Source organism: Roseibacillus persicicus, from assembly GCF_014651675.1.
In the GTDB taxonomy this organism is placed as follows: domain Bacteria; phylum Verrucomicrobiota; class Verrucomicrobiia; order Verrucomicrobiales; family Akkermansiaceae; genus Roseibacillus; species Roseibacillus persicicus.
Map to the genome: position 1 here is coordinate 1 of NZ_BMXI01000010.1, position 57671 is coordinate 57671.

The 57671-nt window shown below is 56.3% G+C and carries 39 protein-coding genes and 1 tRNA gene (1 of these 40 running past the window's edge); 16 read left to right on the top strand and 24 right to left on the bottom strand.

The features are described 5' to 3' along the window. Window positions 1–224: 224 nt before the first annotated feature. From IE099_RS12095 to IE099_RS12125, 7 genes are all read right to left on the bottom strand, one after another. Window positions 225–1160, bottom strand: a complete 936-nt coding sequence (locus IE099_RS12095) for an energy transducer TonB (protein WP_189570200.1) — start codon at window positions 1158–1160, stop codon at window positions 225–227. A 122-nt stretch (window positions 1161–1282) separates the two neighbouring features. Further along, window positions 1283–6940, bottom strand: a complete 5658-nt coding sequence (locus tag IE099_RS12100; protein ID WP_189570201.1) for a carbohydrate-binding protein — start codon at window positions 6938–6940, stop codon at window positions 1283–1285. A 609-nt stretch (window positions 6941–7549) separates the two neighbouring features. Continuing rightward, entirely contained in the window at window positions 7550–9031 is a 1482-nt protein-coding gene (locus tag IE099_RS12105) for a DUF1501 domain-containing protein (protein WP_189570202.1), read from the bottom strand. Further along, window positions 9028–12150 carry a DUF1553 domain-containing protein gene (locus IE099_RS12110; protein WP_189570203.1) on the bottom strand — a complete coding sequence of 1041 codons (3123 nt, stop codon included), beginning with the start codon at window positions 12148–12150 and terminating at the stop codon, window positions 9028–9030. The genes IE099_RS12105 and IE099_RS12110 overlap by 4 nt, the downstream gene beginning before the upstream one ends. 31 nt (window positions 12151–12181) lie before the next feature. Beyond that, on the bottom strand, window positions 12182–14176 hold the full coding sequence (locus IE099_RS12115; protein WP_189570204.1) for a beta-agarase: 1995 nt from the start codon (window positions 14174–14176) through the stop codon (window positions 12182–12184). A gap of 16 nt (window positions 14177–14192) precedes the next feature. Next, window positions 14193–15800 (bottom strand): sulfatase family protein, encoded by a 1608-nt coding sequence (locus IE099_RS12120; RefSeq protein ID WP_189570205.1) that lies wholly within the window; start codon window positions 15798–15800, stop codon window positions 14193–14195. A gap of 91 nt (window positions 15801–15891) precedes the next feature. Further along, window positions 15892–16890 (bottom strand): N-acetylmuramoyl-L-alanine amidase family protein, encoded by a 999-nt coding sequence (locus IE099_RS12125; protein WP_189570206.1) that lies wholly within the window; start codon window positions 16888–16890, stop codon window positions 15892–15894. Between the two features lie 111 nt (window positions 16891–17001). Between IE099_RS12125 and IE099_RS12130 the strand changes: the two genes are divergently transcribed. Together IE099_RS12130 and IE099_RS12135 are read left to right on the top strand one after the other, a co-directional pair. Beyond that, on the top strand, window positions 17002–17856 hold the full coding sequence (locus IE099_RS12130) for an SMP-30/gluconolactonase/LRE family protein (protein WP_189570207.1): 855 nt from the start codon (window positions 17002–17004) through the stop codon (window positions 17854–17856). 108 nt (window positions 17857–17964) lie between these two features. Beyond that, window positions 17965–18339, top strand: coding sequence for a hypothetical protein (locus IE099_RS12135; RefSeq protein ID WP_189570208.1), 375 nt, complete (start codon window positions 17965–17967; stop codon window positions 18337–18339). A 17-nt stretch (window positions 18340–18356) separates the two neighbouring features. On the opposite strand, the gene IE099_RS12140 is transcribed toward IE099_RS12135, so the two are convergent. The 7 genes from IE099_RS12140 to IE099_RS12170 all read right to left on the bottom strand — a co-directional run bounded on the left by IE099_RS12140 (window position 18357) and on the right by IE099_RS12170 (window position 25413). Beyond that, entirely contained in the window at window positions 18357–19145 is a 789-nt protein-coding gene (locus IE099_RS12140) for a hypothetical protein (RefSeq protein WP_189570209.1), read from the bottom strand. Further along, entirely contained in the window at window positions 19142–19924 is a 783-nt protein-coding gene (locus IE099_RS12145) for a hypothetical protein (protein ID WP_189570210.1), read from the bottom strand. The genes IE099_RS12140 and IE099_RS12145 overlap by 4 nt, the downstream gene beginning before the upstream one ends. Before the next feature lie 74 nt (window positions 19925–19998). Then, the gene (locus IE099_RS12150) at window positions 19999–20796 is read right to left on the bottom strand and encodes a type II secretion system protein (RefSeq protein WP_189570211.1); all 798 of its coding nucleotides are present in this window, start codon (window positions 20794–20796) and stop codon (window positions 19999–20001) included. Between the two features lie 315 nt (window positions 20797–21111). Further along, window positions 21112–21918, bottom strand: coding sequence for a type II secretion system protein (locus IE099_RS12155; protein WP_189570212.1), 807 nt, complete (start codon window positions 21916–21918; stop codon window positions 21112–21114). 203 nt (window positions 21919–22121) lie between these two features. Then, window positions 22122–23228 (bottom strand): Lrp/AsnC family transcriptional regulator, encoded by a 1107-nt coding sequence (locus IE099_RS12160; RefSeq protein WP_189570213.1) that lies wholly within the window; start codon window positions 23226–23228, stop codon window positions 22122–22124. 281 nt (window positions 23229–23509) lie between these two features. Next, window positions 23510–24307, bottom strand: a complete 798-nt coding sequence (locus IE099_RS12165; protein WP_189570214.1) for a PEP-CTERM sorting domain-containing protein — start codon at window positions 24305–24307, stop codon at window positions 23510–23512. A gap of 641 nt (window positions 24308–24948) precedes the next feature. After that, window positions 24949–25413, bottom strand: coding sequence for a hypothetical protein (locus IE099_RS12170; RefSeq protein WP_189570215.1), 465 nt, complete (start codon window positions 25411–25413; stop codon window positions 24949–24951). A 319-nt stretch (window positions 25414–25732) separates the two neighbouring features. Between IE099_RS12170 and purM the strand changes: the two genes are divergently transcribed. The 3 genes from purM (at window position 25733) to IE099_RS12185 (ending at window position 30909) form a co-directional block, all read left to right on the top strand. Continuing rightward, on the top strand, window positions 25733–26764 hold the full coding sequence (gene purM, locus IE099_RS12175) for a phosphoribosylformylglycinamidine cyclo-ligase (RefSeq protein ID WP_229809499.1): 1032 nt from the start codon (window positions 25733–25735) through the stop codon (window positions 26762–26764). Between the two features lie 47 nt (window positions 26765–26811). Beyond that, window positions 26812–28437, top strand: a complete 1626-nt coding sequence (locus tag IE099_RS12180; protein WP_189570216.1) for a cation:proton antiporter family protein — start codon at window positions 26812–26814, stop codon at window positions 28435–28437. Between the two features lie 543 nt (window positions 28438–28980). Next, on the top strand, window positions 28981–30909 hold the full coding sequence (locus tag IE099_RS12185) for an amidophosphoribosyltransferase (RefSeq protein WP_189570217.1): 1929 nt from the start codon (window positions 28981–28983) through the stop codon (window positions 30907–30909). Here the strand turns inward: IE099_RS12185 and IE099_RS12190 are convergent. Beyond that, window positions 30891–31286: a transmembrane 220 family protein gene (locus tag IE099_RS12190; RefSeq protein ID WP_189570218.1), complete on the bottom strand. Its 396-nt coding sequence runs from the start codon at window positions 31284–31286 to the stop codon at window positions 30891–30893. The two genes, IE099_RS12185 and IE099_RS12190, sit on opposite strands and share 19 nt — an antisense overlap. A 107-nt stretch (window positions 31287–31393) precedes the next feature. Here IE099_RS12190 and IE099_RS12195 point away from each other — a divergent pair, with 107 nt between their 5' ends. From IE099_RS12195 to IE099_RS12210, 4 genes are all read left to right on the top strand, one after another. Further along, a complete protein-coding gene (locus IE099_RS12195; protein ID WP_189570219.1) occupies window positions 31394–31861 on the top strand; it encodes a low molecular weight protein arginine phosphatase in 468 nt (155 codons plus the stop codon). Window positions 31862–32003: 142 nt separating this feature from the next. Beyond that, a complete protein-coding gene (gene rpiB, locus IE099_RS12200) occupies window positions 32004–33686 on the top strand; it encodes a ribose 5-phosphate isomerase B (RefSeq protein WP_189570220.1) in 1683 nt (560 codons plus the stop codon). Between the two features lie 47 nt (window positions 33687–33733). Next, on the top strand, window positions 33734–35113 hold the full coding sequence (gene lpdA / locus IE099_RS12205) for a dihydrolipoyl dehydrogenase (RefSeq protein WP_189570221.1): 1380 nt from the start codon (window positions 33734–33736) through the stop codon (window positions 35111–35113). A 96-nt stretch (window positions 35114–35209) separates the two neighbouring features. Further along, window positions 35210–35398 (top strand): DUF4250 domain-containing protein, encoded by a 189-nt coding sequence (locus IE099_RS12210; RefSeq protein ID WP_189570222.1) that lies wholly within the window; start codon window positions 35210–35212, stop codon window positions 35396–35398. A gap of 1015 nt (window positions 35399–36413) precedes the next feature. Here IE099_RS12210 and IE099_RS12215 read toward each other — a convergent pair. The 5 genes from IE099_RS12215 to IE099_RS12235 all read right to left on the bottom strand — a co-directional run bounded on the left by IE099_RS12215 (window position 36414) and on the right by IE099_RS12235 (window position 39820). Beyond that, complete coding sequence (locus tag IE099_RS12215) at window positions 36414–36662, bottom strand: hypothetical protein (protein ID WP_189570223.1); 249 nt, start codon at window positions 36660–36662, stop codon at window positions 36414–36416. Next, window positions 36659–37162: a GNAT family N-acetyltransferase gene (locus IE099_RS12220; RefSeq protein WP_229809500.1), complete on the bottom strand. Its 504-nt coding sequence runs from the start codon at window positions 37160–37162 to the stop codon at window positions 36659–36661. Before IE099_RS12220 ends, IE099_RS12215 begins: the two co-directional genes overlap by 4 nt. A 73-nt stretch (window positions 37163–37235) precedes the next feature. Beyond that, complete coding sequence (gene hemW / locus IE099_RS12225; protein ID WP_189570224.1) at window positions 37236–38363, bottom strand: radical SAM family heme chaperone HemW; 1128 nt, start codon at window positions 38361–38363, stop codon at window positions 37236–37238. A gap of 66 nt (window positions 38364–38429) precedes the next feature. Continuing rightward, on the bottom strand, window positions 38430–39491 hold the full coding sequence (gene arsB, locus IE099_RS12230) for an ACR3 family arsenite efflux transporter (protein WP_189570225.1): 1062 nt from the start codon (window positions 39489–39491) through the stop codon (window positions 38430–38432). 29 nt (window positions 39492–39520) lie between these two features. Next, window positions 39521–39820: an ArsR/SmtB family transcription factor gene (locus tag IE099_RS12235; RefSeq protein WP_189570226.1), complete on the bottom strand. Its 300-nt coding sequence runs from the start codon at window positions 39818–39820 to the stop codon at window positions 39521–39523. Window positions 39821–40265: 445 nt separating this feature from the next. Here IE099_RS12235 and IE099_RS12240 point away from each other — a divergent pair, with 445 nt between their 5' ends. The 5 genes from IE099_RS12240 to IE099_RS12260 all read left to right on the top strand — a co-directional run bounded on the left by IE099_RS12240 (window position 40266) and on the right by IE099_RS12260 (window position 47646). Continuing rightward, window positions 40266–40724: a hypothetical protein gene (locus IE099_RS12240; RefSeq protein ID WP_189570227.1), complete on the top strand. Its 459-nt coding sequence runs from the start codon at window positions 40266–40268 to the stop codon at window positions 40722–40724. 91 nt (window positions 40725–40815) lie between these two features. Further along, window positions 40816–41208 (top strand): hypothetical protein, encoded by a 393-nt coding sequence (locus IE099_RS12245; RefSeq protein WP_189570228.1) that lies wholly within the window; start codon window positions 40816–40818, stop codon window positions 41206–41208. Between the two features lie 754 nt (window positions 41209–41962). Continuing rightward, the gene (locus IE099_RS12250; RefSeq protein ID WP_189570229.1) at window positions 41963–42847 is read left to right on the top strand and encodes a phytoene/squalene synthase family protein; all 885 of its coding nucleotides are present in this window, start codon (window positions 41963–41965) and stop codon (window positions 42845–42847) included. Between the two features lie 8 nt (window positions 42848–42855). After that, window positions 42856–46458, top strand: coding sequence for a hydantoinase B/oxoprolinase family protein (locus IE099_RS12255; RefSeq protein WP_189570230.1), 3603 nt, complete (start codon window positions 42856–42858; stop codon window positions 46456–46458). Window positions 46459–46503: 45 nt separating this feature from the next. After that, on the top strand, window positions 46504–47646 hold the full coding sequence (locus IE099_RS12260) for a hypothetical protein (protein ID WP_189570231.1): 1143 nt from the start codon (window positions 46504–46506) through the stop codon (window positions 47644–47646). A 79-nt stretch (window positions 47647–47725) separates the two neighbouring features. Here the strand turns inward: IE099_RS12260 and IE099_RS12265 are convergent. Further along, window positions 47726–47800 (bottom strand) — tRNA-Val (locus IE099_RS12265). A 164-nt stretch (window positions 47801–47964) separates the two neighbouring features. Here IE099_RS12265 and IE099_RS12270 point away from each other — a divergent pair. Continuing rightward, on the top strand, window positions 47965–48879 hold the full coding sequence (locus IE099_RS12270) for a TIM barrel protein (protein WP_189570232.1): 915 nt from the start codon (window positions 47965–47967) through the stop codon (window positions 48877–48879). Between the two features lie 56 nt (window positions 48880–48935). Here the strand turns inward: IE099_RS12270 and IE099_RS12275 are convergent, their stop codons facing one another. Together IE099_RS12275 and IE099_RS12280 are read right to left on the bottom strand one after the other, a co-directional pair. Beyond that, complete coding sequence (locus IE099_RS12275) at window positions 48936–50387, bottom strand: protein adenylyltransferase SelO (protein WP_189570234.1); 1452 nt, start codon at window positions 50385–50387, stop codon at window positions 48936–48938. Between the two features lie 54 nt (window positions 50388–50441). Then, a complete protein-coding gene (locus IE099_RS12280; protein WP_189570236.1) occupies window positions 50442–50621 on the bottom strand; it encodes a hypothetical protein in 180 nt (59 codons plus the stop codon). Between the two features lie 292 nt (window positions 50622–50913). Here IE099_RS12280 and IE099_RS12285 point away from each other — a divergent pair, with 292 nt between their 5' ends. Then, window positions 50914–57054, top strand: coding sequence for a LamG-like jellyroll fold domain-containing protein (locus IE099_RS12285; RefSeq protein WP_189570238.1), 6141 nt, complete (start codon window positions 50914–50916; stop codon window positions 57052–57054). 206 nt (window positions 57055–57260) lie between these two features. On the opposite strand, the gene IE099_RS12290 is transcribed toward IE099_RS12285, so the two are convergent. Beyond that, window positions 57261–57671, bottom strand: partial view of an error-prone DNA polymerase gene (locus IE099_RS12290; RefSeq protein ID WP_189570240.1) — the 3' end only. It continues 3069 nt past the right edge of the window; the window shows 411 of its 3480 coding nt (coding positions 3070–3480); its start codon lies off the right edge, out of view — the gene reads right to left on this strand; it ends in the stop codon at window positions 57261–57263.

Sequence of the window (57671 nt, forward strand, 5' to 3'; positions counted from 1 at the left end):
TTTGGAAACTGACGTTGACGGCCGATCTGCGATTCTCAGAAAAAACACCCTAAAAGTACAGTTTGTTTTGCGTCTTTTTCGGCAACTTCATCTGGAAAACGGTCTAAACGTCCGGAAGCGTTTGGGTTTAGCTCCAAAGGAAGAAAACTTCGACCTATTCGACTCGCGTCCCTTCGTTGGACCTTCCGATGGGACCATGGTCCGGGGGATAGGATTGGGTTTCGTCAATCCAGACGAAAGGTGATTGGCACGGTCACCTGGTGGGTGATGGGCTCACCTAGACTGTTTCTGGCAGGGGCGAATTTCCAGCGTTTGACCGCAGCCAGTGCCGAGGAATCGAGAGCGCTGTGCCCGGAACTTCGGCTGATAGAGGCAGCGGAGACTTTTCCTGAAGGTGAAATGGTGGCGGTGATCTGGGTGGTCCCTTCCAGACCGGCTCTTTTCGCAGAGCTGGGATAGAGAGGGGCCTTCTTGCTGATAACGGTGGGGGCAGAGCTCACTTTGGAGGCGAGGGCTTTTTGTCTGCGCTCGGCGGCGGCGATTCGGTCCCGTTCCGCTTTGGCCTGTTGTTCCTTGGCTCGCTGAGCGGCCAGAGCGGCGCGTTGTTTTGCTTTCCGGGCTTCTTCGACGCGTCTGGCCTCCGCCAGCTCTGCTTTTCTTTGAGCTGCTTCAGCTTCCTCTTTTTTACGCTGTTCTTCCGCTTCGCGCTCCTTTTGCAGGATTTCGGCGAGACGGGCTTCTTCCTCTTCTTGGTATTCGGCGAGCAGTTCGAGGTCGAGGCTCGCCTGGTCTGTTAGAATCTGGGTTTTCAGCTGAGAGCTATCGGTGCTAATGGGCGGAGTGGGAAGGGGACTTGCGAGTTGCACTCGCTGTAGAAGCTTGGGAGGGGTCGGGTTGCGGTGAGGTTTGGCGATTGGGTTGGGGGCGTCCTCCGAAAGGGCTTCGTTTGGTTTTGTGAAGGGAGTGTTGACCGCCTTAACCTCAGTGAGATTGTCAGTGAGGTTGCTGACAATTGGAAAAAGCCAGAATCCGAAGCCTAGCAAAGCAACCGTTGAGGTTGCCAGCAAAACGGAGGAAAGCCCTTGTGCTGCAACTTCGCGCGGGCGCGGGGGCGGCAGCGGAGTGGTTTCTTTGGGCAGCTGGAGGAGGCGTGGTCGCATTTTGCACAAACAAGAACGTGACGCACCATACTTTCATTTCAAATCGGAGCAAGGAGAGTATCGGCTCCTGCTGGCTATCGGGAGGGACCGCCCCAACTGTAACTCTTCTATTGAGAGACCTCCTAGTGTTCCTCGACTTCAACCTTGAAGAAGGCTTTGACCAAATTCTCTCCGGGAATTCGATAGCTGACGTATTTGTATCCGGGAGGAGGCACGGGGAGACCTGCAGGATTATTTACTGGTTCCAGTGGTCCTTCCCATTCTTCGAGGTCAGGTGAGCCGAGTGGCTGGTAGACAAATTGCTTGGTCAGATAGCCGGTTTCGGTGCGCCAGCCTCCCAACCGAATCAAAAAGGTCACCGCGCAGATGTCTTCGGGACCATCGTGAGAGATGGTTAGTCGAAGCGCTTCTCCTTCAGAGGGAACACCGTCCCAAGAGCCGAAAGCCAAGGCGAGCAGGGACTCCTCGCTGCGTGGCAAGCGGAGGGCTGATGTGCCGGGGAGGTCGTCTGTCTTAGTAAACTCAATCCAGTTGAAATTGATTCCGTTTCCAACGGTCTCAACTCGCAGAACCTGCTCTCCGCCATTGGGGAGGGTGATGCCTGTCAGGGTGGTGGAGACCCAGTTTGAGGGGCCCCCGGTGTCGGGAATGTCGAAGGTGACAATCTCGCTGCCATTCAGCTTTAGGCGGAGGTCGCCGGGATTGGCTTCTCCCGCTGCGGTGCGAACTGTGATGTCGTAGATTCCCGCTTCGGGGGAGACCGTATATTCGACCCATTCGTTGGCATCGAACCATCCCAGACTGAAGGAGCCGTCGACGTCGCCCGAAGGCTCGATATCCACTCCGTCACTGCGGTAGGCCCCAGTGATGTTCTGGACGTCGTTATCTTGATAGGCGACTCCCGCCCCTCCTAGATCATAGTCCTCCGCTTGAATCCGACCAGGCAGACTCGGAGTGGTTCCGAGGAAGGGACCTTGTTCGATTGGTGAGCCTCCTTCGCCACTGGTTTCGGAGAACTCGACCCAGTTCAGATTGTAGGGACCTCCAATATATTCCAGTCGCAGGACCGCTGAACCAGCTTCGGTAACTTCAATATTGGGGAGTCGCGCGTCCTCCCAGAGATACCAATCCGCAGTTCCTTGGACGGTGATGATTCCCAGTTCCCGATCATCTAACAAAACCCGGATCAGACCGGGCGTGATCTCTGCGCTCGCAATCCGGGCGGTGATGTCATAGCTGCCGGGAGTCACGTCCACAGTGTATTCGGTCCACTCGCTGTTCTCGATCCAACCTAGCGAGAAGCCGTCCTCAATATCGTTGGAACGTTCGATGTCGACCCCGCTGTCGCGATAGGATCCACCGATATTTTCCGGATCCAAGTCGAAGAATGCTTCCCCGGCAGGACCATCATCAAAGTTCTCCGCCTCCACGCGTCCGGGAAGGTTGGCGGCAGTGCCGTTGTAGGGTCCTTGGGTCGTGCTGGAACCGCCCCCACTCCCAGCGCCACCACCGTTGCCGCCATCCGTGGTGCCGGGTTCGCGGAATTCAATCCAGTTCAAGTTGTAGGATGCTCCCGAAATCTCAAGGCGCAAAACGCCCGGTCCGGTGCCGTCGATTGTGACAGAGGGGAGGACAAACTCTTGCCAATTATACCAACCACCAGTGCTCTTAATATCGATTGTCCCTAACAGGTCACCATCCAGCAGGACTCGCAAGGAACCGGGTGAACCAAACTCACTGGCCGCACGGGCGACAATATCCCAAGTGCCTGGAGTCAAAGTGACAGAGTAGTGCAACCACTCGCCATCCTCGGCCCATCCAAGGCTGGGGGTGTTGTCGGTATCGAGTGAGGGCTCGAGGTCCACTCCCGTGTCGCGGTAGTCGCCTCCGATATTATTACTATCCACATCGTAGTAAGACACTCCGGCCCCACCGGTGTCGAAGTGCTCGGCCTGAATGAGAGTCGGTAGCAATGGTGCCACTCCACCGTAGGCCAGGCTGGGCTCGACGACATCGCTTTCCACGGTCCAAGTAAAGCTTCGCGAGGAAGTCAATGAGCCGTCGCTGACCGTCACAGTCACAGTCGAAACTCCCGCACTCAGAGCAGCCCCGGAGATGACTCCTGATTGCGGCGCGAGGTTGATGCCGGTAGGGAGACCGGAGGCGCTATAGCTGAGCTGGTCGCCATCGGGGTCGGTTCCATTCAAGTTCAGGGTCACCGTTTCGCCGACCTCACTGGTCAAGTCATTGACCCGTGCCAAGCTTGGCCCGTTATTGGCCGCTCCCTCGATCGTCCAGACAAAGTTCTCGGAGACAAACGACCAGCCATCACTGACCGAGAGGGTCACGTTGAAGACTCCGCCAACATTCGAAGTCGTTCCGGTAATGCGGCCGGTGTTGGAGTTCAATGAAAGTCCGGTCGGCAGATTGTTGGCCGAGAAGGCAAGAGCGTTCCCATGCGGATCACTCGCCGAGAGTTGCAGGTTGACGGGGGAGGACGCATTGGTCGTGAGGTTGCCGGGATTGGTCAAAACCGGAGCAGAGGTGTCGCCTTCGACCAAAGTTAGAAACTGGTTGGCTTGCACATTGAAGGCGGTATCGACTGTTCCTGATGGCCAGCGCACAACTAGTTTTGAGGCAACCGCATTGTTCCCCATGCCAAAGCGTTGCGAGAACGAGTTGGTGATTCCATAGCCTTCACCTGTCCTTACTTCCCGCAATTGAACACCCCAAGGACCGTGTAGCTCCAGCCAGGCACCGGAGGCGAGCCGGTTACTGGTGCGGCCTTTCAAGGTGATAGAAAGAAAGCCATTTCCATTCGGTTCGGAAAGAAACAGTTTGTCGGGGCGGGAGGAGACAGGCGTGTTGTAGAGGTTCGCATATCCCGCGTAGATGTCAGGAAAGCCGTCGCGATTGAGGTCGCCAACTGCGGCAGACTCGATCGCAGTGGAGGTGAAGGGGTTGGAAATTTGAGTGAAAGTGCCATCGCGATTGTTCATCCAAATCCCGTGCTGAGCTCCAGTGAGCAAAAGGTCGGTCCAGCCGTCGTTGTTGAAGTCGCGAAAGATGGACTGAATCACATTCCACGTCACATCGATACCGCTGGCACTAGTGATGTCGGTAAAGGTCCCGTCACCATTATTGCGCATCAAGCGGCTGGCTTCTCCGTGATTGCCGATGAAGCAATCCAGGTCTCCGTCGTTGTCGATGTCGGCAAAGTCCGCGGTCCAACTTTGGGCCCCGTCTGCCAGGCCGGCTTCCGCTGCGACCTCGGTATAGGTGCCATCTCCGTTGTTTCGGAACAATTGGTTGATGCGGCGTGGGTCGCTGCTGCTCGTGACCCCTCCACGGCATTTTGAGATATAGAGATCGATGTCGCCATCGCCATCGTAGTCGGTCCACACGTTGCCGTAGTTGCCAGAATTGTCGCTGGCGGGAGTGGTCGTGGTGTCGATGAGGCTGGCGTCGTGCACCAACCCTCCATTGCCGGTATTCCTGAAAGGGGGATTGAGGCCGACATCGTGGCAGGGGAAGAGGTCGAGCCAGCCGTCGCCATTGATATCCGCGAAGCTCACCGCTTGCAGGAACACTTTCGGGCTATCCAAGGTGCTGGAGGAAAAGGACGTTCCCGAGCCATTGGCCCGTTGGTAATGGAGTCCATCAAAGTAGCCCCCTGAGATGAGATCAGGGTAGCCATTGTTGTCGGTGTCCCCGATGGCGAGTCCCCATTGATTGGTGTTGCTCGGGGTCCCGAGCGACAGGGGGGTGAAGCTGCCGTCAGCATTCTGGTAGTCCACGAAAAGGTTTCTAGCTCGCCGGAAGCGTATAATGTCGTCCCTCCCATCCTGATTCATATCCACAACTCCCATGGCCACTCCGCTGTATGAAGTGGGGTCGGCCAAGCGGGATGAACTATCCGTAAAGGTGATGGAATTGGAGGTGACGGCGGCAGTAACTACGACGCGAATTGTGGCCGTCTGCGATGCTGCTCCGGTGCTATCGATGATTTGGTAAGTGAATTGATCACTACCAATGAAACCGGGGTCAGGCGTGTAGGTCACCCGTCCGTTGTTGCTCCACACGGTCGTCCCGTGTGCGGGAGCGCTGTCCTGGAGGAGGGAAAAGCTGTCTCTATCAACATCGTTGTCGTTGGAAAAGGCGTTGATGGTTACCGCAATGCCAGAGCGGGTCAGGCCCTCATCATCATTGGCCAGCGGGGGATTGGAGTTTCCACTTCCAGGTTCAGAGAGAGTCATGATCCATTGGTTGAGAGTATCAACCGCGGTCTGGTCAATGACGTTGCGGCCAATGGGGGGCATCTTGTGAACGTCAGTGGTATTCATCCGGCGGTGAAGGATGCTGGTCTCCGGATTTTGGGGCGTGATGACATGTGCGCCGCTGATCCCGAGGTCGTAGAGAAGTTCACCATTGATGAGATTGGTATTCTCCAGGGTGGTCGCGAAGCGGAGGTCGAAACTGGTGTTCAGGCCCCCGGCGGGATTGTGGCAATTCGAGCAGTTGGCTGCCAAGTAGGAGCGCATACGGAGTTCGAGGGACGCGGTCGCATCATCAACAGCGACCGCCGCCGGGTAGCTGGAGGCGGCCTCCAGAGAAGTAGTAAAGAGTCCCTCCGCGTCCCAAGCGCTCAGTTGATTGCTGGGAGAGCTTTCACCGGGATAGGTGAGATTGCCATTGAGTTGCCAGGTGTTGATTCCAAGAAAGATGCCCGCACCCCAGTTGTGGCAAGAGCGACAGTCCTGACGCCCGGGGTAGTCCCAGGTCTGGTTGCGGATGGTGCCGTCGGCGTTGGTGATACTGATGGTGTCGCTCGCTCCATCGGGCAAGAGGTCGGCATCACTTCCGTCCGCCCGCCAGCGATAGGAGACTCCGTAGAAATCACCATTCCCAATCGCGACCAGGAAACGAGTCTCCAAGCGTCGAACTTGGGCGGAGTCATTGTCGTTGATGGGGAGTTCGAAGTGCTTCACGGCAACCGTTCCCACAGGAAAGGTCCAAGGCTCGTCAGCATTGAAAACCACCTTTTCACCTGCGGAGTCGCGGGTTCCGTCGGAAGGAATGGCAATCCAACGCTTCTTACGAGCGCCATCGGACCACAGAGGAGAGTTCACGTCGTAAGGGATGAGTCCGGGGGCGGCCGTCAACCTTGCCAAGTTGGAAAACGCGCCAGTGGCAGAAAGGGTGGCCGGTGGCTGAGCTCCTCCGTTGGTCGGATCGCTCGCGGGAAGGACACCGTTTAGATAGGCGCCAATGCTGGCAGTAAGAGTCGAAGTGGGAGCGGTGTAGTCCACGGTAAGGGTGACGGACTGCACCGCGTTGTCGTTTCCTGTATCGTTGTAATCCTCCGTGAACCGCAGGGTAAAAAGACCTGCCGCGTTCCCTGACAATCCGCTGGGAGTTAAATTTCCGGTGTCCCAAGAGCCCGCGCTGTTTGGAAAGCTCAGGTTGGTTCCGAAGTCCCAACTGGCCGTGTTTCCAGCAGGGTCGGTGACGCTGAGGTCGATCTCGCTTCGATAGCTGGGAGCCACTGCGCTACCGTTTGCGCGCAGTGTAATGGAATTGATCGTAGATGCCGTGGGTATTTCCGACGAGGTATCGAACTGAATCTGGAGAGTGGTCTGACCGTCGGAATACCAGGGAGATGTCGAGTTCCCATCGGCATCGCCACTGACCGAAGTGGGCACGGTAAAGGTAGAGATCTCGGCTACAGCGCTAGCTGCCAGCACAAAGCTCGCGAAAAATTTAAAACAAAAGCGGAACATGCTTGGAACAGGGTGGACTTGGTGCAAGTCTCTCGCGCAATGGAAAATCAAGGCTTGCGGGCAACTTTTATAAAAATTTAGTTCTGTTAACAACTAATTTTTAAAGAAAATCGACTAGTTCCGACGCGATTTATTAATAATTTGTGTGTTTTCAGGCGATTTGGTGCAAAACTTCAGGTTTTGCATTAAGTTGCAGGGGTGTAGGTTTCAGGAGGCTAGTCCAAACGCCCCCGGCAAAGTTGGGGTTCCGCACAGAAAGGCGCTTCGGATCATCCTTCAATCTCCCGCTCCAAGCGGAACGACCTTCCTTTCAGCTGATTTCCAAAAATCCCCAGCTCAGTCGGAATTGGGCTGTCCAGCGGGGGAGCGTTTCCATCCCCGGATGCGACCCGATCCTTTGGCAAAGAGTGTAGTAGGCAAGCTGCGCTTTTGAATTGAGGCTCGAACGCACCGGAGAAAGGTTTTCCAATGCCCCAATCCCGGAGGCTGCAGCTAACCCAAGTCCCCATCACGGCTCATAGCGGTGAAAGGGTGGAGCAATTTTCCCGATTCAACCCAAGCCAACCTCAAGAAATTCGTTGATGGCGTCCGAGCTGACTTAGCACGCCTCTAGGTCAGAATCTGCTTCACGACCTTGCCGTGGACATCGGTCAGTCGGAAACGGCGGCCTTGGTATTTGTGGGTGAGCTGAGTGTGGTCGACGCCGAGCAGGTGGAGTATGGTCGCTTGCAGGTCGTGGACATGGACCGCATCGGGATGGTAGTGATGCTTGTCTGGAGAAATAGGAACGCCTCCCGCATCGACGATATTGTAGCCGTAGGGATCCGTTTTCCCAAAGGTCAGACCCGGTTTGACCCCACCGCCAGCCAGCCACATGGTGAAGCAGCGGGGATGGTGGTCGCGACCGTAATCCGTGGCGGTTAGAGTGCCTTGGGAATAGGCCGTCCGACCGAACTCGCCACCCCAAACGACCAGAGTGTCTTCCAACAGCCCGCGCTGTTTGAGGTCTTTGATTAAGGCTGCAGAGGCTTGGTCAACTTCTTGAGCCTGATTGCGAATCCCTTTCGGGAGACCGCCGTGGTGGTCCCAGCCCTGGTGATAGAGTTGGATAAAGCGGGTCCCTTTTTCGGCCAGGCGACGGGCTAACAAGCAGTTGGCGGCAAAGGTTCCTGGCTTGCGGCTATCTTCACCGTAGAGCTCGAAGGTGCTGTCTGGTTCGTCGGAAAGGTCGGTGGTATCTGGCACGCTGGTTTGCATGCGATAGGCCATCTCGTATTGAGCAATGCGGGATTCAATCTCGGGATCGATCTCGCGTTCGAATTGCTGGCGATTCAGCTTGTTGAGCGCATCGAGAGTTGAGCGCCTGCTGGTTCGACAGATGCCTTCGGGATTGGAGAGATAGAGGACGGGATCTTTGCCTGAACGGAACTGCACTCCCTGGTGTTTGGAATCGAGAAACCCCGAGCCCCACAAGCGGGAATAGAGAGGCTGACCTCCTTGGCCGGCGGACACCAGAACGATGAAGGAAGGCAGATTTTCGTTCAGCGAACCAAGCCCGTAAGAAATCCAGGAGCCAAAGGAAGGGCGCCCGGCAATCTGGGATCCGGTTTGGAAAAAAGTGATGGCGGGATCATGGTTGATGGCCTCGGTATACATCGACTTCACGATACAAATGTCGTCCGCGATTTCGCGATGATAGGGGAGAAGTTCGCTGAACTCGGCACCGCTCTGACCATACTTGCCAAAAGAGAAATGGGACCCTGCCAGAGGAAGTGAGGACTGCATGGCCGACATCCCTGTGAGGCGCTGGCCGGCCCGGACCTCGGAGGGCAACTGCTGGCCGTTCATCTCGCGTAAGAGGGGTTTGTCGTCGAACAAGTCGTGTTGCGCCGGTCCTCCGGACTGGAAGAGGTAGATCACGCGTTTGGCCTTGGGGGCGAGGTCGGCCAACCCACTGGGAATCTCCTTGCCGGCCCCGAGGGAGTTTTGAAGGAGACTGGATAGCGCGATCCCTCCTACTCCTGCCGCGCTGGATTTGAAAAAATGGCGGCGGTTGATGCCCAGAAAGTCGTCAATGGTGGGAGTATTCATCGTTTCCAAATGGTTGCGTCGAGATTGAGGATTGTTTGGCAAATCACGGTGCTGGCCGCGAGCTTGGCGGTGGGGTGGTCGCTTTCGACATCGGATTCCCCGAGTGAGACGAGCTTCAGGGCAGCTTCCGGATTCTTTTGAAAGCGGTCGAGTTGTTCCTGATAGAGTGATAGCAAGACCTCCTGTTCTTCAGCGGTGGGCTGTCGGCCTACGAGGCGGAGGAAGGCCGCTTCGATCTCCTTGGTCGGTTCGTCATGCGCGATTTCTTCCGCCAAGTGACGGGCCGCCTCCACGAATTGGACATCGTTGAGTAGCACCAAGGCTTGAAGGGGCGTGTTGGTGCGGGAGCGGGCCACGCTGCAAACCTCGCGGGACCCCGCGTCAAAGGCAAGCATGTTAGGCAGCGGTGCGGTTCTCTTCCAGACCGAATAGAGGGAGCGACGGTAGAGCGCCTGACCAACCGATTGGCGATATGGGGGGGACATCCCATTGGACTCGGTCCAGAGATCTTCGCCCGGTTGATAGGGGGAAACGGGTGGTCCTCCGGCAGCTGGATTAAGCAGTCCCGAGGCGGCTAAGGAGAGGTCACGAATCTGTTCCGCCGACAAGCGATGGGCTGGGCCACGGGCGAGGAGTCGGTTCTCGGGATCGATTTCGGCAAGCTCGGGACAGTGGCGAGAGTTCTGCCCATATGTCGAGGAGAGCACGATTTGGCGACAAAGAGCCTTAATGTCCCAGCCGCTCTCAACGAAATTGCGGGCGAGCCAGTCTAACAATTCTGGATGGCTGGGGAGGGCACCTTGCAGCCCAAGGTTCTCGGGAGTATCAATGAGACCTGTTCCGAAGAACGCTGCCCACATTCGGTTGACGAACACCCGGGCCGTGAGGGGATTGTCGGGATGGGTGGTCCACTGCGCCAAGCCCAGACGATCCCGGGGAGCATCTTCCGGAAAGGGCATGAGCATGGCCGGAGTGTTTCGCGGGACAATCTTGTCGGGGGTCTTGGGCGCATCATAGGCTCCCCGGTCGAGAATGTAGGCAGGCAAGGGATGGTCGAGCTCCTCCATTACCGGAATTTCGTTCACGGGCTCTTCGGCATCTACGAGGGCTTTGACCGCTTGGTGCAGAGCCTCCTTAGCTTTGCGGGTTGGCTCATGCACTCTAAGCGTGAAGTAGTCCTTCAGACTCACCTCTCCCGAGTAGTCGGCGATCTTGGCGACCTCGGCTTGAGATAGGGTGCGATCGAAATGGCCAAAGTCAGCAATGAGAGCTCCGGCAAGTCCGGCATCGCGCCAGCGAGAGCCGAGCGCAAACTTGCCGCCGTGCTGGGTTGTTACACTGGCGGATTTTACTTTCTTATCCCTGAGGATCTCGGTGGCGAGTTCAATTCCGTTCAGGTAGAGTTTGAGTCCACTCGCTTGATCAGAGGCATCCCAAGTGGCGACGATATTCTGCAGTTCGCCGGTGGGAATTGGTTCCAGGGTGCGGACGCCCATCCCGTTGCCTGGCCAGACGCGGTAGAGTCGCGATTCGAGAAAACCTTTTTCCAAGGTCAAATCCCAACCGTTGAATCCCGCATCAGTTCCCCGGCTGTGGTGGGCCAGCACCGCACGATGCTGCGTCGACTGTGACTGGAGGAGAGTGATGGAGATTGAGAATGGCGTCCAGCGATCGAAGGAGGGGATGTCGTGAAAGCTGAGATAGCGGTCCCCGTCCAGAGCGAGAGCGAGGGGCTCGGGCTGGTTTGGGTGCAGCGGCTTGAACTCCAGAGGAGGAGCATTGCCGTGGTCGCCTTCCGCAAATTTGGCGAACTTGGGGTTGAGTTCTCCGGTGGAAAAGTCGAGGCCGATCTTCGGCATTTCCAGCCCGACTCCACGTCCGTCCAGCGTTGTGAGCCAGTTTTGAAAGGCTTCCTGACTGGCTTTCAGCTCGTTTTGATAGTTACTCCGTGCTTCGGCCAAGCGGCTTTCAGCCTGGTGCAATTGGTTTTCTTGCTTCTCGTCGGGAAGGAGCAAGGTGGGCGAGGGAACGCGTTCGGTCCGGTCATACATCCCGTTCTCGTCGATGGAGTTGAAAAAGGCGAAGAGCGAGTAGTAATCGGTCATCGTCAAGGGATCATACTTATGGTCGTGGCACCGGGTGCACTCCATGGTGAGACCCAGGACGGCGGTCCCAAAAGTGTGAACGCGATCGGCAATGTTTTCGGTGCGCCACTCTTCGAAGATGGCTCCTCCCTCGTTGTTGAGGCGGTGAAGTCGATTGAAGGCAGTGGCGAGTTTTTGCTCCCGGGTGGCATTCGGGAGCAGGTCTCCTGCGATGTTCCAAGTGAGAAAATCGTTGTAGGGAAGGTTCGAGTTGAAGGCCTCGACCACCCAGTCGCGATAGGGCCACTGTGTATTCAGCTTGTCCGACTGGTAGCCATAGGAATCAGCATAACGGGCGGCATCCAGCCAGCCGACTGCAAGGTGCTCACCGTAGGATTGGGATTGCAGGAGGCGTTCGACCGCTTCCTGTTTGGCGGTTTGAAGGTTGTCGCGGGCTGCGGTCGCGAATCGTTCGATCTCTTCCGGAGATGGAGGGAGGCCGGTGAGGTCGAAGGTGGCACGGCGCAGCCAACGAAGGGGGCTGGCTGGCTCGGAGGGGGCGATGTCTTCTTTCTCCAAACGTGAGAGGATAAATTGGTCAATCGCATTGTTCGGCCATTCCTGGTTGGCGGGTTGGGGGACCTTAACTTCTGGTGGGAGATTGGCAAAGGCCCAGTGCTTCTCGTAGGGAGCCCCTTGCTCGATCCACAAACGCAGGATCTCTTTCTCATCATCGGTTAGAACTAGGTTGGACTTCGGAGGGGGCATGACCTCGTCGGGTTCCGATGAAATGATTCGATGCCAGGCGACCGACTCCTCGACCTTGCCGGGAACGATGGCAAATCCATCTGATTCCTTGAGGGCAGCAAAGGCGGAGGCGGCATTGTCCAGTCGCAGGCCGGCGCCATTTTCTTTCTCGTCAGGGCCGTGGCAGAAGAAGCACTTGTCCGACAGAATGGGGCGCACGTCATAGTTGTAGCTCACTTCGGCGGAAGCAGGCAAAAGGGCGAGGATTCCAAGGAGAGAGAAACGCATGGAGGGTGGCGGGTTTGTTAGGGGAAAGTTTTTAGAGAGAGCGGAGGGTTCTCAATACGGCAGAACCAATCGTCACTTTTTCATCTACAGTGGATAAAACTTCCACCGAATTGTTCTCTTGCAAGAGACTTGATTCGATTTTGATGATTCGGCAGGAGGAGTAGGCTCCCTCTTTGTCTACGAATCGCGCGGCGCTGTCTTCCACTTGATTGGGGATTTCTTTGCCGTTCAATTTGATGACAAGCGATTTGTTTTCAGCTTTTGGGAGGTGAAAGCCAATGCGGAGGGTTGCTTCTTTCACTTCGGCAGGATTGGGGACGGTGAGGGGGATGGACGTTCCAGCTGGAACCATGACTTTCCCTCCATAGTGAATGGTTTCGTTGAAGTGCTTCTCTTCCGCAATTGGAGCGGCGAATTCGGCAACGAAGACAATCGTTTCTTGTGGAGCCAAGTCGTGGAGCATGGCTTCAGTTTGTTCTTCGCGATAGGAAAGGGTCAGATCTTCGTTCTGGCTCAAGCGCCGGACTTGTAGATTGTTTGGCTGACTGATGGAGAGGTCGAGGTTCAGTTTCTCTGGTTTGCGCGAGAGATTGTGGGCAATGACGAAGAGCTTGTTGCCATCCACAAAGCTGCGGCACATGACGTCGGGGTCGTTGGAAGTGGCGTCAATTCGTCTTCCGTTGACTCCTGCAAAAAGGCGATAGTAATTGTGAAGGCCGGTGGGCACCCAGTCCTTGCCATTCTGTTCGAAGTCCCGGGGGGCGTAGAGAACCGCGTAGTATTTGGGATCCCAGTTGGCGGAGTGGAGGAGGACAAAGGGCACGGCCTTGAGCACGGTTTGTGGGTGGTCCATGAAGACCAGGGCGTTGGCGACCATTGAGTTGATGTGAAGAAAGTCGTGGATGGAGCGCGCCCTCAGGGCATAGTCGAATTCGCTTTCACCCTCTTTTCGCTCCATCACTTCCTCCGCCACTTTAAGGATAAGGTCATGATTGCTGTCGCCATTGCCACTGGCGGCGTAACCACCTTGCTCACTGATGACGATGGAACAGGCTTTTCCCTGCGAGATGAGGGTATAGTTGGGAACGAGGTCGATTATCCCTTCCAAGGGCAAGCCGCTTAAGATCATTCCTCCGAAATTCTGACCATTCCAGCTATGGTAGTCATAAGTGTGGAAAGAGTAGAAATCGAGGCCGTTGGCAGTGTTATCCATGAACTTCCGCACACCGTTGAAGGCCTGGTAGTCATTGCGGTAGAAGTTGCCGACTGCGTTGCAGGGGCCGCCTACGAGGACTTCCGGCGTGCGAGCTGAAACAGCCTTTTTGGTCTCAAGGTGCCAGTTGGCGATTCGTTCGGGACTGTTGAGAAGAAAGGACCAGTGGGGTTCATTGATAGGCTCGAAGTAGCGCGGGCGGGTCAGATCCGTGAAGTTATGATCGAGGACCGCCGCGGCGAGTTCTGCTGCCGCTTCGGTATTGACTGGAATCACCGGGGGACGGTGACCGTGGCCGCTTTTTTTGGCTTCCTCGGGCATCCATTGTCCCATGAATTCTGGGTAGCCTCCGGGAAGACCATGGGCGGCGACCTCGAGATTGGGGGAGAAGTCTCTCGTCAGCTTGGGAGAGTCCTGGTGGTCCTGACTACCGAGTTGCTCTTTTAAGAATGCGAGGTCGGCGTGGCCGGGGCGAGCCTCGTCTTCGCGCACGGACTTGGTCCAACGGACCACGGAGCGAACGGGGCCGAGGTCCCGCCCGAACGAGATATCAAGTTCCTCCACGAGTTCCTGATAGCGTTTGCCTTCAGCGGTTTGTTTTTCAAAGTTTTTTCCACCGTGAGCCAGTGCGAAGTAGCGGTGGCGTTCAAGGTCAGTGTGACCCTCGATGCTTCGGGTGACCTGAGGGCGGATTGATAGAGTGACAGATGCAGCCGGCAGGGCGGGAGGCTCAACCGTGCCGGAATTCTGCGACCAAGTGGTGACGGTTGAGCTCAGGAGGATGAATCCGAGGAGATGGGTTTGGGACTTCATTATCTTGGAAAGAGGATTACTGAGCCGAGGACCACTCGCCAAAGGTGCCAGGCAAGGTGGAAAGAGTTTCGGACAGAAGGCTTTTCATCTGTCTCAGTTGCTCTTGATGGGCCGGGTCGCCGGCTAGATTGGTGGTTTCGGTGGGATCGTTCCGCAGGTCGTAGAGTTGGTCCGCATCGAAGTAGTTCTCCAGATAGGGCGGTTTGGCAGCCATGGTGAGGCGGACGAGGAAATTGCCTCCGGGAGGGCCTCCAATGTGGGGAATCTTGGCGTTTGGATCGAATTCCCATTTCACCCAAGCATGGTTTGCTTTGATCTCATCGAGAGTTTCCTTCTGCAAGCGATGGGCTTCTTCAGCAGGGGGCACTTGGCTGGGAGGGAGGCGAAAGGCCAGATACTTCCAGTCCTTGGTGACTACTGTGCGGGTGAAGCCGATTTCTCCATAGACCGCTTTGCGCCAATCGACTTGTTCGCCACGCAAAAGTGGCAAGTAGCTCTCTCCGTCCAGCGGCATGTCGGGAAGAGGCTCTGTTCCCGTGGCGTCGAGGATGGTTGGAGCAATATCGACGTTGGAAACGAGAGCTTCGCAGACTTGGGGCTCGATAGTGCCCGGCCAGTAGGCCGCGGAAGGGGTGCGCAAGGCTCCCTGATAGAGTGAACTCTTGCTCGCCATTTCCATCCCGTGGTCGTTGAAGTAGATGACGAGGGTGTTTTCGGCCAGGCCTAGCGATTCCACCTTGTTCAAGATTGCTCCAATGCCCGCATCCAGCCAGGTCTGGCCGGCACTGTCGCGCGAGAATCCTGCGGCCTTGGCTTTGGCGAACAGGCTTTCGCGGGATGGCATTCCGACGGGGGCTTGGTCGAGAATCCCGGCGGGAGTACTGCGGGGATCGGTCGTCATTCCGGCCACGGGATCGGGGAAATGGGGGAGAGTGGTGGAGAAGTAGAGGAAGAAGGGTTTGTCTTTGTTCGATTCGATAAACTCCAGAGCCCCTTCGGTGACCCAGTCCATATTGTGGTGGGCCAAGCCGGTGTTTTTCAGTTGGGGCGAGTCAAGGGGGTTGCCCGCATAGGCCCGTGCGACGTGGTCGAAGCCGAAGGTGCGGAGTTGCGCGCAGAGAGCGGTCTGATTGGCTTGTAGTTTTTCTCTGACCGACGGATCTGTGGGGTCGGAGTTTTTGGGGATTTGCTCAAGCTTGACCCGCGTGCCGATGTGCCACTTTCCGATCAAGCCGGTCACGTAGCCCGCAGCCTGCATCGCCTTGGGGAGATTGGGACGGTCGGCTTCGAGATGTGTATTGAAGTAGACGTTGCGTACGCCTTCGGGGGTCACGTCACGGAGCAGTGCGGGAGAGGAACCCCGGCTGGGGTAGCGTCCGGTGATGCAGCCGTAGCGACTGGGGGTGCAGACGGTGGAGGAGGTGTAGCTGTTGGAAAAGAATGCTCCTTCGTTGGCCAGCTTGTCCAAACTCGGGGTTAGAGCCTCGTTTTTGATAAAACCGAGATCTTCCTGACGTTGGTCGTCGGTGATGATGAAGATGACGTTGGGTCTCGATTCCTCGCCCTGACTGGGCAAAAGGAGTAACAAGGAGACCGCGAGAGATTTTCGAAGAGGGCGAAGCATTCAGGAGGGTAATGTCCTGATTCTCAAATTTCTCCAAAAAATGAGGGGAAAAACTGGGTTCGGTTCCAGGCTGGAACCCGGGGAGGCGAGCTTATCGCTTGGGTGCCCGCTCAGTCGCCATCTTGTATTTGACCACCGCTTCAGCGATGGAGAAGGCGAGACGGTCCTGATAGTCGGAGCGGGCGATGTAGGAGCCTTCCGTCCGGTTGGATAGAAAGCCGCCCTCCAAGAGGATTGCCGGGTGCTTGACGCCTGAGATGACCGAATAGCGCGCTCTCCGGATGCCCCGGTCGGTTCGCTGAGTGGCCTTGATGACATTGGAGTGAACGGCTGTCGCCAACGCAACATTGGCGGAGTCGTTGTTATTGCCGGGTTTTTCCTGATAATCTGAGGCTTTCAATCCCCGGCCGTAGTGGGCGACTCCTTTGGGGGAGAGGGTGAAGGTCTCGATGCCCTGGGCGCGTCCGCCACCGCCGGAATTGAAGTGCAGCGATATGAAAATGGCGTTGGGGAATCTGTTGGCGTAGTCGACCCGTTGCTGGAGGGTGAGGTAGCGGTCCTTGTCGCGGGTCAGTCCCACCTTGAAGCCGCGCTTGCGCAATTGCAGAGAGAGTTTTCTGGCAAGAGCCAAGGCGTGGTCCTTTTCCTTCCCGTTGCCATGAGGGCTAACCGTTCCCGGGTCGTGGCCACCATGTCCGGGGTCGATGATGACGGTGTCGATCCGGGAGGGGCCCCGACCACCCACATTGTAGGGACGCATCACAGGGTCAAGCAACTTGACCAAATCAATACGGTGCACCAGATAGCGGTTGCCGGAGCGTTTGACGGGAAAGGAAAAGACGAATTTGATTTTGTTCATCCAGACATCCTGTTGGCCAACGAGGAACTCCACGCGTATTTCCTTTTTCTCGAGGATCAGCTTGGAGCCGGAAGTGCGCATGGTGGAGAATCCGTAAAACTTCTGGATACTACGAACAGTGACGTAATTCTCCTTGCCGACTACAACATTCTCCCACGCGGCGGTGCTCTGGGCCGACAGTTGTGGCACCATCAAGGAAAGAAAAACGAGGGCGAGTAATCTGGAAATCATGGGGAAGATTGCGCCCAGACTACCTTTTTGAAAGAGGAATACAATTTAGGAATCGGTCAAAAGTCCGATTTTGGGATTTGTCTCCTTTCCGCCAAGGGGTTAGCTGGGGGCATGGAAATTGAATTGGCAGGAAGCTATCGGGCAAAGTGGGGCGAGGGACCAATCTGGTGGAGTGGAATGCTGTATTACGTTGATATCGAATCTCATCGCGTGATTTGCTTCGACCCTGCCAGCGGCGAGGAGCGTCTCTTGGAAGTGGGAGAGCGAGTTGGCGCGGTCGTGCCACGGAGTCGGGGGGGGCTGGTTTTCGTCGGCGATACGGGCTTTCACCTTCTTGATGAAGAAACTGGAGAGCAGAAGCCCATCGTCGATCCGGAGCCAGACAAGGACGACAATCGCTTCAATGATGGAAAGTGCTCTCCGGACGGGCGACTGTTTGCGGGGACCATCTCTTTGGTGAAAAAGGAGGGGGACGCGGCCCTCTATGAGCTCAATCCAGAGTTGGGAGTGCGTGAAGTCTTTGGGGGAGTCACCAACTCCAACGGCATTGCATGGAGTCCAGACGGAAAGCGTGTTTATTATATCGATACTCCCCGTCGAGAGATCTGGGGCTTCGACTACAACTCGGCGACGGGGGAGTGGAGTAATCGGGAGGTGGTGGTGGATACCAAGCATCATGACACTTCGCCGGACGGAATGGCAATGGATGCGGAGGGGAAAGTGTGGGTTGCCTTCTGTCATGGTGGTTGTGTGGCTCGCTTCGATGTCGAAACGGGCGAGGAACTGCAACGCATTGACCTGCCTTGCGTCGAGACCACGGCCTGCACCTGGGGCGGCGAGAACTTGGATGAGCTCTACGTCACCACTGGAATTCACAAGAGTATCGTGGAGGAAGATGCCGGCCGTTTGTTTGTGATCAAGGGGCTCGGGGTGAAGGGTATGCCCGCGAACCCGTTCGCAGGCTAGCCCGACCGCTGGAGCTAGTTTGAGATTGTCCCTGCTTGAATCGAGCCTCAGTGTCTGAACATGTATAAAGTATTTCTAGTCTTATTCTTGGGGTGCTTACTTTTCGCGATGGCGCTTTTGCTCGATGATCGTATCGGGGCTGGACTCTATGTGCCGGATCGTCAATCGAGCCTCTTCCTCGGATTTTCCATTCTGGCTGGTTCGTGTTTGCTTGGCTTGTCAATGGATTCCAATGGCGCTGAGCGTTCCCTCCACCGGACCTACTGTCGGGTCGCGGCGGAATTGGAGAAAGGCCCCCTGACTCGAACGGAGTTAGGTCAAGCGATTGGTTCGGAGAGCACCCAAGTATCTTCCAATTCGCCCGACAATTCGACGATCTCGTTTCAGCAATGTTTCTCGGCCAAGGAAAGCGCATTACTCGATCGGATGATCTATGAGGGAAAGGTCATTGAGCGAAACGAAAAGCTTTCCTTGCCGGGCTAGAGGCTCGAGTGTGGTCTCTAGTTCTCAAGAAATGGATTGTCCGTCCGACTGCTCTTGATGCTGGACTGGTTGTTAGCACTCCCGGTGCTCGTCGAGTCGGATTCGCGGGCAGCCTCGTCAATGGAATCCATCCAGTGGGTGAGGAAGAACTTCTTTTCCTGTGGAAGAAGGGTCTCCGAAGTTCCGAGAATCGGGCGCAACGCGGTCGACATTTGTAGGGTGACTGTTAGGAAAATGAGTAACCAGAGATGAACCTGCCACGAGCTGGTGGCCCGGCGGCTGACCTTGCGGAGCAGACTGCCCGCGAGGAGAAAGGACAGCAACCAGACCACAAGCGCCAGAAAGCCGACGAACGGCAAAGAGTTGGAGGACTGGGTAAAGATCCAAAGAATGGGCGCGAAGGCGATCAGGAGCAGGCCCAAGAGCGCGAGGAAGCAGAGATAGGCGGCGGCAACTCCTCCCAGTCGCAGAGGCGAATTGGCCAGGCAGGAAAAAACGTAGAGACTGGGGAAACAAATCAATGCCCCCAAGAGAAGCCCTCCTCCAACTTTCAGCGGAGCAGCCCAGAGCTGGGTTCCACCGGAGTAGGAGCCGAAGACTAAACCCAGCACCCCCGCGCTGAAAAGGGCGAGTAGCGCGAGGGGGAGAATGAGCTGTCGTTTCTCCGGCAGCGCTTTCAATAGATTGAGGGGACTTCGCAGCAGCGCCTCGATGGCGGTGGCCAGGTTGGTGACCTCGACGGCTTGACGGCCTTCGTTTGGGTCCTTGGGTTCTTCGGTTTGTTCCGGTAGGTTGGGTGGATTCATTGCTGGTTTGATTTTGAGGTTGGATGTTTCAAAAGAGAGTGAAGAAAGAGAGCGGCGAGAGCTCCGGTCGCAAGCAGGACAACGACGGTGAGCTCCTCGGAGAGCAGGCGATTGAGCGCGCGCCAAACGGCTTCGTAAAAGGTGCCGTTGAACATGTCTTTGCGCAGGAACTCGACCTCCAGGGAGGGGGAGCCGAAGAAGGGACGCATCAGATAAGAAAGCTGCGCGCCCACGATGGCATTGGACCCCAGCCAGGAGAGAAGAGTCAGACGGGCCGCCCGGAAGTCCGGAGTGAGAGCGCGAATCAATCCAAAGAGGCGCACCACCGCAAGAAAGCCGCCAAGGCCGATAATTGCGGTATGAATCAGGAGATAGAAGCTATGGGAGGACGCGGCTTCGGGCGAATCAGCGGGCGGGGCTTCCAGTGCCAGAAAGAAGGTCACTGGAGCGAGGGAAGCGAGAAGGAGGGAAGCCAAGGAGAAGGCCAGAAGCTGGCAAAGCACGGACTGCCGGAAGCCAATTCCGGTCCCAAACAAAAGTCCGAGCATCCCATTGAGCAATCCGGTGATGAGAAGAGTGAAAAAGAGGAGAAGGGGGGTCTTGAGTGCGACATAGCAGGCCATGTCGAGTCCCCGCCAGAGGCCAACCGTGAACCCGTAGAATCCGGCTCCGAGGATAATGAGCCCCACTGCTCGGGGGATGGACTGGCGGAGAGCCTCGGGTGCGAAAAGAGGAAGAAGATCGCGAGTTTGTCCGCGGGCAAGGGTGGCGGGAGACATCGGGTGGAGAGAGTGGGAGAGGCGCTCAAGTCAAAGCGCCTCCCCCGGTCTAGATAAAACAATCGAAGGGTCTGTTAGTCGGAGCCGCGGGCCTTTAAATCGGCTGGAGCGAGGCGACCTTCTTCCAATGCTTCAGGCGAAAAGATATTGGTGCTCCGTCCGTTGATGGTGTCGCGCACGGGACCCGCATCTGGATCGCTGCCGCCGATCGGAATGGTGGCCGTCGAGCCATCCAAGCGAGCTACTAGAATTCGCCCGTCCCAGGTTTTCTTCGAAAAGCGTGGGCTGTCCCCCGTGCTGATTGGGGTGTCGAAGACGAGGGGGAGATGGCTGGCGGAAGTGTTCATCAGGTTGGCGGTGTAGCCCCACACGTTTTCACCGCGGTCCACTTTGCCGTCTTTGTTGGGGCGCTGGAGATCGAAGCTTCGCCGGAAAGCGGAGTTGTAAAGAAGCTCCTCGTTGTCGAGCCCGCGCGACATCAGTTGGTTGAAATAGTCGTTGGAGGTTCGTTGTTGTTCTCGTTGCCGAGAGCCACTCCCTGCGAGTTTTTTAGAGTCGAGTTTCCACTTGCCCTCCAGCTTTCGTGTAGAGGAGCGGGGCTCATCATCGCGCAAGAGTTCCTCTAACAGAATAGCGGTCGAATCACTGGGGTATTCTCCCTCGAAGTCGGCGGCAAAGAGGTCGAGTGCACCTTTGATGTTCCGCACATTGCTGAGGCCTTCGACGCGTTCGGCGTGTTTGAGCCCTCGCATCGCCGCCGGAGTGGCAATGCCGGCGAGGACGACGATGATGGAGATGACGACAAGAAGCTCCACTAAAGTGAAGCCTCGCAGCCCTCTGGGTTGGGCGAGGGGTTGGGTTGGTGTTTTCATGCTGTTAGTTATTTCTACGGTTATGAGGAATCGCTTCCCCGGGTTAGGCCGTTAGATGAACAGATGAAAATGAAGGAACGGTGAAGGGAGTGTGAAATGGGGGTGAAGAGTTGTCGGTTGTCGGTTGTCGGTTGTCGGTTGTCAGTTGTCAGTTGTCAGTTGTCAGTTGTCCGATAACCGATAACCGATAACCGATAACCGATCTCTGACAACTAACACCCCCCTAAACTCACCGCGATTCTTCTCCGCTCGACACGAAAAAGGCCGGTCTCACGCGAGGTGGGACCGGCCTGGAATTGTGAATTGTTCGGAAACTTAGTTGCCGGAGCCGATACGCTTCAGGTCGGGAACAGTCATGACTCCTTCTTCCAATGCCTCAGGCGAGAAGAGGTTCATGCGGTCTCCGTCGATCTTGCCGGTCACGTTGCCTTCTTTGGCATCGGTTCCGCCAATCAACTCGGTACGAGTCGAGCTGTCGAGGCGTGCCATGATGACTTTACCGTCCCAAACTTTCTTCGAGAACTTGGGGTTGTCACCGGTGCTGATAGGAGAGTCAAACACCACTGGAAGGTGACTGCTTGAAGTCTGCTGGAGGTTCTTGGTGTAAGCCCAAACGCACTCGCCCTGATCGACCACTTTGTCGTTGTTAGGCTTCTTCACGATGAAGGCCTTTTTGAAGGCTTTCTGGAAGAAGAGTTCTTCGTTGTCGAGACCACGGCTCATCAACTGCTGGAAGTAGTAGTTGGATGGCTTGTCCGAAGAAGAAGAACCGCGACCACCGCGGGAACCACGGCTATCAAGACGGCTTCCGCCGTCCAAACCGCGTCGGTCCAAACGGCTGCTGCTGCCGCGCTTGGAGGCTCCGGCGCTGTCGTCGGAGATTTCCATGATTTCCTCTGCGGTGTCATCGCTGGGGTATTCCCCGTCGAAGTCACTTGCGAAGAGGTCAAGAGCTGACTTGATGCCCTTGACGTTGTTGATTCCGGTGACCTGCTCGGCTTTACCGAGGGCCTTCATCGCGGTCGGCACGGCGAGGCCGGCCAGAACGACGATGATCGAGATAACGACCAGCAGTTCCACCAAGGTGAAACCGGACCGCATTTGTCCTTTTGTTGCTTTCATTGTTTTATCTAGTTTTTGTGGTTATAGGGAAAAATCCCTTGGTTTAAGCAAACGACAAACGCCATTTGCACCCTTAAAACTAGACTTGATAGATGGGGTGACAAGGGAAAAAGTGAGGGATGGATCACAGGTAGTGACCTTGTGAATGCATGGCGGGTCTATCCTCAATTCCCGCTTTGCAAACCGCCTGATTAGGCGATGTCCTACCCCTCGAACTTGGGTGGATTGGCGTGCCATTCAGCGTAGACTTTGGGCGAGATCTCCGAGGGCTTGATCTCGGATCGCCCTCCCCAAAAGACGTTGGTGTAACTCACTGGGATCCCAATGGATTCGAGGTGCTTGTCGATGGCCGCCTTGTGCTCCATGACCTTGGGCTTCTCGGTGCCGTGCACCACGCCCATGATGTTGACGTTGCCGAACTTGGGGCCGCCTTCGCGCCAGTAGGCGTGGGTCATGCAGTGGTGGCGTCCGACTTCGGCGCCGGCCTGTTCCTGCATGCCATCGGGAACGGCCCAATGGAAAAGTCCGTTGAAACGGGTGACCTTTTTGCCGGTCTCGGAGGGCTTGACGTGTTCGAGGAAGGTGGAGAAGCGACCAATGACCTTCTTCGCATTGAGGGTCGCGGCAACTTCGCAAAAGCGGTCGAGCGAGACTCCGGCGATTTCGGCGCGCTTGTCCCAGCAGTTGGAGACGATTTCCTCAGGCGTGAGCTCTTCTTTCAGAGCCAAAAGGACCTCCCATTCTTCGTCGGTCAGCTCGACGGTGGTGGTGGTCATCATTTCGGCAGGGGCATCGACCTTTGCACCGGGCTCGAGTCCTTTGCGGCGGGTGTGGCCGACTCCCAGGGCGAAAACTCCATGGGCAGGCATCAGGATATACTCGTCTGCACCTACAATCTCCTTGAGGACGGTCGCGTGGTGGTCGAGAGACTCGCCCTGTGGTACTTTCAAAGTGGTCCACAGACGGTAGCCCGAACCAGAGACCTCGGTGTCGGTAGAGCGGGTGACCACGTGGCCCGAGAAGGGATCATGTTGGAACATGTAGTCGAAGATTGCGGTCAGCTTTTCCTCCGGCACTCGCCAGGCGACCAATGCCCCGTGGGCCAATTTGGTCGCGAGCAGGGTTTGCCGCACCCGGCGGATGACTCCCGCTTCGAGCATGGCGCGAATGCGCTCGAGCACGACCTCGAGCTCGACGCCGGACTTCTCGGCAATCACTTCGAAGGGGTGGCGTTGAAAACCGGCTACGAGGTCTTCGGATACTTCAAGAATCTTGGCGTTGATGGGGTCGTCGTGCTCGGTAGGAATCATATCGTGGGACGTTTCTAAGCATGGAAGGACGTTTGTGCCACCTCCAGAATTTCATTTTCGCCGCAATAATTGCTCGCGAGGGTCATTCTGCAATCAGTCTCGAGAGGCGAAGGCCAAGGGGAAGCGGGTAGAACGCTTTCCTGTTTTTCCAAGTCCTTGACTTCGAATGGCACAAAAAAGAGCAGCCCTGTCGAGGGCTGCTCCTGATATCGGAAAAAGGTTCCGGATGCAGTCAAGTCGTGAGCCCACGAAGAGGTTCTCCGATCTGGCTGGGAGGTTGGCTATTTGCGTCGACGCAGCAGTAGAGCGAATCCTCCAAGGCCGAGTAGAGCGGCGGAAGATGGCTCGGGAATGGTGGTGATGGTCACATCACCCAAGCTGAGGCCGGGATTTCCCTGAGAATAGGCTACGAAGTAGAATTCTCCGTCCGCCGAGTCAGTGAACAAGCTTGAGAGTGATCCTGCTGGCAAAGTGCCACTGGCAGCATCCAGGCTGAAAGATGCGCTGCCATCCGCATTCACCGTCATGGAAAACGTTTGGGTCGTCCCATAAGCGATCGCAGTGTTCAGAGCAGTAGATGCCAGGGTCAAGGTTCCGAAATCGGTGAAGATGCCTTGATCAGTAGAATCCCCCGAGGAGTGAGCAGGTCTGTTGGCTGCGGAGAAGCCGACCGTATTCAAGGAATCCTGATTAGAGAACAAGTAAGCTCCGATGTTGTTGGCGTTTCCGGTTCCGTCTGCAGCGGGAGTGGCGGCTGTTACTTCATCAACGATACCGAATGAAGAGGTGAATGAAGGAAAGGCGTCAGCAAGTGCGGAGGTCGTGAAAGTCACGTCGAGGGTGAAGCCGGCGGTCAAGTCGAACTGATTGGTGGTGTGGACCCAAGCCAGGCGGTTTCCAAAGTCCGTCTGAGCCGTGGCGCTGCCAGTGGCGTCGTCGAAGGGGTCCGCAGCTGTAATGTTGGTGCCGCTCACCATTCCTCCACCGATGCCGGTGTTGATACCAATCCCGTCGGCGGCATCGAAGGTGTCTTGATAGACAATCGCTCCGTGGAGAGGGGCGGCTATTAGAGTAGCCATACTTACTCCTAATAATTTAGCTGTATTTTTCATGTTGTATCTTTGTTGATGGATGTGTATTTTTCAAGAATCTGAACTTTTGCTGGGAATCACAGACAGACGAGGTCCAAGACTTGACGATCGACTTATTTCCCGTTCAGTTCGCTCCGACGAGGCCAATACTTTTGAGGACTGAACCCGTGGAGGGGGTAGATTTTTGCTGAATTTGAAAGGGTTCCGACTTCAGTTGCCGAATTTTGTCCTCTGCCAAAACAGGGGAAGCCCACTGCGACCCTTCGCTTCTTTCTCTTTGGGAACGCGAGAAAGACCCTGATTTTGCGATCTGTGGGTCATTCCGCAGTCCGGTAGCACCCTTTCACTGAATGATTTATGCGCAGGCCCTTTTGAGGACTAGCCAAGGAGAGGCCAATGCGTCGAGTGTGGCTGGACGGGGACGGGCCCCAAAGGTCTCTTATGGGGCGATAGGTCGCTTGGACCCAGAGATGCCGGGTCGTAGCGAGCTTGTGTAGCTCATCAACGGCAGAAAAAATCTGAGCCGAATACCTTGGGGAGAAAGCGTCAGGCGCAACGGGGACGCTGCTTTCTCCTGTCTATGAATTGGGAGCAGGGGATGGGTAGGCCTCTTGCGGAGATACCTAAACCTACGACGAAGGGCGGAGCCAGTGGGTGAGTCTGGGATATTGCTCCGCCATTTCGAAATAGGTGATGAGGGGGATGCCCGGGCCGGTGCCGGCACGGTAGGCTTCAATCAGAGCGGTGCTTTGTCCATGATAGCCAGAAGGGTGGAAAACGTGCTCGGCCCCCACGCCAGTCTCTTCGGCTGCGGCAAAAGCCCAGGCCATCGCGGCCATTTCAAGGGCGGGCGGTGGCGACGGGTTGTCGTCCAAGTCGGGGCGCTCGGCAGGAAGAGAGGCCGCGATTCGTCCGGCGGCGTAGTAGAGATCTCCAGGGAACTGAAGGAGGGCGCGATCAATCTTCAAGGTTCCACCGAGGCAGGAGATGCCCGGTACGCAGGAGGTTTGGCCTTCTTCGAAAGTAACTTCTCTGGCTTCAATACCGATTTTCTCGAAAAATGTGAGAGTCTCTTGGATCTGTTGCTCGGTCATTGTTGTCGGGTAATTGTCTGATGAAGTGGCAGGAAGGTACCTTGCACAACGGTGAGGGGGAGAGTGCATGGTTTTTTTGCCGGGATGGGTAGAAAATTCGGGAGTGAATTTTTGGCTCAAAGCGCAGGGAGCCCGGTCTCTGGAAAAACTGGAAGCTTGAGGACTTGGCTTGAATCAGGGCAGCCAGCCGCAGTATCACTACCAGTTGAAATGGCCAGACTATCGGATGTTTCAGGGAGACGGGGTTGGACCGAGATTGCCCGGAACAAGGTCTGGAGAGCAAAAAAGTAGGTTTAGGCACGCTAGGGGCGAAAAAGGGGTGACAGCGGGGGATTCGGTTTCCATGCTGCGCACTTCGATGGCAGGCGAACTGACTTACAAGGATTCGGGCGTGGACACGCGCAGGGCAGCAGCTTTTGTGGGCGACATTGGCGCGCACGTGAAGAGAACCCAGCAACAGCGCCAGCTCTTTGGGGCGTTCGGGCTTTTTGCCGCTCTCTATGACCTGAGCGATTACAAGGCGCCGGTTCTGGTGACCGGCTGCGATGGCGTGGGCACCAAGTTGGAGCTCCTTCTCAAGCACGATATGCTGGAAGTCGCGGGCAAAGACCTCGTGGCGATGTCGGTCAACGACATCATCACCACCGGCGGCGACCCGCTGATGTTCCTCGACTATCTGGGCATTGCCAAATTGGACGAGGCCAAGCTGGTGCGCCTGATCGCCGGAATGTGTGATTATCTCGAGTCCTGCGGCTGTATCTTGGCCGGGGGCGAAACCGCCGAGATGCCGGGCATCGTGCCCGAGGACGTGGTGGAGCTTTCCGGATTCTGTATCGGCGCGGCCGAAAAGCCCGACTTGATCGACCCCACCACCGTGGAGGTTGGCGATGTCTTGGTGGGCTTTCACTCCGATAGTTTTCACGCCAACGGTTTTAGTCTGGTGCGGCGCGTGCTGGCTTCCCGTCCGGGAGAATTTTCTGAGGAGGAGGAAAAGGCGATGCTGGCTCCGACCCGTCTCTACTATGATGTCGTGAAGGAGATTCGCGAAGCCGGCGTGACGCCAAAGGCCTACGCGCACATCACCGGCGGTGGTTTGCCCGAGAACTTGGAGCGCTTGTTCCAGGGGAAAGGGGCGGACCTGACCATCCCTCACTGGGACAACGCGGTTTGCCAAAAGGTGCTCGAGAGCGTGGACGCGGAGGACCGGTTCCACACTTTCAATATGGGCATCGGTTGGGTCGCGATTGTCTCGCCTGACGAGGTCGACAAGATTCTTTCCGCTGGCCCTGGCGGCGTGGCGCTGGGAACCGTTCGCGAAGGCGATGGGGTGACGGTAAAGGTCGCGTCCTAATCGTGACCCCAATCTGACCTGCAACTGCTCATTAGGAAGGACCACAGATGGACGCCATCCTGATAGCACTCGCCTTTGGTTTCGGCCTCGTCGCGCAGCGGTTTCGTCTGCCGCCCATGGTCGGCTTTCTGGGCGCGGGCTTTGTCCTTCAGGCCGTGGGCCGGGAGGGTGGCGAGACCATTGAGAAAGCCGCCGAATTGGGGGTGACTCTGATGCTCTTTAGCATTGGGCTGAAGCTGAGAATCAAGAACCTCCTGCGCCCCGAGATCTGGGCGGGCACGACTTTGCACGCCGGGGCGGTGCTGCTGCTCTTTTCTCCCCTCATGGTGGGGTTGGCGGCTCTGCTGGCTCCGGCTGCTGGACTGGATTGGTCGGGGGCGGTTCTGGTGGCCTTTGCCTTGAGCTTTTCGAGCACGGTCTTTGCGATCAAGGCGCTGACTGAAAACGGCGACCTTGGGGCCATGCACGGGCGGCTCGCGATTGGGGTCCTGGTGATGCAGGACATTGTCGCGGTTCTTTTTCTGACCATCTCGAAAGGGGTGATTCCGTCTCCGTGGGTCTTCGCTCTCATCCCGGGCCTGCTACTGGCGAGACCGCTGTTAGGGTGGATTTTAAACCACTCCGGTCACGGTGAGCTGGTGGCCTTGTGTGGGTTTTTCCTCGCTCTGGTCGTGGGAGCCAAAGGCTTTGATTCCGTGGGGATGAAGGCTGATCTGGGCGCGCTCTTCATGGGGGTTCTGGTTGGGACGCATCCGCGCGCGAAGGAATTGAAGAAGTCTTTGTCGGGCATCACCGACCTTCTTCTGGTGGGCTTTTTTCTCAATATCGGGCTGGAGGGCGAGCTCTCGTGGAAGGCCGTAGGGTGGGCGCTGGCGATGTTGGTTTTGCTTCCCTTGAAAGGGCTGGGCTTTCTGGTCTTGTTCACGCGTTTTAAGCTCCGGGCGCGCACCGCCTGGATGGCTGCGGCGTCGCTCTCGACCTACAGCGAGTTCGGGCTCATTGTGATGGCGCTGGGTGCGGGCAAAGGGTGGATTGGCGAGGAGTGGTTGGTGGCGGTGGCTTTGGCCCTTTCGCTCAGCTTTTTGATTGCCGCACCTCTCAATCGGAAGGCGGAGAAGCTCTACGATCCAATCAGCGACTCGTTGAAAAAGCTGCAAACCCGCGGGCGGCACCGGGATGATTTGCCCATCATCCGGCGGGGGGAGAAGGTGGCGGTTTTCGGAATGGGACGAGTGGGTCTGGCAGCTTATCACTCGCTGGAGCATCGGTTTCCGGGTCAAGTGATTGGCTTCGATCGTGATCCGGGCAAAGTGGAGTTTCATCGCGAGCAAGAGCGCAACGTGATGCTGGCGGATGCGACTGATTCGGATTTTTGGGAGCGCGTTAGTCCGAAGGAATGGCTGGAGCTGGTGGTGCTGGCGATGCCTTCCCATCAGTCGAACCTTCACGCAATCGAGACCCTGAAGAGACATGATTTCAATGGGGTGGTGGTGGCCAGTGCGCAGTATGATGAGGAAGTGCGCGAGCTGCGGAGTCTGGGGATCGATGCGGCCTTCAACCTCTACACTCAGGCGGGCGCGAGTTTCTCGCGACACGTTTTCAATGTCTTCGTGCAACAGCGTCCCGACCTCGTCGCGACCTGGGAAGAAGCCGGCAATGAAAGTGAGCGCTGACTCGACCCGGACCGCGAGTGCCTCCACTCGCCCCACCGAACCGTCTCTTTGAATCATGATTCTGCCAACGAGTTGGCAGAGAGCCAGGCGGTAGGGCAGTTTTGCCAAAACAGCCGCGAATGTTGAGGGAAGGTCCCCAGGCTTTCAGCTGCCGTCCGAGGGATGATCTTTCGGACGAGCCAGAACACTCGCGGTCCTTTTGTCAAAAGGACCCTACCGGCGGGGGTGGAAAGTGCGGGGTGGTGGTCTTGGTTATTCGGTGATCATCACTCTTTAAATCGCAGTCGTGCGAGGTCGAGCAAGCAAGCTTTGCTCTTCCCGGGCGGGTGAGAGAACGGACACATCCACCCCAGAGCGGCAGCAAGCGGCGCGCACTCCAGAAGGTTGCTTAGCTCTCGCAGCTGCTGGGGAACCGATGACTTTCGCCAAAAATCCAATACGGAACAGAGCTTGAGCGGGTTTTGTAACAAAGGATGGATTGGGGCTTGGAATCGGGAGGGACTTTGCCCACCTTTCGCGGGTCTGGTTCACTGAATAACAGTTTTGAGCGATTTCCTGAAACACGAGTGCGGGGTGGCGGTAGTGCGTTTGCGCAAGCCGCTGCAATATTACTACGATAAATACGGCACCGCATTGTGGGGCTTTAACAAGTTGATGCTCCTGATGGAGAAGCAACACAACCGCGGACACGACGGTGTCGGGATGGGGTGTGTGAAGCTGGGGATGCCGCTCGGCGAGCCCTACATCTTCCGTCGCCGCGATGCGGCCAAGGATTCTCTGGCGGGCATGTTCCGCCGCGAGATGAAAAAGTTCAACAAGATGGAGCGCAACGAGGTGCTCACCCGCGAGGATCCAGCGTCCATCAAGAACAAGTTCGACTTCGGCGGCGAGGTTCTGATGGGGCACTTGCGATACGGAACTTCGGGCGAGTTCAGCGAAGGCTCTTGTCACCCTTACCTCCGTCGCAGCAACTGGCCGACGCGGACTTTGTTGGTGCTGGGAAATTTCAATATGACCAACGCGGGAGAGCTCAACCGCAAGCTCATCGAGCGGGGACAGCATCCGATCTTCGGAACCGATACCCAGACCGTTTTGGAGGAGGTGGGCTTCCATCTCGACGAAGCTCACACCGACATCTACCGCCGTCTGCGCGATGAGGAAGAAGTCGATGGCCAGACCAGGCAGGACCAGATTTCCTCGGAGCTCGATATCGGTAAAATCGTAGCCGAGTCCGCCGAGAACTGGGATGGCGGCTACACCATCGCCGGGGTTGTAGGCAATGGCGACATGTTCGTCACCCGCGACCCGCGCGGCATCCGTCCTTGCTTCATGTATATGGACGACGAGGTCATTGCCTTTGCCAGCGAGCGAGTGCCTTTGATGACGGTGTTCGAGACCGAGCAAGACGATATCAACGAAGTGCCTCCCGGCGAAGTGATCACAGTCAGCAGCAAGGGGGAGGTCCATCGTTCCAGCTTTCATAAGGGCGAAAAGCCTTCTCCCTGCTCCTTCGAGCGCATCTACTTTTCCCGCGGAAACGACCCGGGCATCTACAAAGAACGCAAGGCCATGGGAGCCGCGCTGGTGCCTCAGATTGTGGAAAGTATCGGCGACAATTTCGAGAAAGCCGTCTTTTCCTTCATCCCCAACACCGCCGAGACGGCCTACTACGGTTTGATGGATGGCTTGCGTCTTTATCGCCGGGATCAGGTGAAAAAGCGCATCGCGGAAGCTGCCAAGCAGGGGATCGTCACCGAGGAGCTTCTCGATGAGCTCATCATGAGCAATTGGCCACGAGGCGAGAAGATTGCCCACAAGGACATCAAGATGCGCACCTTCATTTCGCAGGAAAAAGGACGCGCGCAATTGGTCTCCCACGTTTACGACATTACGTACGGTCTAGTGGGTCCCGATGACGCCCTCGTGGTGTTGGACGATTCCATCGTTCGGGGCACCACTCTGAAGAAGTCGATTCTCAAAATCCTTGCCCGCACCAAGCCGCGCAAGATCGTCATTTGCTCCACAGCGCCCCAGATTCGTTATCCCGATTGCTATGGCATCGACATGTCCGAGATGGGCAAGTTCATCGCCTTCCGCGCGGCCGAGAGCTTGCGCAAGAAGCGGGGCGAAGCGGCCTTGTTGGAAGAGGTCTATCAGCAGTGCAAGGTCGAGATGGCCAAGCCTGCGGACGAGCGCATCAATGCCGTGCAAGGCGTCTATGAAGGACTGACCCCGGAGGAAATCTCCGCCGAGGTCGCGCTGCTGGTCACGCCCGAGGACATCGATTGGCATGGCGAAATCGAGGTCATCTACCAAGGCATCGCGAACCTGCACGCCTCCATCGATGAGGAGTCAGGCGACTGGTACTTCACCGGCAACTACCCGACGCAAGGAGGGGTCGCGGTCGCGAACACCGCCTACATGCACTACTACGAGGGCAAGGACGGGCGCAGCTACGACTTGCCGCTGTAGTTCTTTTTTCGTTCGAGAACGGCGACAATCCCGAACCACAATCCGACCACCAGCAGAGCGTCCACTTCGTTGGGCTTCTGCGTGGTCTTGTTCATCTGTGAGGGGATGGGAGTGGCGCGGAAGGGTGCGGTAAAGTCGAAGTTGCCCACCTCGTCCTGCATCCGGAACAGGGCGGAGCCAATGCAGAAGCCCACGATGGTGGGGAGCAACCAACTGGGCTGCTTCCATTTGATCATGGCACCGGTCAGAACTGCGGCGGCCAGATAGAAAAAGATCCAGAACCACGAGTCATGATTACCGTATTGGGCGGCATCATTGAACTGCAGCGTCATGAAGTAGAGAAAGATGAGGCCGACGATGATTTTGGCGATTTTCATGGAGAGGGATGGTTTCCAATCAGCCTACGCAGATTGAGAAGATTTTCAATCAAGGGGGGGACAAGAAAAGGGTTTTGCCCTCGGGTTTTTCCGCTTAAGTTCCTGCGATGGCTGAAGCGAATATTCTCTTTGTGTGCACCGGCAACACCTGCCGCAGTCCCATGGCGGAAGGCCTCTTTCGCAAAGCGGCGGAGGGGAAAGACTACCAAGTGTCCTCCGCCGGAGTTTCGGCCTACAACGGCTCAGCGGCCAGTCCCGAGACCCTGGAAATTTTGCAGAAAAATGGGGTGAGCCTCGACGGCTTCGGTAGCCGCATGGCCAGCGAGGAAATTCTCGAGGAGGCGACCCACGTCTTCTGTCTCACCCGCGGGCACTATCAGATTCTGGCGCAGATGTTTCCCGAATTTGAAGAAAAGCTCTACCTCGCAGCGGAGTTTGCCGAAATCGATGGCGAAGTCGGCAAAGACATCAGCGACCCTTACGGCTGTGGGCGTGCGGCCTACGAACAGGTCGCACAGGAACTGGATGCAGCCATCGCGGGGATCCTGGGCTTTCTGGAAGCGAAAACGGATTAGGCGACGGGGTCGGAGATGCCGACCTCTCGTTTGGGACGGCTTGGATTGCTGCTTTTAGCCCAAAACCGGCTCGAAACCCTTTTTTCGCAATTGCCTTTCGCGCTGGGAAGGGGCAGGGAAGGGGGGACGAATTGTCGATTCTATGAGCGAGGCAACATTCCCAAATATCAGAGTGGCCCTGGGCGCCGATCACGGCGGCTTGGAGATTAAAGCAGCCCTTCAAACCTTCTTGGAAGGGGCAGGGTGCACGGTGCAGGACTTTGGGACCAACGAGGAGGATTCGGTCGATTATTCTGATTTCGCCAACGACGTTTGTCGCGCGATGACCGATGGTCGTTTCGACTTCGGGATCCTCGTTTGCAAAAGCGGAATCGGCATGTCCATCAGCGCCAACCGCTGGCACGGTATTCGCGCCGCGAAGGTCAATTCGGTTGAGGAAGCGACCGTCACCCGCAGCCACAACGACGCCAACGTTCTCTGTCTTGGGAATATGTATGCCTCTTCTGAAGAGGCGATTGCGATGGCTGAGGCTTTCTTGAAAACCTCTTTCGAAGGCGGTCGTCACGAGCGCCGTCTCATCAAAGGATCCGGCAGCCGCCTCGCGGTCACCGATGGTAAAGTCTACGACATCATCGAGGGCGAGCACGCGCGCCAGCGCAGCCACGTGGAGCTCATTGCTTCCGAGAACTTTGCCAGCCCGGCGGTGATGGAAGCGCAGGGCTCCGTCCTCACCAACAAGTATGCCGAGGGCTACCCCGGCAAGCGCTGGTATGGCGGTTGTGAAGAGGTCGACAAGGTCGAGACCCTCGCTATCGAGCGCGCGAAAGAAATCTTCGGGGCCGAGCACGTGAACGTGCAGCCCCACTCCGGTAGCCAGGCCAACACCGCGGTTTACTTCGCGGTTCTCAAGCCCGGCGACCGCATCCTGACCATGGACTTGGCCCACGGCGGTCACCTGACCCACGGTCACCCCGCAAACTTCTCCGGCCGCCTCTACGATGTCGTTCACTACGGCGTCACCGAGGGCGAGGAAACCATCGACTACGATGCCCTCGAGGCCTTGGCCAAAGAGTGCAAGCCCAAGCTCATCACCAGCGGGGCGAGCGCATACTCCCGCATCATCGACTTCGAGCGCATGGGGAAGATTGCCAAAAGCGTGGGAGCCTACCTGATGGTCGACATGGCGCACATCGCCGGTCTGGTCGCAGCCGGGGTGCACCCGAATCCCGTCCCGCATGCGGACTTCGTCACCACCACCACTCACAAGTCCCTCCGCGGACCTCGCGGCGGCATCATTCTTTGTAAAGAAGAGCACGCCAAGAAAATCGACGGCCGGGTTTTCCCGGGGGTGCAGGGCGGACCGCTCATGCACGTCATCGCGGCCAAGGCGGTCTGCTTCGGCGAGTGTCTCAAGCCGGGCTTCAAAGAGTATCAGCAGCAGGTGGTGAAAAACACCAGCGCCCTCGCCAATCGCCTTGCCCATCACGGTCTCCGCATCGTCTCCGGCGGTTCCGACAACCACGTCTTCATGGTGGATCTGCGACCCATTGACATCAACGGCAACGAGGCGAGCATTACCCTCGATAAGGTCGGCATCACGGTCAACAAGAACGCCATTCCTTTCGACACTGGTAGCCCCATGAAGCCGAGCGGAATCCGCATCGGAACCCCGGCGGTGACCACGCGTGGAATGAAAGAGGCCGATGTTGAAAAAGTGGCCGACCTGATCTATGAGGCCCTCACCAACAAGGACGACGAAGCCAAGCTCGCGGACATCCAGTCTCGCGTCTTTGCCTTTAACGAGGCCTTCCCCATGCCCTACTGAGCGTAAACTCTGGAAACGAATAACTTAATAACGAAAATTCTCTGACTATGTATGATTTGATTGTGATCGGTGGAGGCCCTGCTGGATATATCGCCGCGATTCGCGCCGGACAGCTCGGGAAAAAAGTAGCTTGTGTCGAGGTGGATCGCGCGGGCGGAACTTGTCTGAACTGGGGATGTATTCCCACCAAGGCATTGCTCAAGAACGCCCACCTTTATCATCAGATGAAGCATCACGCTGCGGACTTCGGCATGAAGTTCGACAACCTGAGCTACGACTGGTCAGAGGTGATTGGTCGTTCCCGCAAAGTGGCGGATCGTCTCGCGGGCGGAGTGGAGTTTCTCTTCAAAAAGAACAAGGTCGACTACTTGCGTGGTTTTGGCTCCATCGAGGGCGAAGGCAAGGTCGGCGTCACCGACAAGGACGGAAAGAAAGAAGTCTTCGAGGCCAAGAACATCATCGTCGCGACGGGTTGTAAGCCCCGCGAATTGCCTCCTCTTCCTTTCGACGGCAAGGCGGTTCTATCTTCCAAGCATGCCATGAATCTGAAGGAGCAGCCCAAGTCCATGCTCATCATTGGCGCGGGTGCCATCGGAGTGGAATTTGCCTACATCTACAACGCCTTCGGCACTGAGGTGACTATGGTCGAGATGCAACCTACTATTCTTCCCGTAGAAGATAGCGAAGTGGGCAAGACCCTCGAGCGCTCTTACAAGAAGATGGGCGTCAAATGCCTCACTGACACCAAGGTCACTGCCTTCAAGAACAATGGCAACAGCGTAACCCTGACCGTCGAAAGCAAGAAGGGGACGCAAGACATCACTGCCGACACCTGTCTCGTCGCGATTGGCGTCGCCCCCGTTTTGCCTGGCGGCGAAACTCCGGAGCTCGACGAGCGCGGATTCGTCAAGACTGACGAGCGTTACACCACCAATCTTCCCAACGTGTTCGCCATCGGCGACATCGACGGACCTCCCTGGTTGGCGCACACCGGCATGTTCGAGGCCGTTCAGTGTGTGGATGGAATCTTCGTCGAAGGTCACAACCCTCGTCGCGTCGAAAACTTCCCGGGCTGCACCTACTGTCACCCTGAGGTCGCTTCCATCGGTAAGACCGAGGACGCGCTCAAGGCTGAAGGAGTGGACTACAAGGTCGGCAAATTCCCTTACCAGGCCCTTGGTAAGGCCCAGGCCATCGGCGAGACCGAAGGCTTCGTGAAGCTTCTCTTTGGAAAAGAACACGGCGAGCTGTTAGGAGCTCACATCATCGGGGAAAACGCCACCGACCTCATCGCCGAGATGGGTCTCGCGTTGGAGATGGAACTGACTGCGGACGAGATCCACAGCACCATCCACGCTCACCCAACGATTGCCGAAGCCATCCACGAGGCCACCCTCGATGCCGACGGCCACGCCCTTCACATCTAAGCCTCTGCTGCAGGGCCCTTAAGGCTCTGCGTGGTCCTGATAGATTTTTTTGAATGGAACAGGGGCAGCAATGTCCCTGTTCTTTTTTTGTTAAAGATGAATCTCTCCAACTATCAATCGATGGATCCCCATCTTCTCGTGGGGCTGGTCAATACCGAGCTACGCAACAACGCGAGCAGCCTCGAAGACCTCTGCAAAACCCACAATCTCGAGCCACAAGAGCTCCAAGCCCGTCTTGCCCAAGGCGGCTACGAATGGCGCCCCGAGCAAAAGCAATTTCGTTAGCATCCAAGTCCCTCACACCTCCTGAAAACCAGCGGACGGTGAAAGGTGAGCGACCTTCTGGAGTGCGCGCCGCTTGCTGCCGCTCTGGGATGGACAGGTTCGTTCTTCCTCCAATCCGGGATGAGCAAAGCTTGCTTGCTCGAACTCATGGGACCGCGATTCAAAGAGAGCAGCCCATCAAATAACCAAAGCCCGCACCCCGCACTCTTCATCCCTCACCGGTAGGGTCCTTTTGATAAAAGGACCGCGAGATTTCAGGGATGTTCGAAAGGTTCTCTCGCGATCGAAGGGCGTTAGCCTGGGGATCCTCCCCAAACATTCGCGGCTGTTTTATCAAAACAGCCCTACCGCTCGCAGGTTCTTTGGCGACTGCGAGAGGTGAGCGATCTTCTGGAGTGCGCGCCGCTTGCTGCCGCTCTGGGATGGACAGGTTCGTTCTTCCACCCACCCGAGAAGAGCAAAGCTTGCTTGCTCGAACTCATGGGACCGCGATTCAAAGAGAGCAGCCCATCAAATAACCAAAGCCCGCACCCCGCACTCTTCATCCCTCACCGGTAGGGTCCTTTTGATAAAAGGACCGCGAGATTTCAGGGATGTTTGAACGGTTCTCTCGCGGACGAAGGGCGTTAGCCTCGGGACCTTCCCCAAACATTCGCGGCTGTTTTATCAAAACAGCCCTACCGTTCGCAGGTTCTTTGGCGATGGTGAGAGCTGGGCGATCTTCTGAAGTGCGCGCCGCTTGCTGCCGCTCTGGGATGGACAGGTTCGTTCTCCCACCAACTCGGGAAGATCAAAGCTTGCTTGCTCGAACTCATGGGACCGCGATTCAAAGAGAGCAGCCCATCAAATAACCAAAGCTCGCACCCCGCACTCTTAATCCCTCATCGGTAGGGTCCTTTTGATAAAAGGACCGCGAGATTTCAGGGATGTTCGAAAGGTTCTCTCGCGGACGAAGGCCTCGGGACCTTCCCCCAAACATTCGCGACCGTTTTATCAAAACAGCCCAACCGCCGTTTCACTTCCACCAATCGCCATCCCGCTCCCACTCTGCAACCGGCTTTGCACTCTTTTCCTTCCGGGCAGAGGATGGCTTCTTGGGCGCTTTCTCTTCAGGAAACTCCGGCAGGTCTTGCTCCGCGTTTCGGCGTCCATTGCGCGCCATAATCAGAAACATCGTAACCAGAGAACCCAGCGCAAAGGCCAATATCGCCACCATCGTCAGAGCGTGGGCATCTGCGGGAGTGATGGCGATGAGAGAGGTCATGATTCACTGAGAGATTCCGTAGTAAGGATCAAGCGCATCGGAATGAGGCTGGAAAACTGGAAGCCGTGCTGCTGGAAAAAGGCCTGCGAATCGTTCGACAATCGATCGGCTAACAAGGTGATGCGCTTAAAATCCTTCTCCTTGGCAAAAGCAATCACCGCTTCCAAGAGCATGGCACCAAAGCCCTGACCGCGATGTTCGGGATGGATGATGACATCTTCCATAATCAACACGAAACCACCCATCGCCGTGGAAACGGTAAAAAGCAAGTTCGCCATTCCCACAATCCGATCCTGCGCCCGAACGACAAAGATGCGTCCCCGAGCCGGTTCTTCTAGAATGTGGCGAATCCCTCTTTCCTGCAGGGCAGGGTCGGGAACGAAATCATCCTGCAGTTCCAAAAGATCGACCACGAGTTCGGTCAATGAAGAGAGATCCTCAATAGTGGCTGGTTCGATATGCACATCCGGCGTCACGCCAGAATTATGGGCAGAATTCACGAAAATGAACAGAACGGGTTTTGCTGGATTGGTCGCCAATCCCTTGCGAGGGAAAAAACAGAAAAGACCACCCTCATCCCGCCAATTCCTCCGCAATTGCGTCGACCAACAGCGCGCCCGACCGCGTGAGCGTCAGGTGGGACTCGCTGACAGTAGCGAGCTCGTGCTCAAGTAGCATTTGCCAGCTCACTCCCTCGGGAAGATAGCGCAGAGGCAACCCCGTATCGGTGCGGAGCAGCAGGGCGATGCGCTCCAGATTAAATTGCTCCTCGCTGAGGTGCTCGCTCTCGTGCATGGCGTGACCCACGGACTGGATTTGCTGAATGTAGCGCTGGGTGTCGGGCGCGTTTTTCCACCGTGTCGCAAAGCAGTCGGAGCCGTGGCTCTTGATGGTCGAAACCGCCGAGGGCCCCAGACCCAGATAGTTGCGGCCTTCCCAATAGCTCAGATTGTGCCGTGAATGATGCCCCGGCGTGCTGTAGTTCGAGGTCTCATAGTGGCGAAACCCGGCCGAGGTCAGGGTCTCGTGCGCGAGGGTAAAGAGACGGGCGTTGAGGTCGGGATCGTCGCTCAGTTCACCTTTCTCGAATTGCTCGAAGTATGCGGTGTCCTCTTCGTAGGTCAGATTGTAGCAGGAAATGTGGTCGGGCTTCAGCGCCAAGGCCTGGGTGAGATTGTCCTGCCACGACTCCTCGGTCTGGTGGGGGACCGAGAACATGAGGTCGAGATTACAGCTCGGGATTTTCGCCTCGCGCAACAGCTTGAAGGACTCCGCCGCCGCCTCCGCCGTGTGGTCCCGCCCGAGGGCCTTGAGCTCGTTTTCTTGGAAGGACTGCACCCCCAGGGAAACCCGCGAAACCCCCAGCTCGCGAAAAAGCTGAGCCTTCGAAAGATGAAAGGTGGAAGGGTTGGCCTCCAGGTCGACCTCTTCCACTTGGGAAAAATCGAAAACCTCCTGCAGCCCGAGGAAGAGGTGGCTCAGGTGCTTTTCCGAAAGAAGGGAAGGAGTTCCGCCCCCCAGGTAGACCGTGCGAATCGCCGGCGCTCCCAGTTCCTCGTTCTTTCGTCGCCCTTCCTCTAACAGCGCATCGATGAAGGCGGTAAAGTCCGTCTTGCCGGGCGTGTGTTTGTAGAAAGAGCAGTAGGGACAGATCTTGTGGCAAAAGGGGAGGTGGAGATAGAGGCTCAGCGGTTCCGACACCTCGTCTCCTTAGCGGGATGTGCCGCTAATGAAACGAAGATTTTACCAGAATAGCACCAGATGGACCTATTGGGCCACAGCTGGGGCAAACATCTTTTTCTTCAGAAAGAGCGAGACGTGCACCAAGCCGATGAGGGCCGGAACCTCCACCAGCGGCCCCACCACTGCGGCAAAGGCGATGCCGGAATCGATGCCGAAGACTGCGATCGCCACCGCAATGGCGAGCTCGAAGTTGTTGCCAGCGGAGGTGAAGGCGATGCTCGCGGTGCGTGGATAGTCCGCCCCCAACTTGGCCGCCATCACGAAGCTGACGAAGAACATGATGGCGAAGTAGAGGAGCAGCGGGATGGCGATGCGCAGTACATCCAGGGGCAACTCGACGATGGCATCGCCTTTGTAGGTGAACATCACCACGATGGTGAAGAGGAGAGCGACCAGTGTCAGGGGAGAGATGCGCGGGATGAACTGGTTCTCATACCACTCCACACTATTAACCCTCGTTAGGACCACCCGGGTGAGCATTCCGGCGAAAAAGGGAATCCCGAGATAGATCATCACCGAGGTGAAAATCTCACTCATCGAGATATCGACCACCGCGCCCTCCAGACCCACGAGAGGAGGCAGGACAGTGATGAACAACCAGGCATAGGCTCCATAGAACAGAATCTGCGCAATGCTATTGAAGGCCACCAGTCCGGCGGCGTATTCGGATGAGCCTTTCGCCAAATCATTCCAGACGAGCACCATCGCAATACAACGGGCCAGCCCCACAAGAATCAGACCCACCATGTAGTCCGGTTGATCGCGTAGAAGAAGAACCGCCAGCACCCACATCACCACTGGGCCAATGATCCAGTTCTGGACGAGAGAGATCCCGATAATGCGGGGATTGGAGAAGACCCTCGGGAGCTCGCTATAGCGCACCTTGGCCAAGGGAGGATACATCATTACGATGAGCCCGATGGCGAGGGGGAGGTTGGTGGTCCCGACCGTGAAGGGCTCGAAAAAGGCCTTGGGATCACTGATGAGAAAGCGGCCGATCACGATACCCAGAGCCATTGCGGCGAAAATCCAGGCCGTGAGATAACGGTCTAGGAACGACATTTTGAGAGAGATTTTTTCAGACATGAGAAAGTGTTGTTAGAGAGAAAAGAGAATTAGCAATCGCAGGCGGAAGTGTCCTCGCCGATGGATTCGATACAGCGGAGAAAGGTAGGCAGGCATTCACAGGAAAGTTGGTAATAGACCTGGAGCCCCTTCTTCTCGCAGGACACCCAGCCCGCCTTTCGCATCAGGGTCAGGTGCTTGGAAACGGTCGACATGTCGCAGCCGAATTTCTCCACGAAATCCGAAACACAACGGGGGCCGTCTGCCAGGCTCTGGGCGATCTCGAGTCGAACCGGATGAGCCAAGGCTTTAATGATTTCGACCCGGCGGTCGGTGGTGATGGATGTCATTTACTTGGCGAAAATGCCAAGTAGTTCGAATTTGTCAATGGGGAATTGAACGAGTGTGGAATCAGGGAGCGGACGGGCGGGTTACGCCTGATTGAAGAACTGAGCCCCTCAAACTTCATTTGTCAGGGTCCGTCCCTCGCAGTCGAGAAACCAATCTGTAGTCCTCAGGCAAAACGGAGTCCGCCATACTTCCGCAATCCGGCAACATCGAGTCCACCTCGTTCGTCCCACAAATCACCCTGCTGAACCTGTCAACAACTCCCGGGTCAATCAGGAACCGATTACGAGGATTCTTTTCTAGAGCATAACGGCATCCCTCCTAGAGTCTCAATCAGTGCGGACAAAACAAGATTGATGGTGCCCAATCCGGTTTGCACGGTCTCAGTCTCATTGACATTGGCTTCGGCACCGTATAATTAAAGTTCTGGTAAAAGATATTGAATGAATGGACCAACTGAAAGATTTATGCCGATGGTCGAAAGTAGGTTGGTGGACAGCTTGGTTCCTTATTTTCGTCGCTTCATTACTTCCGCCTTTGGTCTATTGGTGGGCGAGCTTAGAGGAGAGAATCGAGCCTCTTCGTTATTCTTGGGGGCTCACGCCTGCTGAACTCTTGTTTCTCCGCTATTTTTCGCGGGTGTCCTATTGCATCCCGTTAATTTTAGTTGGTCTATTTTTGCTCGCAATCAAGTTGCGAAAGAATCGCAAGAGCTTGCTGGTGTTAGGCTCATTACTTACGACAATTTTCACCTCATTCTATTTGGGATACTGCCTGATAGTGCTTTCTATGTATTTGTCAGGTTATGCAACGGTTATTGAAACGAGCAGGAAGGAGACCGCTGGTCCAAGCGCAACAAATGCCGACCAAGGCGTGCCAGCAAAGTCCGAGCACTCTGGTGGGTAACTGATTGACCGGTCGTTTGGGAGTGCTAGCGTGCAGGAAGTTGTAGGGTCTAGCTGCACTCGAAAGTTCAGCTGAAAAATAGATTTCTGGAATGAGCGTTTATAGAAAAAGCAGCTTGAATGCCTTGTTTCAGGTTTTTCTTGTAAGCCATCTATTGCTAGTGTCTTGCGCGCACAATAGAAAAAGCGTCGAAAGGAGCGGCCCTGAGGTTTTGGTAGAGCGCGATGAGATTGATGTTATCATCATCAAGCCTAATATGCTTGTTGAACTGCGTCGAGGTGATGTGGCACGTCTATGGTTACAAGGTGAACCTTATCAGATAGTAGGTTTGAACGAGAGCTCAGTTATCCTCAGGGAATCAACCAGTCTTACAGAAATTAGTTTTAGACTGGATGAGGTTTCTCCTTTCGGGAAAATACGTGAAATCGACCCTGAGAAAGGAACGGTGAAAGTGTTTAATCGAGTGGTGTTTAACGAACTTTAGCTGACCATAATGCGAACAGCGTGGCAGAGTAGACTTTGAGTTCTTCTACGCATGCTCTTATCTGAGATGCGGCAAAGTGTGCTGAACGAAACGCAGTATCACAAATCCGAATGCGCTCGCGAATCGGAAGTCGACGGGGAGGTCGGGCGTGGAGTGAGATTTCGTGCAGATTGGTAGGCATTACAAGCGAAGCGCAGGATCAGGATGGGCAGGACCAAAGCGGCGTGCCCCGAGGGTGCTGAAAGCATTAAATATTCGTAAGGTGGTAGAGCAAGTTCGAGGCTTGGTGGGTAACACAGTGTTTCGCCTTCACCGTTGGTCCGTTACGGAAATTTCATCGTATCAAGGAGGACGTGGCTTAGATTGTCTACGTGATGCGTTCCGAACGGGACCTAAAGTTGACCGAATTTCTAGAGCGTGAACGGTAGGCGAGGGAACAATGCGCTGCACGACAAAAACCGACCGCGTTGATGAGTTGGTGGTATTACGGCTGTGGCGAGTCACTAGTATGGAGTGTTTCTTCAGTTAGGGTGCGAGGGGAAATTTCCCAGTAATCTCTTTTTGCCGAACAAGGGTGAATGAGGAGGGAGAAGGCGAGGCATGCTCAAGTTGAAAGCCTGTTGAATGGTTTTCGAGAGAATGGCTGGGGGAGTTCATGGCGGAGAGGGGTGGCGTCGATGGGAGTTGCGATTTTGTCTTCGGCGGAATCCAAGGTTGTGACAGGCGGGGTCGAAGCGCTAAGGTCCGGCCGACGATGTCAGCCGCCCCCTCTGAAAATCTTGGAACCGATGTCCTGCGGGATGTTTCGCGTTCCTTCTATCTGACCTTACGTGCGTTGCCGGCTGGAATGCGGGAGGCGACGAGTGTGGGGTATTTGCTGGCGCGGGCGAGCGATACCATTGCCGATTGCGGGGGCGAGCGGGTGGAGCGCCTGGCTTTGCTTAGGCAATTTCAGCAGGTGATTGCTGGTGGCGAAGCGGGGGATTTTTTTTCAAAGGCTGCGGCCATTGCTCGAGAGGACGGGCTGAAAGAAGGGGAGCGTGTTCTGATGCCTCGGCTCGAGGAGGTTTTTGTCTGGTGGCAGACTCTGCCTGGGGCCGAAGGCGAGGCGGTGCGTGAAGTCGTGACCACAATTACGACGGGCCAGCTCTGGGACTTGGAACGATTTCCGGAAGGGGAGGTGGTCACTCTAACAGATGCCGCCGAGGCTGAGGAGTATTGTTATCAGGTGGCGGGTTGTGTAGGTGAGTTCTGGACCGTGATTGGATTTCACAACGACCCTCGTTTTGCCGTGCGGCCGAAGGGGGAGATGCTCCAGCTGGGGCGGAATTATGGAAAGGGACTGCAGCTGGTCAACATTCTGCGGGATGAGGGGGAGGACAAGGAACGGGGGCGACGTTATCTCCCCGGTGAGCGGAAGGAATGGCTGGAAAAGGCGCGCGGCTATCTGGAGGACGGGCTCAGCTACTCGCGAGCGGTGCGAGGTCGGCGGGCGCGTTTGGCGACCGTTCTGCCTGCACTCATAGGGATGGAAACTTTGACTCTGTTAGAGAAGGCCTCGCGCGAGGAGAGGGCGCAGGGGGTGAAGGTGAACCGCAAGGTGGTGAAGAGGTGTCTTTGGCGGGCGTTTTGGTTCTAGGTTCGAAAATGAATTCTTGGTTAGTCAGAGCGGATACGGGAGGGACCTTCACTGATGGTTGGGCGCGGAGTCCGGAGGGGGAAGAGCGACGCTGCAAGGTGCTGTCAAGCGGCTGTATTCGAGGGCAAGCTCGGGAGGAAATTTCTGAGGGGCTGTTTCGGGTGAGTGGGATCGAGGGTTTTCCAGACGGTTTTTTGGTTGGGTGGTCGGTGAATGGTTCGTTGGTTGGGGAGCATGCTCAAAGTTGCTTGCGATTGGTTGCGGGCTTGCCAGCGGTTGGAGAGATTCTGGAGTTTACCACAGGGGAGGAAGCGCCCGTCTTGGCTGCGCGAATTCTGACGAGAACGCGTCTGGAGGATGAGTTTCCGACAATGGACTTTCGCGTTGCTACCACGCGGGGCACCAATGCACTTTTGGAGGGGAAGGGCACCGAGCCGGTTCTTTTTATCACCCAAGGATTTCGCGACCTGCCGGAGATTCGGGATCAGCGTCGGCCGGAGCTCTTTGCCCGGGTGATTGAGAAGTTGCCTGCAATTACTAGAAAGATAGTAGAAGTCAGTGGGCGGCAGGCCGTCGATGGGAGGGAACTGGTGCGCTTGGACGAGGAGGGGCTTCGTGCTGGGGCCCGTAATTGGGTGGCGCAGGGCGAGAAAGTGGCGGTGGTGGCTCTTCTTCATTCGGATCGCTTTCCTGCCATCGAGTCGCGGGTGAAAGAGATTCTGTTGGAAGAAGGCTTCCAGGAAGTCACAACCTCGACCCAGTTGGGCGCGCGGTTGGGATTTCTTCCGCGTATGGAAACCGCGCTGGCGAACGGCTATCTCGGGCCGGTGATGAACGAGTTCAAGCGGCGGGTTGCCTCGGCGGGGGAGGTGTCCTTTCTCACTAGTGCCGGGGGGCTTCAGGTGCGAGAGGGCTATGAACCGGTAGATAGTTTGTTGAGTGGTCCGGCGGGTGGGCTGGTGGGGGCCCTGGAAGTGGCGCGCGGGGCTGGCTTCGAGAAAATTTTGACCTTTGATATGGGGGGCACCTCCACGGACGTTGCCCGGCTGGAGGGCGCCATCCCCCTCCGCTACGAGCAAGCGATTGGCCCGGTCCGGGTGCGACGGCCGGGGGTGAAGATGGAAACGGTGGCTGCTGGGGGAGGTTCGATCTGTCGGTGGCATCAGGGCGGCTTGGAGGTGGGACCTCACAGTGCGGGTGCTGATCCCGGGCCGGCCTGTTACGGGCGGGGTGGGCCTTTGACGGTGACGGACGTGAACTTTTTGTTAGGCTTTCTCGATGAGACTCAGGTCGAGATTCCTCTTTCCCGTGAGGACGCGTGGCAACGCTTCGTGGAGTTGAAAGAGACGATGAGGCGAGACGGCGCGGAGGTGCCTGAGGACGAGGAATTGCTTGCTGGGCTGCGAGCGATTGCGGTTGAGCGAATGGCGGAGGCGGTGCGCTCGATCTCGGTCGGTGAAGGTTTCGAGCCCGCGGAATACACGCTGGTCGCCTTTGGCGGAGCCGGGCCCCAGCATGCTTGCGAGCTGGCAGATAGTCTGGGGGTGAAGAGGGTGTTGGTGCCGGGCGATGCGGGTTTGCTGAGTGCCTGGGGGCTTCATCGTTCACGACGCGAAGGGGTGGAGGAACGGCAGGTCCTCCAACCGTTGGAGAAGCTCACGCCGAGTTGGGCGTCTCTCTTGCAGGAACTCAAGGAGCAAGCTCTTTCCCAAGTGCCTGGAAGTGAGATGGAGCGATGGCTGATAGAGGTTCGCGTGGCTGGTCAGGCCTCCACGATTGAGTTGGAGTTCGAAGGAAAACTTTTCCCTTCATTGGCTCAACTGGCTGAGAGGTTTTCGGAACGTTACTGGCAGCTCTTTGGCTATGCTCGTTCGCAGGAACATCCCTTGGAGGTGGTGATGGTGCGCGCGGTGGCGAGCGAGGTTCGGCCCGATGTTGTGAGAGAATCTTTTGCGAATCCGGAGGCTGTCTCCGGGCTGCTGAATTCCAGCTACTGCACCATCCTCGTCGGCGAAGGTTGGCAGGTGAGGCGAGGGAAACGGGGCAGTCTCTTGCTTGAGAAAACGCAGTCCGGCCGGATTCGGCAGCAGAGTGGGGCGGTGGGGGAAGAGCTGATGCGCGCACGCTTCGAGAGCATCGCGGAGAGCATGGGCGAGTTGCTGCGTCGCACCGCGCTGTCGACCAATGTGAAGGAGCGTCTCGACTTCTCTTGTGCACTTTTGGATGGGGAGGGGAGGCTTCTCGTGAATGCTCCTCATATCCCGGTGCACTTGGGGGCGCTGGGGGTGTGCGTTCGGAAGGTTTCGCAAGATCGGGTTTGGAAAAAGGGCGATGTCGTGGTGGTGAATCATCCCGCATACGGTGGCTCCCATCTGCCGGACGTCACGGTGGTAAGCCCGATTTTCGGCGCTTCCGAGAAAGTCGTCGCCTTCGTTGCCAACCGGGCCCATCACTCGGAGATCGGTGGCCGGACTCCCGGCTCCATGCCAGGTGATGCTCGAAACCTGGAAGAAGAAGGAGTGGTCATCGCGCCACGACTTCTTTTCGACGGCGGCGAAGAAGGTTTTGATGAGGTGGAGTATCTTTTGCGTAACGCGCCTTATCCGAGCCGCGCGGTGGCCGAGAACCTCGCCGATCTTCGCGCTCAAGCGGCGGCGAATTTTGCGGGGGAAAAGGCTATGGCAGGGCTCTTTGCCGAATTCGGAGAAGAGACGGTGAGTGCCGGGATGGAGTCCTTGCGTCTGCGTGCTGCTCAGTTGATGAGTATACGCTTGCAAGAAGAAGGTTCTTGGTCGGCGGAAGATGCGCTCGATGATGGCACCCCGGTTCAAGTTCGGCTCACCGCTCGAGAGGGGCACTTGCACATCGATTTTGCGGGGACGGGCTCTCGGCATGCGGGAAATCTCAATGCCACCGAAGGAGTGATTCGCAGTGCGGTCCTTTACGTTTTGCGGCTTTGGCTGAACGAGGACCTGCCGCTCAACGAGGGGCTCATGGAGCATGTGACGGTGGCCGCGGAAGGCACGTTCCTACAGCCCGATTTTCCCGAGGATGTGGCTTCGTGTCCGGCCGTGGTGGGTGGCAATGTGGAAACGAGCCAGCGCATCGTGGAGGTTCTCCTCCGGGCCTTGGGAGTGGGGGCGGAGAGTCAGGGTACAATGAATAATTTCCTCTTTGGCAACGAGCGCTTTGGCTATTACGAAACTATCGGAGGTGGTTCGGGTGCAACGGATTGTTCGGATGGAGCGAGCGGGGTCCATGTCCACATGACCAACACCGCCATCACCGATCCCGAGGTTTTTGAATATCGCTTTCCCGTTCGGCTGCACCAATTTTCTTTGCGAAAGGAAAGTGGGGGGGAGGGACGGTTTCGAGGGGGGAATGGTCTGGTGCGCGAGGTCGAGTTCCTCGAAGACATGACCGTGACCTTGCTCACCCAACGTCGGGAAGAAGCTCCACGAGGGCTGGCCAATGGAGGAGATGGTCTTGGTGGGAAGCAGGAGCTTTTTCGTGCGGGAAGTTGGCAGATTTTGCCGGGAATTGTCTCTCTCGAAGTTGCGGCCAGCGAGCGCATCCGCGTCCAGACCCCGGGTGGAGGAGGCTGGGGCTAGCTTTTTACCCTGTTCATTGGGTTAGGTTTGCTTGATAGTCTTCACATGTTGAAGAGTTCTTTGTTTGTCTTACTCTTTCTCTTGATTGGGGGAATCGGGCAGGCTCGCGTGTGGACAGATTCATTAGGAAGAAAGTTCGAGGGGACTCTGATTCGAAAGGATGGCGACTCGGTCGTTCTCGACATCGGTGGCCGTCAGCGCACCTTGGCTTTTTCTCAGTTGAGCCCGGCGGACCAAGCCTATTTGAAAGGAGGAAGGAGTCGTCGGTCCTCTGCAAAGGAGTCCGTGCCTTCGGTCCAGGCATCGAAAGCCCAGATTCAGGCGAATACTGGGATTCAGGTAGTACGATTAAGCGCGGATACGGTCAACAAGCGTTGGAGCTATGGTAGTCCGAACTTCGAGTTCATCTGCGATGACGATTTGGGGCTTCCGGTTGTTAGGGAGTTTGCGTGGATGTTCGAATCCGTGTGGCAGTTCGCTGCTCGCAAGCCCTTCGATCTTCCACGCCTGCGGGCGCAGCAGAAGGTTCGGATGAAAACGTATCTCATCAAATCCTACGCCGACTATGTGAAGATGGGGGGGCCTCCCAAGTCGGGTGGGGTCTTCATCTCTTCGCGCGACATCATTCTTATTCCTTATCAAAGCCTGGGAATTACGAACCACGGAGGCCGCTACCGGGTCGATTCCAAGGTCGGAAATTACACCCTGCGGCACGAGGTGGCTCATCAGCTGATGCTCGGTCAGAGTCAGCAGGCGGGCTGGTTCATTGAGGGGTCGGCCGAATACATCGCGACCGTTCCCTACCAGCAAACGCGGATGTTGGTGAGTCATCACCAGAAGTCGGTCATCGACTATCTGACAGCCTATGGATGGAACGGGCAGGGGGGACGGAATCTGGGGCGCAATCTCAAGCTGGCTCGATTGGAGAGTTTGATGAATCCGGATTATGCGACTTTCCAAAAGCAACCCAATGCCTATGCCTCTGCGCTGCTGCTCTACTACTATTTCATGAAGTTCGATGGGAAAAAGGACGGAGCCGCCTTGGCCGCCTATGTGGGAGAGCTGCAGTATGGCCGTCCCGAGTTTGTTGCGCGCGAGAAACTCCTCGCGGGCCGAAGCTATGCTGAGCTGGAAAAGCAGATGGCGGCAGCTTGGAATCAGGTGGGAATCCGGCTCACCTTCGAGTGAGAGCAGTCTTTTAGCCGGGAAATCCGAGCAAAAAAAAGACCTGTGAGCTTGGAGTGCTTACACAGGTCAAGAGGAGGAATGGTGCTCGATGCGGGATTTGAACCTGCGACCCCCACAATGTCAATGTGGTGCTCTACCCCTGAGCTAACCGAGCGTTCCTTTCGGGGCGGAGAAGCTATGAGCATTTTGCGCCGCTGGCAATGTCTTTTTTACGGTTCTTTTCAGTAATTTGAGTCGGGTCGTCCGGAGCTCCTAATTTTGGACGCGGGAGGAAAACTTGATAGACGTAGGAATGGTTTCCCGTTAAGGCTCCTCAGGATGGACAGACGAAAATTTGTGACCGCTGCTGGATCCGCTTTAGCCCTTGCTGGAGCCGGAAAGGGATTTGCTCAAGAAGCTGCTGAGAAGGAGGTCAAAGGGGGCTCCGAGCCCTTTAAAGTCTTGTTCGCCCCGACGGCCAAGCACTTTGGCCAGCACAAAACGATTGAAGAGTATCTCGGGACGATGCAACAGGCCCACGATGCTGGTTTCCGCGCTTGGGAAGACAATTGGCTGAGCCGTCGTTCTCCCGGTGATCAGGAAAAGGTGGGTGAGTTTCTGCGAAGCAATGGCATGACCATGGGGGTGACGGTGGTGACCACTGGTGGTGGTGCGCGGTGGGCTACGGCGTCGAAGGAACAGGCTGATGGTATTCTGAAGGATTGCCATGCCGCCGTGGAGGTTGCCAAACGGGTGGGGCACAAGTGGTTCACCCTGATTCCCGGAGCCCGGGTGGAGGATGAGCCTCTGGAGGCACAACTGAAGGCAACCGTCGATATGATGAAGCGTTGCAGTGATATCTTTGATGAGGCGGGCTTGGTCTACGTGATGGAGCCTCTTTCGCATCCCATGGGCGGGAAGCCGGTTCTCCTGGAGACCTTTAAACACGGATACGAAATGGCAAAGTTGGTGGACCGTCCTTCCTGTAAGTTGTTGGCTGACTTTTACCATCAGCAGCAGGTGGGTGGAGACTTGATCAAGAACGCCGACGAATGCTGGGACCAGATAGCTTACATTCAATACGGAGATGTTCCCGGGCGGAAGCAGCCTGGAACTGGCGAGATCAACTATGCGAATGTCACCAAGCACATCAAGGACAAGGGATACACCGGAGTCATTGGCCTGGAGCATGGAGTGCAAGGAAGCTCCCAAGATCTCATCGACTCCTACCGGGCGATCGATGCGGTGTTATAGATTCTGAATTACTCGCGATATTTTTCGGGCGTGCTCACCAAGTGGGCGCGCCTTTTTTATGTGCCACAGAAGGTCTCATGCACGACTTGCTCTGGAGTCGGGCGCTCTTCGTATTCGGCAAATTCGGGGGCTTCTTCGAAGGGGTGGGCCAGCGCGGCTGACAATTTTTCAAAGGGCTCGAAGTCTCCTCGATAGCCAGCCTGAATCACTTCCTCGACGCGGTGATTGCGTGGGATGCGAATGGGGTTGGCGAGCCGCATCTTCTCGAAGTTGGGGGCAGGTTCGACTGTTTGCCAAAGCTGGAGCCAGTTTTCACAGGCGGCAGGGTCGGAGAAAAGGGCCAGTAGGCCCTCGGTGGATTCCTTGTTGGCAACTTGCGTGAGACGGCGAAAGAAGAGGGTGAAGTCCACGGAGTGATTGGCAAGAAGCTCCAATGTGGTGCGGACGAAGTCCTCTGGTGCGCCTTCAGAGACCCCGAGCTTGGCACAGAAGCGGGCGTGATAGTTCTTTCCAAATTGTCCCGCGTATTCCGCCAACGCTTCTTCGGCGAGAACTTTCGCTTCCTCTCTATCAGAATCTAACAATGGGAGCAGAGCTTCCGCCAAGCGGCTCAAATTCCACAGGCCGATGTTGGCCTGATTGCCCCAGGCGTAGCGCGCATTGCGATCGATGGAGCTGAAGACGCAACCGGGATGAAACTCTTCCATGAAGGCGCAGGGACCGTAGTCAATGGTCTCGCCCGAGATGGAACAGTTGTCGGTATTCATCACCCCGTGGATAAAGCCGAGGCTCATCCAGTGGGGAATGAGGTTGGCCTGGGCGGCTATGACTGCCTTGAGAAAAGCCAGAGGGGGATTCGCGGTCTCGGCGGCGGCTGGGTAGTGGCGGTTGATGGCGTAGTCTGTGAGAACTTGAATTGCTTCCAGGTCCTCACGCGCCTGAAAGAATTGAAAAGTTCCCACTCGCAGATGACTGGCCGCCACCCGGGTAAAGACTCCTCCCGCGACCATGCCTTCCTGCCTCAGCACGGTCTCGCCAGTGGTTACCGCGGCGAGAGCCCGCGTGGTGGGAACTCCCAGCGCATGCATGGCCTCGCTGACGAGGTATTCCCGCAACACCGGACCCAGAGCGGATTTGCCGTCGCCTTGTCGGGAAAAAGGAGTGCGCCCCGAGCCCTTGAGCTGAATGTCGCGACGTCCTTCCGAACCAACCACTTCACCCAAAAGGATGGCACGTCCATCACCCAGCTGTGGTGAAAATCCACCGAACTGATGCCCGGCATAGGCTTGGGCGAGGGGCTCCGAACCTTCCGCGACCGCATTGCCGGAAAAGACATCCAAGGCTTCCGTTGTGCTGAGCCAAGAGGGATTGATACCTAAGTCTTGCGCCAGATTGGGATTAATTTTGATGAGCTGGGGGCTGGGCACAGCTGTTGGTTCTTGCTCCGCAAAGAACCGGTCCGGCAACCGTGCGTAGGTATTTTGAAACGGAATGGGTGTGGTAGGCATCGTTTTGAGAAAGGTAGGGGGCATTCGAGAGATGGCAACTCGAGAGGTTTTTGCCTAGTGAAAGTCGTGGGAGGAGACGTCCAGGGTGCCCGGGAGGCCTCCCAAGGGCCAGAGGTTGTGGGTGTAGACGGAGGCGACGCCGCCTCCGCCGATTTGCACTGAGCCTTCGATGCGGAGGAAGGGCTCGGTGGTGATGGTGAGGAGGTGGTGCTCGAAGGTTTTTTTAGGGAACAAAGATATTGGCGATTCCGGTCTCGTCTTCGAGAGAAACGAAGCAGTGGCCTTTCGCGGTCAAATAGGGACTTTGACCAAAGGTCTATGAGGCGTCTTCCCCCTTGCTGCTACTTGAGGACGATAGCGAAACCAGAATGATTCGAGAGATGCCTCTTTCCAATCCTGGTAATCACAGATTTTAGCTCTGGGTGTTGTGAAGTTCTGTTTGAGTTTCTAGCGCCTTCTGTTCGCGGAAAAATTTCGCGAAATTTTTTTGTAACCTCTCATCATCTTTGACGAAGGGGAGGGTGAGATGAAAAAACCCAATGCCTTTCCGCTCGTTGTCTTAATGCTTCTGGTCGCCATTTTGGCGTTCGTAACTTCCCGTCGAAGCGATGAGGTGGTCACCGGTTCCGAACCCGGGGCTAAGCCGTTGACAGTCATTCCGGTCAAGCGTTCCGTGGCATCGGTGACCGTCGACCAGAAGCTGCTTCCCGCGCTCACGGAATTCGACCAGTGGTTGGAGGGGCATCTGCAGGCTGGTGCGGAGGCTGAAGTCGATTTGGCGGTGGTTCGTCGACTGGCCGAGGCGCGCGGGGAGGCGATGTTGGAGCTCGTGCAGGCCGAACCGCAGCGCGCCCTGCAGCAGTCTTTGAAATGGCATCAATGGGTGGCTTTGCCGGAGGAGATTCAGGAACTCGTGGAGCAGCCTTTCAGTGAGACCGGATCGTTTTTTCATTTGGCCAATTGTCTTCTCGAAGGGCATCGCTCGGATTCGTTCGAGCCCTTCTACATCGAGGTTGAGGGGGAGACTTCTACTGCTCATGTTTATGGCCGTCGATTGACGGGGTTGTCGGAGGTCGACATTCCGTTGCAGGGGATTCGTATTGGGGGACATGCCGCCTTGTGGTCCCGGCCCATCTTTGCTCTCGACGAGGCTGACTATGCTGCGGTGACGAACCTTTTTGGGAAAGGGAACCAGCGGGAGGACTTGGGTGAGGTGGCGGTTCCTTCTTTGATGGGAGGAAAGATTTACTATTTTGCTGATGAGGCCGAGCGGGAAGCCGCGGCAAGGAGTCTAGCTGAAGCGGAGGCTCTCCCTGGACCCTATGGGGGGCGGAATCTGCTGGCAGCGTCGGGTGGAGTTGGAGATTTCGGGGGCGGAGGAATCGGGCATGGCGATCTCGCAGCGAGTGAATGGACCGAGACCAACAAGAAGGTGTTTCTGATCAATATTAAGTATTCAGATACCCCCTCGACCACTCTCACCGCAGCTCAGCTGCAGACTCGATTGAGCGATGCCTCCGCTCGCATTTCGGAGATTTCGTATGGGAAGACTGCTCTGGAATTTCATGGCATTGCTGAAGTCAGTTTGTCGAGCGACAGCTTCTACTACGAGAACAGTAATCTGGGTGTTGATACGCGGGTTGAGACAATGGCGGCGGAAGCGCGCCTAAAATTGTCGCCAGCGCAGCTCGCGTTGTATGATTCAGCAGATCTTGTGGTTCATGCCCACCCGCAAACAAGCATTGGCTATTTGGGCTTGGCCACTACTGGGGGGCCTAATCTTTGGATGAACGGAACCGCTTCGGTGCGGGATTATGTACATGAGTTCGGTCATAGCTATGGTCTGGGTCACGCTAATTATCAGTGGGCGGACGCGCGCGGGACTTATGTTCGAACCGACCATTCCTTCCAATCTGGCAATAATATTTTAAAAGCAGAGCACCTGGAGTATGGAGATCGTTTCGACATTATGGGTGGGGGTGCAGACCTGGCTACGGGTGATTTTCACGTCAGAGGTAAGAGGCTGCTGAACTGGATCGAGCCCAACGGGGTGCATGAGGTGAAGTACAGTGGAAACTATCGAATCTCGGCTTTCGACCATGGAGCCGCGTCGACAACGAGCAAGCTTGGGCTGCGAGTGGAGAACGGATACGGTGATATTTTTTGGGTGGGCTATCGCGCGAACTATGACACCAGTGATCCTGAAAGAAATGCTCATCTGGGAGCGACCATCGTGCGCCAAACGGGGAATTCACACAGCCTCATCGATGGCACTCCATGGTCGCAGGATGACGAGTTGAACGATATCAAGGATGCCGCTTTGCCAATTGGGGAATCTTGGACCGATGCGACAGGAACCCTACGCATCAAGGTCATCGGCAGTGGAGGCACGCTGCCGAACAAGACTTTGGACCTTCAAATTTCGCGCACCGTGGCGCGAATGGAGCTTTGGCAGGATGCGCAGGAGACTGCCGAGGGCCTGGTTGGAAGCTATGTCGATTCAGTCGTGAACGCAGTGGGAGAGCCGGATTGGCGAACCACGAGAACGATCGCCGGAACTCGCGTAGACAGCGAACTGGATTTTATTTCCGAATCGTCTTGGGGAACTCCTTCGGATGTGAACCTCACCGGAGGAACGGACGGAGTTTGGAAGGATTTTGCGGTGCAGTGGGATGGCTATCTCAGAGTCAACAATTCGCTCAGGCTGCGCACGCGTTCGCAGGACGGTTCTCGGATGCTGATTGACTACAATGGAGACAACACCTTCGATCTAGCTACTGAAGTCGTGGATAACAACTGGGCAGGCGAGTCAACCTTGCCCCTCGAGGGGGATCGGAGCAATCTGCTGTCGCCAGGTCTGTATAAATTTCGAGTGCAATACAGTTCAGGCGCTGGGCTAGATCATCTGGAGCTGGTAGTCGACGATCACATCTTCGACTTTAGCACGGACTTGGCCGCTACACAGCCGGGACTCATGGGAAGCTTTTTCAATCAGAGTCTCCGGAGCAATTCTTCGCTTGATTGGACAAGCGGGGTCAATGTTGATGGCACCCGAATTGATCGGCTGCCTTTCTATCGCACGAGTAACTTTAGTCAGCCCGAAATAGCTGATCCTCTCCCGGGGATGGGCTCTGACTGGGATGGTTTTTCGGTGCAATGGGATGGCTACCTCACTTTGAACTCTGGGGCTAGTTTCACCTCGCGAAGTGACGATGGGAGCCGGTTCATGATCGATTGGAATGGCAACGGTGTTTTTGGCCCAAATGAAATCACGGACAACGGATTGGGTGATGGTCAGTATGTGACCCTCGGGGAGACTACTTTTTGGCCGAGCGCTGGAACCTATAAAATGCGCATTCAATATGAGGAGGGGACAGGTGATAATATCTATCAATTCCTAGGGCGAGCCGGGCAGGATGACCATGGGAACTTGGCTGATTTCGCCTCGCTGATCAATGATAGCTTAGTGGTGGATGGCGAGCTGTTCGCCAATGATAAGGACTACTTCCGTTTTGAACTCACGAGTGAGACCACCGTGGCGTTGGGGACTACCGGTTCTACCGACACCTTTGGAACCCTGCGTTCTTTATCGGGAGCGGAGATCGACACTGATGATGATGATGGTCCTGGAAATAATTTTCTGATCACTCAAACTCTCCAGGCAGGAAGCTACATCCTGGAGGTGAAGGGATACAATGAGACGGCAACGGGAGGGTATCGGATTGTCAACGACAAGATCATGCCCGAGATTCAGCTTTCCGGTTCCATTGGCCTCACCATCGACCGTGGCGATAGCGTTCCGGACCAGACCGTCACGCTGACTAATGTCGGGAATGGGGTTTTGAATTATCGGGTTTTTCCGGTGGGAGCCTGGTGGGTCACAGCTTCGGTTTCAGAAGGGACCTTGCCGCCGGGGCAGTCACAGGACATTGTTTTGGAATTTGATACCAGCACTCTGGGTGGTGGATTCTCGCTCTCCTCTTCACTAGGCATCGAATCTCTTGACGATCCCTCCTTATATGAAAGCACAGGGGTATCGGTCACTATCAATGGACCAAGCGATGACTATGGTGGGCGACCGCAATCAGCGAAGACTTTGCCTGCTACCGTCGGCGTGCTTCAGGCGGGTAATATCGAAGTTGGTTTTGATGAGGACTGGTTCGAATTTGTGCTCACTGAGGCTGCGACGATGGAAGTGTGGACCTCGAGCTCAATGGATACGGTGGGCGCGCTTTACGATTCGGAAGGAATGGCTTTGCCTCCAGGCAATGATGATGCGGGCGGAATTTTTGGAGATCAGTTCCGCATCGTACGCGAGCTTACGGCCGGCACATATTATATCGGGGTGCGTTCCTTCGGTGTGGGTACCGGGGACTACTTGCTGCACGCCAATATTCATCCCGAGGAGCTTCCCTTTGACTTCACGAATCCGGTGCTTTCCCCTGGAGATACCATTATTCCCATTGGTTTGGCGGATGGCACCCCGACCAATCCCAGTAGCTCTCCGGCATCGGGGGACGAAGATGTCGCCAGGGTGATTGATCGGCGGTTTGATACCAATTATCTTAACTTTGGGCGCAATAACACCGGTTTCATCGTTACCCCGAGCGTGGGGTCGAAGCAGGTGAGGGGATTTGTGATGGTTACTGCGGACGATGAAGAAAACCGTGACCCCGTGGGTTGGGAACTCTTTGGAACCAATGAGGCTATCGTGAGTGCCGCGCATAGTGAGGGCACCGCTGAGAGTTGGACCTCCATCGCGGCGGGAACGCTTTCGTTGCCTTCGGCTCGCGAGACAATGGGAAGCCTGGCCGTGTTCCCTAACGATATGCCCTATGCTTCTTACAAGTTGTTGGTGACCAGTCTAAAGGGACCCAATCCAGAGGCGATGCAGGTGGCGGAGGTGCAGTTCATCACGGGCGCCGATGTCCCTGAGGTGACGAGCCTTGCCGATTCAGGTGCCGGCTCTTTGCGGAGTGTTCTCTCAACCTTACCCAGTGGTGGCACCATTATTTTTAATGAGAGTTTGAGTGGCGGGGTGCTGCGCTTCGAAAGTGGTGAGATCGCTCTTGATAGTGAGGTCACCTTGGATACTTCGGCACTAGCAGACGGCTTGACCTTGCAAGGAAATGGTGAGAGCCGCTTGTTTAATATTTCAGAGAACGGAGGCTTGCACCTCTCGGGAGTCAATATCACCGGTGCCAATCCCGGCACGCTGTGGGGAGGCGCCATTCGGTCGGAGGGCGTGCTGACGATTGAAGATTCAGCGGTCTTTGGAAATAGCGGCGGGAACGGCGGTGCGATCTACTGTGAAGACAACGCTCAACTGGTTCTCCGCAATGTCACCTTTGCCCACAACCATAGTAGCGGTTTTGGTGGCGCGGTGAGGTTGCGGCATGCCACCACCGAGGCTTTGATTGAAAATTGCACCTTCAGTCAAAACACCGCTGCGACTGATGGGGGAGGGCTGAGTTCATCGGGTGTACTCACCATTCGCAATACCATTCTGGCAGATAATGATGCGGGTGCGGCGGCAAAGAATTTTCATCGTCCAACCACTCCCGTTCTTCAAGAGGGGAACTTGTTCGATGTTGAGGTAGCGTTGCTTCCCCTAGGCTTCTATGGCGGGACGACCGCTTCGATGCCTCCGGCCAATGATTCGCTCGCCCTCAACGCGGCCACTGGAACGAGTATTCCGGTATTCGATCAGAATGGCTTCGCCCGCTTGGGGGTGGCAGATGCTGGGGCTGCAGAGGCTCGGGAAGTTCTCTTGGAAGGAGTTTTGACGGGCCCGCCCGGGGAGATCACTTTCACGACCAGCGCTCCGGCGAGTGTGATGACCATGCTTGAGTTCAGCTTCGACTTGGAGGCCTTCAACCCGGATCCTACTACTCTCGGGAGCGGAGATTCGGCGGCGGAAGTTGTTTTTGGAAGTGACAAAGCCTTTGCGCGAAGCCGTCTCATGAGCAGCTTCTCAGAAGGGTTGCGCGCTTATTGGGGGTTTGAAGGGGATGCTGATAACTCGGCCTATGCCCTTGGCGATCTTGCGAATAGTGAAAACCTGAATGGAACCTGGGGAGGAGACGCGCAAACTGGTGACGGAGGGATTCTTGGGGATGCCGCCTTGTTCGATGGTGATGGAGACTTCATCGCAATTTCTGGAGAAGTGGTGGAGGATGAGCCTGATTCTTCCTTCACTGTCTCGTCTTGGTTCCGTGCTGATGCGGTGCCGAGTGGAAACGATCGGATGTTTGTTTATGAAACGAGTCCAATTTTTACACACTCTCTAAGCTTATCCGAAGGTTCTGTTTTAGCTAACACCACTATCCAATTCTTCCTTGATATTGCTGGTAGTCCTGATGATGGGGTCATTAAATTCGAGCTGCCCGATTCCGAGGTTGTAGGCCAAGTCTTTCATAGCGCAGTGACTTTTGACCAAGGCAGTAAGACCTTTACGGTTTACCTCAATGGTGAAGAGGTGGGCTCCGAGGTGCTTACTGGTACGCTCTCGAACTTCGACTCCTTCCGAATTGGGACCTATCGCGATGCCGATGGCCGCTGGTTTGATGGCGTCATCGATGAGGTCGCGATTTGGGAGAGAGTTCTGTCGCCCGCCGAGATTCCGCTGCTTTACAATGGAGGAGAGCCCGTTCGGTTGACTCCGTAAGAGGGCTTCGAATAGGGAGCGCGTGGTTTAGGACTCTGCTTTGCATAGATCTGTAAGCGAGTCCGTTCGGCTTGTGCGGGTTTCTTGGGTGGGCCGTTCCTTTCGGGGTTTTTGTTCAGCAGCCGTTGAAGGAATGAAGGTTTTTGGCCTGGAGAAGTCGACCAGTCCATCCCAAGCGAGGCGCAGTCTCCAACGGCAAATCTTTTTCAGTGAAAGTCGTGGGAGGAGACGTCCAGGGTGCCCGGGAGGTCTCCCAAGGGCCAGAGGTTGTGGGTGTAGACGGAGGCGACGCCGCCTTCGCCGATTTGCACGGAGCCTTCGATGCGGAGGAAGGGCTCGGTGGTGATGGTGAGGCGGTGGTGCTCGAAGGTTCTTTTGGGAACAAAGATATTGGCGATTCCGGTCTCGTCTTCGAGAGAAATGAAGCAGTGGCCTTTCGCGGTCTGCGGGCGTTGTCGGCAGATGACCATGCCGGCGATCTGCACGTAGGAACCGTGGGAGAGGTCTGTGAGTTGGGAGGCGGTCTTTAGGTGTTGGACGTTCAGCTGTGAGCGTTCAGCGCTGGACTTTGAATCCTGAAGTTGGCTGCGCCAGAGCTTCATGGGATGGGGGCCGGT

Coding starts and splice junctions, on each gene's coding strand:
- IE099_RS12165 (WP_189570214.1), bottom strand. CDS start 24,307: ATGGCTACTCTAATAGCCGCCCCTCTCCACGGAGCGATTGTCTATCAA.
- lpdA (WP_189570221.1), top strand. CDS start 33,734: ATGTATGATTTGATTGTGATCGGTGGAGGCCCTGCTGGATATATCGCC.
- IE099_RS12170 (WP_189570215.1), bottom strand. CDS start 25,413: ATGACCGAGCAACAGATCCAAGAGACTCTCACATTTTTCGAGAAAATC.
- IE099_RS12150 (WP_189570211.1), bottom strand. CDS start 20,796: ATGAAAACACCAACCCAACCCCTCGCCCAACCCAGAGGGCTGCGAGGC.
- IE099_RS12115 (WP_189570204.1), bottom strand. CDS start 14,176: ATGAAGTCCCAAACCCATCTCCTCGGATTCATCCTCCTGAGCTCAACC.
- IE099_RS12240 (WP_189570227.1), top strand. CDS start 40,266: ATGGACCAACTGAAAGATTTATGCCGATGGTCGAAAGTAGGTTGGTGG.
- IE099_RS12285 (WP_189570238.1), top strand. CDS start 50,914: ATGAAAAAACCCAATGCCTTTCCGCTCGTTGTCTTAATGCTTCTGGTC.
- IE099_RS12110 (WP_189570203.1), bottom strand. CDS start 12,150: ATGCGTTTCTCTCTCCTTGGAATCCTCGCCCTTTTGCCTGCTTCCGCC.
- IE099_RS12155 (WP_189570212.1), bottom strand. CDS start 21,918: ATGAAAGCAACAAAAGGACAAATGCGGTCCGGTTTCACCTTGGTGGAA.
- IE099_RS12210 (WP_189570222.1), top strand. CDS start 35,210: ATGAATCTCTCCAACTATCAATCGATGGATCCCCATCTTCTCGTGGGG.
- IE099_RS12095 (WP_189570200.1), bottom strand. CDS start 1,160: ATGCGACCACGCCTCCTCCAGCTGCCCAAAGAAACCACTCCGCTGCCG.
- IE099_RS12180 (WP_189570216.1), top strand. CDS start 26,812: ATGGACGCCATCCTGATAGCACTCGCCTTTGGTTTCGGCCTCGTCGCG.
- IE099_RS12235 (WP_189570226.1), bottom strand. CDS start 39,820: ATGACATCCATCACCACCGACCGCCGGGTCGAAATCATTAAAGCCTTG.
- arsB (WP_189570225.1), bottom strand. CDS start 39,491: ATGTCTGAAAAAATCTCTCTCAAAATGTCGTTCCTAGACCGTTATCTC.
- IE099_RS12145 (WP_189570210.1), bottom strand. CDS start 19,924: ATGTCTCCCGCCACCCTTGCCCGCGGACAAACTCGCGATCTTCTTCCT.
- IE099_RS12120 (WP_189570205.1), bottom strand. CDS start 15,800: ATGCTTCGCCCTCTTCGAAAATCTCTCGCGGTCTCCTTGTTACTCCTT.
- IE099_RS12275 (WP_189570234.1), bottom strand. CDS start 50,387: ATGCCTACCACACCCATTCCGTTTCAAAATACCTACGCACGGTTGCCG.
- IE099_RS12215 (WP_189570223.1), bottom strand. CDS start 36,662: ATGACCTCTCTCATCGCCATCACTCCCGCAGATGCCCACGCTCTGACG.
- IE099_RS12195 (WP_189570219.1), top strand. CDS start 31,394: ATGGCTGAAGCGAATATTCTCTTTGTGTGCACCGGCAACACCTGCCGC.
- IE099_RS12100 (WP_189570201.1), bottom strand. CDS start 6,940: ATGTTCCGCTTTTGTTTTAAATTTTTCGCGAGCTTTGTGCTGGCAGCT.
- IE099_RS12140 (WP_189570209.1), bottom strand. CDS start 19,145: ATGAATCCACCCAACCTACCGGAACAAACCGAAGAACCCAAGGACCCA.
- IE099_RS12105 (WP_189570202.1), bottom strand. CDS start 9,031: ATGAATACTCCCACCATTGACGACTTTCTGGGCATCAACCGCCGCCAT.
- IE099_RS12270 (WP_189570232.1), top strand. CDS start 47,965: ATGGACAGACGAAAATTTGTGACCGCTGCTGGATCCGCTTTAGCCCTT.
- IE099_RS12250 (WP_189570229.1), top strand. CDS start 41,963: ATGTCAGCCGCCCCCTCTGAAAATCTTGGAACCGATGTCCTGCGGGAT.
- IE099_RS12255 (WP_189570230.1), top strand. CDS start 42,856: ATGAATTCTTGGTTAGTCAGAGCGGATACGGGAGGGACCTTCACTGAT.
- rpiB (WP_189570220.1), top strand. CDS start 32,004: ATGAGCGAGGCAACATTCCCAAATATCAGAGTGGCCCTGGGCGCCGAT.
- IE099_RS12245 (WP_189570228.1), top strand. CDS start 40,816: ATGAGCGTTTATAGAAAAAGCAGCTTGAATGCCTTGTTTCAGGTTTTT.
- IE099_RS12260 (WP_189570231.1), top strand. CDS start 46,504: ATGTTGAAGAGTTCTTTGTTTGTCTTACTCTTTCTCTTGATTGGGGGA.
- IE099_RS12160 (WP_189570213.1), bottom strand. CDS start 23,228: ATGATTCCTACCGAGCACGACGACCCCATCAACGCCAAGATTCTTGAA.
- IE099_RS12190 (WP_189570218.1), bottom strand. CDS start 31,286: ATGAAAATCGCCAAAATCATCGTCGGCCTCATCTTTCTCTACTTCATG.
- IE099_RS12125 (WP_189570206.1), bottom strand. CDS start 16,890: ATGATTTCCAGATTACTCGCCCTCGTTTTTCTTTCCTTGATGGTGCCA.
- IE099_RS12135 (WP_189570208.1), top strand. CDS start 17,965: ATGGCGCTTTTGCTCGATGATCGTATCGGGGCTGGACTCTATGTGCCG.
- IE099_RS12130 (WP_189570207.1), top strand. CDS start 17,002: ATGGAAATTGAATTGGCAGGAAGCTATCGGGCAAAGTGGGGCGAGGGA.